Below are 55,400 nucleotides of genomic sequence, written 5' to 3' on the forward strand. Positions count from 1 at the left end.
GGCGGCGGCCACCGGCGGCACGGGTGCGGTGCGGCTGGCAATGGAATTGATCAAGACCGCCAACCCGGACGCGACGATCTGGATTTCCACACCGACCTGGCCCAATCACAACATGCTGGCCGATGTGGTCGGCCTGGCGTGGAAGCCCTATCGCTATTACGATGCCGAAACCGGCGGCGTGGATCGCGCGGGCATGTGGGCGGATCTGGCGCAGGCGAAGGCCGGCGACGTGGTCTTGCTGCACGGTTGCTGCCACAATCCCACCGGCACCGATCTGAACCCCGATGACTGGGCTGAAATGGCGCGATTCCTGAAGGCCAATGATCTGATGCCCTTCGTCGATATCGCGTATCAGGGGTTCGGTGACGGGCTCGACGACGACGCGGCCGGGCTGCGCTATCTGGCCAGCGAGATGGATCGCGTGATCATCGCCGCCTCGGCCGCTAAGAATTTCGGCCTGTATCGAGAGCGCGCCGGGATCACCCTGGTCCTGTGTCCGGCGGGAGAGCGCGCCGCCGTGCAGGGCACTTTGGGGGCCAAGAACCGCGCCTCGATCAGCTTTCCGCCCGATCACGGTGCGCGCGTGGTCACAACCATCCTGACCGACCCCGCCCTGCGCGCCGAGTGGGAGGCCGAGCTTGAGGACATGCGCAACCGGGTCAACGGGTTGCGCCGCGCGCTGGCCGATGCCTTGCGCGATGAATGCGGCTCGGATCGCTTTGGCTTTCTGGCCGATCAACGCGGCATGTTCTCGCTTCTGGGTGGCACTGACGCGCAAATCGCCCGTCTGCGCGACGAGTTCGGCGTTTATGCCGTCGGCGGCGGGCGGGTGAACATGGCCGGCCTGACGCTGAAATCCGTGCCGCTGGTCGCCAAGGCCATCGCGCAAGTGCTGTAACGGCTCAGGTCCCGCAATAGGTTACATACGCGCCCGCGCCCTCAGGTGCGGGCGTTTCCAGATCCTCGAACCCGGCGCGCCCTGTGTAGGGGTCCGACACCGCCTCGAGCAACCGATGGAACGGCGCCATATCGCCCCCCTCGGCGGCACGCAGCGCCTCCTCGACCCGGTGATTGCGCGGAATATAGACCGGGTTCACGCGGTCCATCTTGTCGGCGGCATCCAGTTGCGGACGCCAAGCCGCCAGCCAGTCGCTCAACCGTGGATCGGCGTTCAGATGCGCCACCAACGGCCCCTCATCGCCGCGCGCGGCCTGCCCCAGCTTGCGGAAGGCCAGCGTGAAATCCGCCGATTGCGCGGTCAGCATATCAAGGAACCCGTTGATCAACGCATCCCCCGCCTCGCTGACCCCCAGCTTGGCGCTGAACCTCTTGCGGTGCAGGGTATCATAGCGGATCTCGGCGGCTTCCAGCGCGGATTGCATTTCGGGCAGGGCCTGTTCCGGGTCCTCGGGTGCGATCAGCGGCATCAGACACTCGCCCAGCCGCGCAAGGTTCCAGCGCGCCAAGACCGGCTGATTGCCGTAAGAATAGCGCCCCTGCCGATCAATCGAGGAAAACACGGTTTCAGGGTTATACGCTTCCATGAAGGCGCAGGGGCCATAGTCGATGGTCTCGCCGGAAATTGCGCAATTGTCGGTGTTCATAACGCCATGCACAAAGCCCACGCCCATCCATTGCGCAATCAGCGCCATCTGCCGGGCGATCACCGCGTGATAAAACGCCAGATAGCGGTCCGGGGTCTCCGCCAATTCGGGAAAATGCCGGGCAATCGCGTAATCCGCCAGCTTGCTCAGCCGCGCGGTTTCCTGACGGGCGTAAAAGAATTGAAACGTGCCGACGCGCAGGTGGCTATCGGCGACGCGGGCCAGAACCGCCCCGGTTTGCGGCGTTTCGCGCCAGACGGTCTCGCCGGTGGTGGTGGCCGCCAAGGCGCGGGTCGTGGGGATGCCAAGACCGTGCATCGCCTCGCCAATCAACACCTCGCGCAGCACCGGGCCAAGCCCTGCCTTGCCATCGCCACCGCGCGAAAACGGCGTTCTGCCAGAGCCCTTGAGGTGAATGTCACGGCGTTGCCCCGCGCGGTTCAGCACCTCGCCGACCAGCATCGCGCGCCCGTCGCCCAGCTGCGGCGAGAAGCCGCCAAACTGGTGCCCGGCATAAGCCATTGCCAGCGGCGAGGCCCCCATGGGCATCGCGCTGCCGGTCAACATCGCCACGCCTTCGGGGCTGCGCAGATCGTCAGGGTCCAGGCCCAGATCAACCGCCAGCGCCTCGTTCAGCCAGACCAGCGCCGGATCGGGGGCTGGTGCGCCCTGAACAGGCAAATACATCCCATCAAGATCGCGGGCGTAGGAATTGTCGAAATCAATCGTCAGCATGCGGTACCTCTGCCAGAAAGATAGGGGCTTTGCGGCAAATGGAAACCCCTAGTCAATCGGCTGAACCAGACCCACCATCGGCCCCATCGGCAAACCCCAATCCGAGCGGCCAAGATCGCGCGCATAAAGCCGCGAGATGCTGCCATCGAGGAACAGAGCCTGATTCACGCCCAGATGATCGCGAAAGAAGCGGGCGAAGTGGTGAAAGGTCACCTTGGCATCCGAGATCACGAAATACGCCGTGCGCCCATCATCGCTGACCCCGACGCCGTTGCGAAAGTTGAGTGATGTCGAGTCTGGCAGAAAGCGTGGATGCAGTTCTCCGTCGATCACCAACATCGGCCCCGATTGCGTCGCATAGCGGCAATCGGGCGTGGTTTCCTCAAAGATGTGGCTCTCGATCACCGCGAAACCGTCAGGCTTTATGCAGAACACGCCATTCGGCAGCATGGCAAAATTTCCCGGCCCCTCGCGGGTGACCAACCGCGCGGATTGCGCGCCATCCTCGACATACAGCCCGACGGGGCGACGGTCCGGGTGGAACATGCCCGCGTTCATCGCAAAGGCAAGTTGCATCCCTTCGGCGGCCAGATCAGCATCAATGCGCGCGAAAGAGCCAAACACCTGCCCATCCGCCGCCATCAGGAACAGCCGCACATCCTCAGAGGCCTGCGCCGTGCAAGTGGTGAAGCTGTCGCCCTCGAAAACCGTGCTTTGACACTCGGCCAAGGCCGCACCGCCGCTCAGGCCCAGCGCCACAACCGCGGCGAGGAGCCTTTCAGGCATCGTCTTTGTCAGCGTCTTTGTCAGCGTCGACATCTGGCTCATCCGCCTCATCGGGGGCAGCGACATCGGCCATGACGCGCGGGTCGGCGAACATGCGGCGCGCGTTGTCCATTGCGTCAAACGTCTTGTCCAGCTCGAACCGCAACTCGGGCGCGAAACGCAGGTTCAGGCCATGCGCCACTTGATGCCGGATCTCGCCCTTGTTGCGCCGCATGGCGGCCAAGGCGGCCTCGGGCTCGCGCCCGCCCAGCGGCATGACAAAGGCAATCGCGCTGCGCAGATCGGGCGTCACCCGCACCTCGGACACGGTGATCGACATGCGCTGCAATTCCGCGTCATGCACGTCGCCGCGTTGCAGGATCTCGGCCATCCGGTGACGGATAACCTCGGCCACCCGAAGCTGGCGTTGTGATGGGCCCGAGGCCTTGGGGAAACGTTTTGCACTCATGGCGCATATGTAGGGGATTCCACGCGCCGCTGCAATCCGCTCACAAGCAAGCGTGACCTGCGCAAAGGCGGTTTTCTGCCGCCCTTGGGCGCGCTATGACAGGGGCGAACAAAAGGGGGCGATATGACCAACACAACCGCGACCACAACCGCGACCACAACCGCGACCGTCGTGACGGGTGTTTCAGGCCGCATGGGCCGGATGCTGGTGCAGGTGATCAACGCCAGCGACAAGGTGCATCTGTCGGGCGCGCTGGAGCGTCCGGGTCATGCGTGGATCGGCAAGGATCTGGGCGAGGCGCTGGGCGGGGCGGCCAATGGCATCATCGTGCAGGGTGATCCCCGTGTGGCCTTGCAGGGCGCGCAGGCGGTGATTGATTTCACGGCACCATCCGCAACGGTCGCCCTGGCCCCGATTGCCGCCGAACTGGGGGTCGCGCACATCATCGGCACCACGGGTCTGTCCAAGGGTGATCTGGCCGCGCTGGCCGAGGTCGCGAAATCCGGCGTGATCGTGCGGGCGGGCAACATGAGCCTTGGTGTGAACCTGCTGGCCGCACTCACCCGCAAAGTGGCCGAAGCCCTCGACACCGATTACGACATCGAGATCATCGAAGGCCACCACCGCCACAAGGTCGATGCGCCCTCGGGCACCGCCTTGATGCTGGGCGAAGCCGCCGCAGCCGGGCGCGGTGTTTCCCTTGAGGACGCCGCCGTGCGCGCTCGCGATGGCATCACCGGGCCGCGTGAGGCGGGCAGCATCGGCTTTGCCGTGGTGCGCGGCGGCGATATCATCGGCGAACATGACGTGATGTTCGCCGCCGACGGCGAGCGGATCATCCTGCGGCATATCGCCAGCGATCGCTCGGTCTTTGCGCGCGGTGCGGTCAAGGCGGCGGTCTGGGCGCAGGGGCGCAAGAACGGCGAATACGATATGGCGGCGGTTCTGGGGCTTTAAGCCGATGCTTCAAAAATCGACGGCAATGCCCTTTTTCTCCCAGTCGCCATAGCGCACCGGCTCTGGGCCGTTGCGCCCGCCCAATTCCCTGGGCATCGGTTTCGCCTCGGCTTCGGCCTTGAGGCGGCGCGCTTCGGCTTCGGCCAGGGCGCGTTGCGCGGCGGGGGGCAGGGTGGATGGATCATGGGTCATGCGGGTTTCCTTGCGGCTTTCCTCGCACTGGGCGATAGGATAGGCGCAACTTAAGCGCCGAACCCCACACCGACAAGACCGGAGACCCCATGCCGCAGCCTTCACACGCCGATCCGCGCCAGATGGCGGCCCTGCTGGTCGCTGGGGTCGTCTCCGAGGGGCAGATGTTGACCGACATTGTCCTGCCCAATGCCGACCCAGCCACGCGGGCCCGCGCGCAACGTCTCGCCTTGGCGACCCTGCGCAATCTGGGCCGCGCCGATGCCGTGCTGACCCCGCACCTGCGCAAAGCCCCGCCCGAGGGCGTGATGGCCGCGCTGCGCGTGGCCACGGTCGAGATGCTGGAACTGGGTGCACCGCCGCATGGCGTGGTGAATGCGACCGTGACCGCCTTGCGTGCGCAGAAAAAAACCACCCCGCTGGCGGGTATGGCCAACGCGGTTCTGCGCCGCGCATCCGAGTTTGAGGGTTGGCATGATCTGCCGGTGCAGCGTCTTCCCGGCTGGTTGCGGCGCAGACTCAAGGGTGTTTATGGCGAAGAAACCGTCGCCGCCCTTGAGGCCGCGCATAACGCCGCCGCCGCGCTTGACCTGACGTTGAAACCCGGCGCGAAAGATGTGCCTGAAGGCGAAGTGTTGCCAAACGGCTCCGTGCGGCTGGCGGCGGGCGTGCAGGTCAGCGCCCTGCCGGGGTTCGACACTGGCGATTGGTGGATTCAGGATGCCGCCGCGACCCTGCCAGCCACGGTGCTGGCCGCGCAGCCCGGCGAGCGCGTTCTGGATCTCTGCGCTGCACCCGGTGGCAAGACCATGCAACTGGCGGCGGCGGGCGCACAGGTCACCGCGCTGGACATGTCCGGCCCGCGCCTGAAACGGCTGCATGAAAACCTGGCCCGCACCGGCCTGAGCGCCGAGGTGATCACCGCCGATGCGCTGACATGGCAAACCGACGCGCCGTTTGACGCGATCCTGCTCGATGCGCCCTGCTCTGCGACGGGCACCATCCGGCGGCATCCGGACCTGCCCTTTGTGCGCAAACCCGGCGACGTGGCGGAGCTGGTCACGCTGCAAGCGCAGATGCTTGACCACGCGCTGACCTTGCTGAAACCCGGCGGGCGGTTGGTCTATTGCACCTGCTCGTTGCTGCCGGATGAGGGCGAAGCGCAGATCCTCGCCGCCTTGGCCCGACATCCGGCGTTGAAACCCTTGCCCCTGCCGCAAATGCCCTTTGGCCGCGCGACCGAGGATGGCGGCTGGCGCACCCTGCCCGGGGATCTGCCGGGCGGGAATGACGGGTTTTACATGGCGCTTCTTTGCCGCGATCCGCTCTGACGGCGTGACAGCGGCGCGGCTTGGCGCTATTCCCTGCGCAACAGGCAATGAGCAGGGCACAACAATGCAAAAGGGCTGGGCAGCGCGCAAACGGCGGTGGGGCAATCGCCTCGCGGCGCGCGCTTCCCGTTCGGCACCGCCGGCGGGCGGCTTTGTGTCGATGCCCGAACCACGCACCATCGGCTTTTTCGCGCGCGGCAAACAATTGACCGCCGGGAATTTTTTGCTGGCGGGCCATGTTGTCGAGACGCACCAGCCTTGGGACATCGTGCCGCCCTCGCTTGGGTTCGCGGCGGAGTTGCACGGATTTGGCTGGCTCGATCACATGGCCGCGGCGGGCGACCGGGCGGCGCGGCTCACGGCGCAGGGCTGGGTCTCGGACTGGATCGCGCGGTTTGGCATGGGCGACGGGCCGGGCTGGGAGCCGGATATCACCGGGCGGCGCATCCTGCGCTGGATTCAACACGCAATCTTCCTGACCTCGGGTCGCGACGGCGCGGAAAACGCGCCGTTCTTTGCGGTTCTGGGGCGGCAATCCGCTTTTCTGGCCCGTCGCTGGCACAGCGCCGCGCCGGGTTTGCCCAAATTCGAGGCGTTGACCGGTCTGCTCTATGCCGCGCTGTCACTGATTGACATGGAGCGCTATCGCGACGACGCGCTCAAGGCGCTGGCCAAGGCTTGCGCCGATGATATTGCCACCGATGGCGGCATCGCCAGCCGCAACCCCGAGGATCTGCTGGAGGTTTTCACCCTGCTGGCCTGGGCGCAAATGGCGTTGCGTGACGCCGAGCATCCCGTCCCCCCGGCGATAAGCGCGGCCATCAGCCGGATTGCGCCCTGCCTGCGCACGCTGCGCCACGCCGATGGTGGCCTGGCGCGCTTCCAAGGCGGCGGGCGCGGCATGGAGGGGCGTCTGGAACATGCGCTTTCCGTCTCGGGCGTGCCGTTCGGCCCCAAGAACAAACAGGCGATGGGCTATGCCCGCCTGGAAGGCGGGCGCACCACGGTGATCATTGACGCCGCCGTGCCGCCCAGCGCGGACTCTGCCCATGCCGCGCACGCCTCGATGCTGGCGTTCGAACTGACCTCGAACCGCCGCCCGCTGATTGTCAGCAGCGGCTCTGGCATCCCGTTCGGGCCGGAGTGGGAAAAGGCCGGGCGCGCAACCAATTCGCACAGCACGCTGTCAATCGACGGCTTCAGTTCGGCGCGGTTCGGCAAGGCCAGCCGCCCCGAGGATGGCGGCGCGCCGTTGCTCGATGGCCCGAAATCCATCACTCAGCACCGCACCGACGAACGCGACGGTGCCTCGCTTCTGCTCAGCCATGACGGCTATGTCGCGACCCACGGGTTGACCCATGTGCGCACGCTGGACCTTGGCCATGACGGGCGCGTGTTGCTGGGCGAGGATATTCTGGTCGCGCGCGAGCCCGCGCATATCAAACACCTGAATCAGGTGCTCGACGCCGGCAAGCTGCGCGGGATCGGCTATGCGCTGCGGTTCCATCTGCACCCGGACGCCGACCCCTCGCTGGACATGAATGCAACGGCGGTTTCAGTGGCGCTGCCCTCGGGCGAGATCTGGGTGTTTCGCTTTGACGGGCCGGGACGCTTGTCGCTGGAGCCGTCGGTGTTTCTGGAAAAAGGCCGACTCGCCCCGCGCCCCTGCCAGCAAATCGTCATTCGCGCCGCGCTTTTGGCCGAGTCGAGCCAGATCAACTGGACACTCGCCAAAGCGCAGGATACCCCGCTGGCCATCCGCGATATCGGCCGTGACGATGATCTGGCGATGCCGCGCGACATGTTCAAAGACTGAGCCAAGGACTGCTGCCATGACCGACCTCGCCCCCCTGAAACGCGCTCTGCTGTCGGTGTCCGACAAGACCGGGCTGATTGATCTGGGCCGCGCTTTGGCCGAACGGGGCGTTGATCTGGTCTCCACCGGCGGCACCGCCAAGGCCCTGCGCGACGCGGGGCTGGCGGTGCGCGATGTGTCCGACCTGACCGGCTTTCCGGAAATGATGGACGGCCGCGTGAAAACCCTGCACCCGATGGTGCATGGCGGGCTGCTGGCGTTGCGCGACGATGCGGGGCATGGGGCCTCGATGACCGAACACGGGATCGAGGCAATCGACCTCTTGGTGGTCAATCTTTATCCGTTCGAGGCCACCGTGGCGCGCGGCGCGGGTTACGATGAGGCCATCGAGAATATCGACATCGGCGGTCCGGCGATGATCCGCGCGGCGGCCAAGAACCACGGTTTCGTCAGCGTTGTCACCGATCCCGAGGATTACGCGGCGGTCTTGGCCGAACTGGACGCCAACGGCGGCCAGACCACGCTGGCCTTCCGGCAGCGGCTGGCGCAGATCGCCTATGCCCGCACAGGCGCCTATGACGCGGCGGTTTCCACCTGGATGGCGCGGGCGATCGGGCAGGAGACGCCGCGCCGCCGGGTGTTCGCCGGAACCCTCGCGCAAAGCCTGCGCTATGGTGAAAACCCGCACCAGTCGGCCGCGTTTTACACCGATGGCTCGGGCCGCCCCGGCGTGGCAACCGCCACGCAGCATCAGGGCAAGGACCTGTCCTATAACAACATCAACGACACCGACGCCGCGTTTGAACTGGTCAGCGAATTTGACCCGGCCAACGGCCCTGCCTGCGCGATCATCAAACACGCCAACCCCTGCGGCGTGGCCATCGGCGGCACCTTGCTGGAGGCCTATCAGCGCGCGTTTGATTGTGACCGCACCTCGGCCTTTGGTGGGATCGTCGCCTTGAACCAGCGGCTCGACAAAGCCACCGCCGAGGAAATCGTCAAGATTTTCACCGAAGTCATTATCGCGCCGGGGGCCGACGAGGACGCCATTGCGGTGTTCGCGGGCAAGAAAAACCTGCGCCTGCTGACCACCGACCGCCTGGCCGATCCCAGCGCCGATCTGCTGAGTGTGCGGCAGGTTTCGGGCGGGTTTCTGGTGCAGGACAAGGATAACGGACGGGTTGATGACCTGACCGTCGCCACCAAACTGGCCCCCACCGACGCGCAACTGGCCGACATGCGCTTTGCCTGGACCGTCGCCAAACACGTCAAGTCCAACGCCATCGTCTACGTCAAAGACGGCGCGACGGTTGGCGTGGGTGCCGGGCAGATGAGCCGCCTCGACTTCAGCCCTCATCGCCGCCAAAAAGGCCGAGCGCATGGCCGAGGTTCTGGGCCTGCCCGAACCCCTCACCAAAGGTTCGGTCGTGGCCTCGGACGCGTTCTTCCCCTTTGCCGACGGCTTGATGGAGGCGGCGGGCGCGGGGGCTGTGGCGGTCATCCAGCCCGGTGGCTCCATGCGCGATGACGAGGTGATCGCCGCCGCCGATCAGGCCGGACTGGCGATGGTCTTCACCGGTATGCGCCATTTCCGGCACTGATATGAGACTTGCCACCATCATAACCCTCGTGATCCTGGCGCTGGATCAGGCGCTGAAATGGGCCGTGGTCGTCGGCCTGAATCTGGCTGACGTCCTCTATATCGAGGTCCTGCCGCCCTATGTGAACCTGACAATGGCGTGGAATCGCGGCGTGAACTTTGGCCTGTTCGCCGCTGATTCTCTCTGGTTGCGCTTTGTCCTGGTGGCTTTGGCGGTGATTGTCACGGGCTGGGTCTGGTTCTGGGTGAAACGCGATGGCGCACGGCCCATGATGCAGATTGCGCTGGGCTTTTTGGCCGGCGGGGCGCTGGGCAACGCGATTGACCGGCTGGTGTGGGGCGCGGTGGCCGATTTTCTGAATGTTTCGTGCTGCGGCTGGACAAACCCTTGGGCGTTCAACGTCGCCGATATTGCCATCTTTATCGGCGCGTTCGGGCTCATCTTTGCGTCAGGTGGCAAAACGCCCCGTGACGACAGCGCAGGCTTGCGTTAAACAAACCTTGCTTGCGACCATCGGGGAAGCTGAGATGACGCGTTACCAACTGTTTGCTGCGGCCGGGCTTTGCCTGCTTGCCCTGTCTGCCTGTTCGCGCAGTGGGGATATCCCGATTCTGATGAACGCGGCCTCGCATCAGGACGACCCTGACGAGTTTTCGATTGTGCCCACCGGCGCGCTTCAGGCCCCGGCAGATTTTTCCACGCTGCCGCCACCCACGCCGGGCGGAACAAATCTTGTTGACCCCGATCCCCGCGCGCAAGCCGTCGTGGCCCTTGGTGGACGGGTTTCCGCCGAACGCACAAGCGGCATTCCGGCGGCAGATGCCGGTCTGGTCGGCTATGCCGGGCGCGGCGGCGTTTCCGGCGATATCCGCGCCACACTCGCCGCCGAAGATCTGGAACTGCGCCGTGACAACAACCCGCGTTTGCTGGAACGAGCGTTCAACACCAACGTCTACCGTCAGGCCTATGAAGAGCAGCTTCTTGATCCACAGGAAGAGCTGCGTCGCTGGCGTGCGCGCGGTGTGCGGACCCCTGCGGCCCCACCGCAACGCTGATCCGCGCCCATCACTTCTGCGCCAAGTGGCTTGCCGCCACGATAGATCACGGTACATCTGGGTCGAGTCCTGAAACCGGAGCCCTCACGATGTCCTATCCCTTGCGTCTGCTCGCAACTGCCTGCCTCGCGGTTGCGACCAGCCTGACCACGGCCTTCGCCAGCGAACCTCAGCTTTTCTCGTTGGATAATGGTATGCAGGTGGTGGTGATCGAGGACCATCGCGCGCCGGTTGTCGTGCACATGGTCTGGTATCGCGTCGGTGCCGCCGATGACCCGGCCGGGCATTCCGGCATCGCGCATTACCTTGAACACCTGATGTTCAAAGCCACCGACACCTTGGCCGAAGGCGAGTTTTCCGAAACCGTCGAAGCCAATGGCGGCAGCGACAATGCCTTCACCTCGTGGGATTATACCGCCTATTACCAGCGCGTTGCCGCTGATCGCCTGGATCTGATGATGCAGATGGAGGCCGACCGCATGGTCAACCTGCGTCTTGATCAATCGGACTGGTTGCCAGAGCGCGACGTGATCCTGCGCGAACGCGGGCAGACGTTGGAATCCAGCCCCGACCGCGTGTTTGGCGAGCAATTGCGCGCCGCCCTGTTCCAGAACCATCCTTACGGGCGTCCAATCATCGGTTGGCGCCATGAGATCGCCGCGCTGACCGGCGACATTGCCACGGATTTCTACCGCACCCATTACGCCCCCAACAACGCGACCTTGGTGGTTGCGGGGGATGTGAACGCCGATGAGGTGCTGGACCTGGCCCGGCAGTATTATGGCCCCATCCCGGCCGTGGCCGATCTTCCCGACCGCGCGCGCCCGCTTGAGCCACCACAACTGGCCGAGCGTCGCGTGATCATGCGCGATGGGCGTGTCGGTCAGCCGTATGTGAACCGTCTCTATCTGGCCCCGGTCCGTCGCACGGGCGACCAGCGTGAGGCCGCCGCGTTTGAGATGTTGTCCGCTCTGCTTGGTGGCAGCGCGCAAACCTCGGTGCTGGAACGGCGGTTGACCTATGACGAGGGCGTCTCGCTGGTGACATGGGCCGGATACTCGGGCACCGGACTTGATAATGGCACCTTTTCGTTGGGGATCATGCCCGCACAAGGCGTCTCGTTGCAGGAGGCCGAGGATGCGCTGGACCGTGTGCTGGCTGAATTCATCGAAACCGGCGTCGATGCCGAGCAACTGGAGCGCGTCCGAATGCAAGTCCGCGCTCAGTCGATCTATCAGGAGGACAACACCGAGAGCCGGGCGAATTCCATCGGGTCGGATCTGACCGTCGGCCTGACGCTGGCAGACAGCGAATCCTGGATCGACGTGCTGCAATCGGTCACCCCCGAAGAGATCATCAACGCGGCCCGCTCGCTCGATCGCCGTTCGTCGGTCACAGGCTGGCTGATGGGAGAGGACGCATGATGCGCCTGATTTACACCGTCGCACTGGCCCTGGTGCTGGCAACACCGGTTGCCTCGCGCGCCTTGGCCATCGACATCCAAGCCGTGACCTCACCCAACGGGCACGACGCCTGGCTGGTCGAAGAACACTCCATCCCCTTTGTCTCCATCGAGATGATCTTCACCGGCGGCGCCTCAATCGAGCCCGAAGGCCAGGACGGCGTCATCTCGTTGATGACCTCGCTGTTGACCGAAGGCGCCGGCGATCTGGACTCCTTGGGCTATGCCTCGGCGCTGGAGGCTTTGGCGGGCAGCGTCAGTTTCAGCGCCGGGCGCGATCAGGTCAGCCTGTCGATCCGCGCCCTGTCGGAAAATCGCGATCAGGTCATCGACCTTGCGATTCTGGCGCTGACCCAGGCGACATTCGACGCCGACAGCCTTGAACGGGTGCGCGCACAGACCATCGCGTCCCTTGAACGCGCCGCGCGCAACCCCGATACCATCGCCGGGCAGGCCTTTGCCGCCTTGGGCTATGCCGGGCATCCCTATGCCCGCCCGTCGGATGGCACACCCGACACCATCGCCGCCCTGACCCGCGACAATGTGCTTGACGCCCATCGCGCCGCCTTCACATCGGACCTGACCTATATCGCCGCCGCGGGTGACATCACTGCCGCAGAGCTGGGCGAGATCGTGGATCGTCTGTATGCCGATTTGCCGCCCGCCAGCGTCCCGTTGCCCGAGTACCGCAGTTTCTCGGCTGATCCGGGCGTGACAGTCATCGACCACCCCAGCCCGCAATCGGTGATCCAGTTCGGCCACGGCGGCATCCATTGGGACGACGATGATTTCATGGCCGCCTATATCATGAACACCATCTTTGGCGGCGGCGGGTTTGGTTCGCGCTTGATGGAGGAAATCCGCGAAGCACGCGGCCTGACCTACGGCATCTACACCTCGCTGGCCTCGAACCGGTTTGGCGACAGCTACGTCGGCCAGTTTTCCACCGCCAATGAAACCGCCGCCGAAGCCATCGCCTTGGTGCGCGAGCAATTCGACTGGCTGGCGAATGGCGGCATCACGCAAGAGGATCTGGAACGAGTGCAGACCTATCTGACCGGGGCCTATCCGCTGCGCTTTGATGGGAACGAATCAATTGCCAATATTCTTGCGTCGATGCAATTCCAGTCCTTCCCGCTGAACTATGTGAATATCCGCAATGATCTGGTCCGCGCCGTCACGCTTGAGGATATTCAACGCGTTGCCACCCGCTTGGCACAGCCTGAGGCGTTGCATTTCGTGGTGGTCGGGCAGCCTGTCGGCCTCGACTGATTGCTTTAATACGGGCGGGTGACATGCTATGGCTAGTGGCATGCAAGCAACCCGACCCAACATAAGCCAACCTCGTGCCGTGATTCGTCAGCTCGACGAAACCGCCGCCAACCGAATTGCGGCGGGTGAGGTGGTGGAGCGTCCCGCCTCGGCGGTCAAGGAACTGGTGGAAAACGCGCTCGATGCCGGGGCCACGCGCATCCGCGTCGATTACGCGGGCGGCGGCAAGACCCTGATTCGCGTCAGCGATGATGGCTGCGGCATGAGCGGCGCGGATCTGCCCTTGGCCATGTCCCGGCACGCGACCTCGAAAATCGACGGCTCGGACCTGTTGAACATCCACACTTTCGGCTTTCGCGGCGAGGCTTTGCCCTCGTTGGGCGCGGTCGGTCGCCTGACCATCACCAGCCGCACCAAAGACGATGACGGCGCGGAAATCGCGGTGACCGCCGGCAAGATCAGCCCGGTGCGCCCCGCCGCGCTGAACACCGGCACCACCGTTGAATTGCGCGATCTGTTCTTTGCCACGCCCGCCCGGCTGAAATTCATGCGCACCGACCGCGCCGAGGCGCAGGCGATTGCCGACACGCTGAAACGGTTGGCGATGGCCGAGCCTTATGTCGGCTTCACGCTGACCGATATCGACGCAGAGCGCACGGTCCTGCAACTCGATAGCGAGCAAGGCGCGTTGTTCGACGCGCTCGAGGCCCGGTTGGCGCAGATCATGGGCCGCGAGTTCACTGACAACGCCCTGCGCCTGAACACCGAGCGCGAGGGTGTGCGCCTGTCTGGTTACGCCGCCTTGCCGACCTATTCGCGCGGCTCGTCGGTGGCGCAATACCTGTTCGTCAATGGCCGCCCGGTGCGTGACAAGATGCTGTACGGCGCCCTGCGCGCCGCCTATGCCGATGTGCTGGCCCGCGACCGCCACCCCGCTGCCGCGCTTTTCATCGACTGCGACCCGGAACTGGTGGACGTCAATGTCCACCCCGCCAAGGCCGAGGTGCACTTTCGTGACCCCGGCATCGTGCGCGGTCTGGTGGTGTCCGGCATCCGCCACGCTTTGGCCGAGGCCGGGCACCGCGCCTCGGGCACCGTTGCCGCCGCCACCCTTGGGGCGATGCGGCCAGAACCCAGCGGCCCGCGTATCTGGCAAATGGATTACGCCAGCCGCCCCAGTTTTAGCGCGATGCAAACGGCCTATGCCGCGCAATCTCCGCTGCATGACGCCGACGGGGTGATTGACTATGCCATGGCCGAGGCTCCCGCCCCCTTCGCCCGCATTGAACCCGAATCCGGCCCGACCGACGCACCCTTGGGCGCGGCCCGCGCGCAGGTGCATGAGAATTACATCATCGCCCAGACCAGCGACGGCATCGTCATCGTCGATCAGCACGCCGCCCACGAACGGCTGGTGTATGAGCGGCTGAAACGCCAGATGGCCGAACGCGGCATCGCCGCGCAGGCCCTGTTGATCCCCGAGATCGTGCCGCTGTCGCAGGGTGACGCCCAGCGCCTGCTGGAGCACGCCGACTCGCTGGAAAAGCTGGGCCTGGTGATCGAACCCTTTGGCGGTGACGCCATCGCGGTGCGCGAAACCCCCGCCGAATTGGGCACCGTGAACGCGCGCAAACTGGTGCTGGATATCCTCGATGAACTGGCCGATCTGGGGCAATCGGGCACGCTGGGGTCACGCCTTGATGCGGTGCTCAGCCGCATGGCCTGCCACGGCTCGATCCGGTCGGGCCGTCAGATGCGCGGCGAGGAAATGAACGCCCTGCTGCGCGAGATGGAGGCCACGCCGCTGTCAGGCCAATGCAACCACGGGCGGCCCACCTATGTCGAACTGAAACTCAGCGACATTGAAAAGCTGTTCGGCCGGCGATGACAACGCAATTTGACCTGACCGACCCGCTGATCCTGGGCGGGATCGCCGCCGCCGCGCTGGCCGTGGTGCTGCTGATCATCCTGAACGCGACGCTGAAAGCCGCGCGTGTGGTGCAGCCGTTGACCTGGCAGATGAACCAGTTGGGCCAGCGGGTGCAGGCGCTGTCCGACGGGCAACAGCATCTGTCGGGCGGTTTGCATCATGTGTCCGAGGCGCAGGCCAAGGCGCAGGGCCAGATGATCCAGATGGTCGAACAACGGCTGGCCGAGGTCTCGGACCTGATGGCGCAGTCGCTGCAAGGCAATGCGGTGCGCACCGCGCGCAGCCTTGGCGATCTGCACGCGCGGCTAGAGGCCATCGACAAAGCGCAGGCGAATATCGAGAAACTGTCCGGTAACGTTCTGTCCTTGCAGGATATTCTGTCGAACAAACAGACCCGTGGCGCGTTTGGGGAAATCCAGTTGCATGACATCGTGCAGCGCGCGCTGCCCTCGGATGCGTATACGATGCAGGCGACGCTCTCGAACGGGAAACGCGCCGATTGCATCGTGCATCTGCCCAAACCACCCGGCGCGATTGCCATTGACGCGAAATTTCCGCTGGAGGCCTATGAAGCCCTGCGCAAGGCGTCAAACGACGCGGAAACCACCGAAGCGCGTCGCCTGATGCGCGTGGCTCTGCGCCATCATATCCGGGCAATCGCGGAGAAATACATCATCCAGGGTGAAACGGCGGATGGTGCGCTGATGTTCCTGCCGTCCGAGGCGGTCTATGCGGAACTGCATGCAAATTATCCCGAGATCGTGCGCGAGGGGTTCACGGCGCGGGTCTGGATCGTGTCGCCGACCACCTGCATGGCGACGCTGAACACCATGCGCGCGGTGCTGAAAGACGCGCGCATGCGCGAGCAAGCCGGTGCGATCCGCCGCGAGTTGGGCGAGCTTTACAAAGACATCGAACGGCTGGGCGTGCGGGTTGAAAACCTCGACCGGCACTTCGCGCAAGCCGCCAAGGATGTCTCGGAAATCCGTATTTCTGCCGACAAAGCCGGGCGGCGTGCGCGGCGGCTGGATAATTTCGACTTCGAGGAATTGGCCGGGGATCCCGCGCCGCCCGTCATTCCGACGCAGGATTAAGCCCGGGTCAGGGGCGCGCCACGGCAAAGGCCTGACGCGCTAGGGCATGGGCCGACGAACCTTTGTCGCTTTTAGCGAAATCGCCGTCGCCAGGTGTTTGTCACAGGTCAGGTGGCACCCGGCGAAAAAACACGAGGTTGAGGTTTTCTCGATGCCGGACTCTTCAAGCGTGGCAAAATTCGTACTCAGGACGCGTTCAAGCTCCTCGTGGCTCAGGGCCTTCCGAAACGCCGCGCCAGCGTAGAACTTGTTTTCCCAGATGATCTTGGCGTCTGCCGTCAGGCCCGCGAAATGAAGGCTGACCCACCCCATCTCAACAGGCTTTCCTTCCGCGGCCTCAAACCGCAGACCACCGCGGCTGATGTCGATGGTCCGGGTTACCGTGCATTGTTCGCCGTAGATGACATGCAGCGGAATGCTGCACAGATGCCGGATGTTTTTGCGCCTGAACCGTTTGAACAAAACGGCCAGAGATACGAGCAGCGACAAGGCCGCGCATATGACGAGGTAGACCTGTACCGAGGAGACATGCTCAACGATCCGCGACCAGGTTCTGCTGACGGAGCCGGGGCGGCGCACCGAGGTCAAGGCCTCTGTCGAGGCGGCGCTGTGCAGTGATGGCACGCAGCCAAAGACTTCGCCAACCATGGACAGATCCTCAAGGATCACCGACAGCGCCGAAAACGACATCGCACCCAGCGCGGTGTCTTGTTGCGGAGTCGCTGCGGCGCGGCGCAAGTCCCGCGCCGTTCTGGAAAGGACGCGATTGATACGGACCAGGTCCGGGGTCGAAAAAATGACCAGGTTTGCGCTGAGTCCCGACGAGAGCACGCCAAGCGTTTCGATCATGCCCGCCGGATCGGCCACAGAGTGCGCCGCGCGCGAGCCGCTGTGAATCAGTGTCAGATCCTCAACACCTGCGCAGATTTTATCGACCCGCGCGTTGGCCGCCGTTGCCGCGACGGTCAACACACAGACCAGCATCACAGTGGTCAGTTTCCACAACGCCCTTACTCCTCAAGTTCTCGCCAGACTCCGGCATCAGGACTAAGGAGTGGTAAAACTTGAGGAAAGATTTCCCGGAAATACATCCAATTGGAGCATTGACCCGGTTTTGGCCTAGATTTTCACGAACGGCTGAAGCAGCCGCGGGATCAGGCTGCTGAACCGCAACGGCGCGTCCGTCACGGCCAGACAAATGCAATCCGGGCCGGGTTCTGCGGTTGGCGTGTGGGTCACGTCCTCGTTGGCAATCTCGATATCGCCGCGCGTAAACCGCCCGCCTTCATCGGCAAAAGCCCCTTGCAGCACCAGGGTCAGCTCCAACCCGCCGTGGCTGTGGTCGGGCACCGCCGTTCCGCCGGGAATGCGCAACAGGCGGGCCGAGGCCCCTTTGGAGGTCGGCAGGATCGCCTGTTTCACGCCGCCGCCGATGGAGCGCCAACGCACGGCCTCCAGATCGCCGCCGACGTAATCCTGCAACGGCGCCGGAAAAATCCCGCGTTTGGTGGGGGCTGTGTGCTGCACCGGCGCGGCATTGCGAATCCGGGCCATCGTGGCACTCAGGCTGTTCTCGGCCAGAGTCTCCCTGTCGCAATGGTCCATCATCGCGCCGCCAACGGCATCAAAGCTTTCCATCCGTGCGCGGCACTCGTCACACAGCGAAATATGCGTGGCGACGGCCAGATTATGCGCCTCGGGCAATTGCCCGGCGGAATAGGCCATCAGCAATGAATCGGTCAGATGATGCTGTATCATCGCGTCTCTTTCTCAGGTCATGGCCTGGCGAAGTTTCGTGATCGCCAGCCGAATGCGGGATTTGATCGTGCCAAGCGGCAAGCCGGTGATCTGGGCAATCTCGGAATGGCTGAGATCGCCGAAATAGGCCTGTTCGATCAACGCCCTTTGTTCATGTGGCAGGGTGGCCAAAGCCTCGCCCAGCTTGTCGGTTTCCTCTTGCAGGACCAGCGCATCCGCCTGATCGCGCTCGGGTTCCGGGCCCCAGGGCAGATCCTCGGGCTCGGGCCGCCGGTCGCGGCGCAACAGGTCGATGCGCCGGTTGCGCGCGATGGTGAAAATCCACGTCGAGACATTGGCCCGGCTTGGATCGAACATCCCCGCCTTGCGCCAGACCGTCGCCATGACGTCCTGCGCGCAATCCTCGGCCACCGCCGCCGTCGCGCCGGATTTCATCAGGAAGCCTTTGATGCGCGGCGCAAAATGCGCGAACAATGCGGCGAATGCGGCTTCGTCCTGCCGATCGGCAATCGCCTGCATCTGCGCAATGAACCGTGTCTTGTCGTCGTCCTGTGCCAAGTTGGCCTGTCCCCGGTTCATAGGCTGCGGCTCTGGCCCGCGCATCACGCGTGCGGCCACAGGGTTCATTCTCAAGGGTTCGGCGGTTGAGTGCAACATGGCCTTGATACGCCACCGGTTTGAAACTGGATCACGCGGGACCAAAAATAGTTTTCGGTAATCCAATTTCGTCGACGGCGCGTATTTCCCTTAACGCAAGGAGAATATCGCATGCCATTTGAATCTGCCACCATCCCGCCCCAGCGCATCGCCGTCATCGGCGGCGGCATTTCCGGCATGGCGGCGGCTTGGCTGCTGTCTCCGTCGCGGCACGTCACCTTGATCGAGGCCGAACCCCGCCTTGGCGGTCACGCCCGCACCATCATGGCCGGCAAGCGTGGCGATCAGCCGGTGGATACCGGGTTCATCGTGTTCAACCGCGTGAACTACCCCAATCTTGTCGGCATGTTCGAGGCGCTCGATGTGCCCACCGCACCCTCAACCATGAGCTTTGGTGCGTCCTTCGATGATGGCGCGTGCGAGTATAATCTGGAAACCCTCGACACCCTGTTCGCAACGCGCCGCAACATTGCCGACCCGCGGTTTCTGCGCATGGTTCGCGATATCCTGAAATTCAACGCGCAGGCCGAGAGCGCGGCAACCGACCCCACGATGAGCATCGGGCAGTTGATGGACCGGATGAACATGGGCCGCTGGTTCCGTGAACGCTATATCACGCCGTTTTCCGGTGCGATCTGGTCCACGCCCAAAGCGCAGATCATGGAGTTCCCGGCACAAGCCATGGTGCAATTCTTTCGCAACCACGCGCTGCTCAGCCCGAATGGCCAGCACCAGTGGCACACCGTCAAGGGCGGCTCGGTCGAATACGTCCGGCGGCTGACACGGGATCTGACCGCGCGCGGCGTCGATATCCGCACCAACACCCCGGTGGCAGGCGTACGGCGCTTGTCGTTGGGCGTCGAGGTCCGCACCAAAGGCGGCGACTGGGAGCATTTCGACGAGGTGATCTTTGCCACGCATTCCGACGATACGCTGGCGATGCTGGCCGACCCCAGCCCGCAGGAACGCACGGCGCTTTCGGCGGTGCAGTATCAGGACAATCACGCGGTGCTGCACGCCGATCCCTCGGTCATGCCCAAGCGCCGCAAATGCTGGGCCAGTTGGACCTATACCGAGCACTCGGCGCAGGATCGCGAACGCATCAGCCTGAGCTACTGGATGAACTCGCTGCAACCGATCCCGCAAGAGGATCTGATGATCGTCACGCTGAACGGCTCGCGCCCCATTCGCGATGATCTGACCTATGACGAGAAAACCTTTCGGCATCCGGTGTATGATCTGGCGGCACTGAATGCGCAAACGGTGATCAAGGGCATGAATGGCACGAACAACACCTGGTTCTGCGGCGCGTGGATGCGCAACGGCTTTCACGAAGACGGCTTTGCCAGCGCGGTGGATGTCGTCACCGCGCTGACCGCAAACCCCGTACAGGCCGCGGCATGAGCACCGTGGATCATATCGCCGGGCGCACCTTTCATGGCCGCCGAGGCGCGCAGAGCAACCGCTTCACCTATGGCGTGGACTATCTGCTGGTCGACGCCGAGGCCCCACAATCCGGCCCGGCGATCTTCTCGCGCAACCGCCGCAACCTGCTGTCCCTGCACGACACCGACCACGGCGGCGACCCCGGCGCAGGGCGCGGGGCGAAATGGGTGCGTGAGGTTCTGGGCCACGCCAGCGCCCCGGAAATCGGCCGTATTGACCTGCTCGCCCAACCCCGCGTGCTGGGCCATGTGTTCAATCCGGTCAGCTTCTGGCTGTGCCATGATCCATCCGGCGCGTTGATCTGCGTGATTGCCGAGGTCAGCAACACCTTTGGCGACCGTCATTCCTATTTGTGCCACCACGAGGATTTCCACGCGATCACCGCCAAGGATGACCTGAGCGCGCGCAAGATCTTTCACGTCTCGCCGTTTCAGCCGGTCGAGGGCGATTATGGCTTTCGCTTCGACATCACGCCGCAAAAGATCACCATCCGCATTGATTACGGCCACGCCAGCGGCGGGTTGATCGCCACTTTGGTCGGCCCGCGCAAACCGGCGACCACGCGCGGCTTGCTGGGTGCCATGCTGCGCCGCCCCTTGGGGTCGCGGCGCGTGCTGACGCTGATCCACTGGCAGGCGCTCAAGCTGTGGTGGAAGGGTGCGGGCTACCGCAGCCGCCCTGAACCGCCCTCGCAAGACGTCTCCCATTGACCCAAAGGCCCTGTTTCCATGTTTGATGCCGTCCTCTTTTTTGTCATGTTCCTTGTCGCGGTCGGTCTGGTCTCGCGGTTTACTGGCTTCATGGCGCAAAAACCCCGCGACTATGCCCAATCAGAACCGGCAATGGATATCCGCAAACATCTGAGCGGGCCGATGCTGTGTGAAGGGGTGATCTATGGCCCGACAGGCCGTGTCACCTCGCGGTTTGTCGCCGATATGCAGGGCCGCTGGGACGGCAATCGCGGTGTGTTGGATGAGGCGTTTCGCTATGCCGGAGGCAACGCCCAAGACCGGCAATGGCGGCTGACGCTGGGCAATGACGGCGCGATCACCGCCGAGGCCGATGATCTGATCGGTCAGGGTCGCGGCCAGCAAGAGGGGGCCAGCCTGCGCCTGACCTATCGCATTCGCCTGCCCAAGCACGCGGGCGGCTGGGTACTGGATGTCACCGACTGGATGTATCTGATGGAGAACGGCACGGTCATCAACCGCAGCCAGTTCCGCAAATTCGGCGTCAAGGTCGCCGAGTTGGTCGCCACCATGCGCCCGGTGCACGCATGAGTCTTCAGGGTCAAACCTGGTGGCTGGTCGGCGCCTCCGAGGGGTTGGGGCGTGCCTTGGCCGCGTTGATGACCGCGCAAGGGGCGCACGTGATTGTGTCGGCCCGCGATTCGGTGCGCCTGTCCGACCTTGCGCAAAGCCTGCCGAATGCGCGCGCCGTGCCGATGGATGTGACCGACACCGACAGCGTGCGCACCGCTGCTGACGTGGTCGGCCCGGTCGATGGACTGGTGTACCTTGCCGGGGCCTATTGGCCGATGCGCGCGCAAGACTATGACGGCGACAAGGTGGTGACGATGCTCGACGTGAACCTGTTGGGCGCGGCGCGGGTGCTTGACGGTGTGCTGCCACAGATGGTGGCGCGCGGGCAGGGCCATATCGTGCTGACCGGATCGCTGGCGGGCTTTCGCGGCTTGCCGGGTGCGGTGGGCTATGGCGCGTCAAAGGCCGGATTGATGCATCTGGCGGAATCGCTGCACGCCGATCTGCGCGGGTCCGGTGTGCGCGTGCAGCAGATCAACCCCGGCTTCATCCGCACACGCCTGACCGAAAAGAACGATTTCTCGATGCCGTTTATCCTCAGCGCCGAGGAGGCCGCCGCGCGAATGCTGGCGATCATGCAGTCAGGCCGGTTCGCGGGCTCGTTTCCAACGCTGTTTTCCTATGTGTTTCGCATCGGGCGGTTTTTGCCGGGGTGGCTGTATGATCGGCTGTTCGCACGCACCCGCTAAGTACTTGCGCAACCGGGCCACTCGCGCGATGCTGGGGCTTGAACAGGAGACCCTTCCATGACGCCTGAAATCAGCACCCGCAAAGTGGTTCACATCATCTTTCAAGCGCGCAACCCCTCGCGCAAGAATGAGGCACGGCAATTCATTGACGCGCTGAACGATGATGAAAAGGCGCATCTGGTGGCCGTTGCCTGGGTCGGGCGCGGGGCGTTTGAACCCGAGGATTATGCCGAGGCGCTGGCAACCGCATATTCCGAAGCGACGACTCCGACGGCGGACTACCTGATGGGGATGCCGCACCTGTCTGAAAATCTGGAGGCAGGGCTGGAAGCGTTGGATATCGACGTCTCTGACGCCGAAGAAGATTTCTACGACCGATAGATCAGGCGTGAAAAAGGGGGCTATGCGCCCCCTTTATGTATGAACTCAGCCCACGAAGGGATTGCGCTTGGCGGGCAGGATCTTGCCCGTGCAATCGCCAAACCCGATGGTATACCCGGACCCCTTGGCGGCACCGCGCAGCGTCAGGGTGTCGCCGTCCTCGATGAAGCTGCGGGTCTCGCCTGTGTCCAGCGTGAAGGGCTCGCGGCCAGCCCAGCTCATTTCCATCAGCGAGCCGTATTCCGATTTGTTCGGCCCCGAAATCGTGCCGGACCCCAACAGGTCACCCGTGCGCATCCCGCATCCGCCCAGCGCATGATGGGTCAACTGCTGCGCGGCGGAGTAATACATCCGGCTGTAGTTCGTTTCGCTCACCACGGTGGCCGTTTTCGCCCCTTCAGGCTGCATCAGGACCTGCAAGGAAATGTCGTACAGACCCGGCTTAGATTCCGTCAGGTAAGGCAACAAGGGCTTGACGCGTTCGGGCACCGATGTGCGGAACGGCTCCAAAGCAGCGGCGGTGACGATCCAAGGGGAAATGGAAGTGCCAAAGGCTTTGCCCTGGAACGGCCCAAGCGGCTGATACTCCCAGCCCTGAATATCGCGCGCGGACCAATCATTCAGCAACACATAGCCAAAGATCATCGCGTCGGCGGTTTCGGTCGTGATCGGCGCGCCGAACGGGCTGCTGGTGCCGACGATGGCACCCATCTCGAGCTCGATATCCAGGCGTTTTGTCGGGCCAAGTGTCGGCGCATCCGCATCCGGGGACTTGGTCTGACCCAGCGGGCGGTGAATCGGCGTGCCCGACACCACAACCGACGAGGCCCGCCCGTTGTAGCCAATCGGGATATGCAGCCAGTTGGCGGGCAGATCAGGACTGCCGCGCATGATGCTGCCCATGTTCTCGGCGTGCTGGCGACCGGCATAGAAATCGGTGTATTCGGTCACGTTGAACGGCAGATGCAGCGTCGCCGCACTCAGCGGGTGCAAATGCGCCTCGATCTGATCGCGGGTGCCCGCGCCTTCGGCAAGGTGGCCAAACAGGATCGTGCGGAGGCGGTTCCAGACCACAGGGCCCGCCGCCATGAGAGGATTCCACGCCGCGCGATCCAGCAAGGGGGTATCCCCAAGGTGCAGCAAGCCCGCACGTTCGAGCGCGGTGACATCCAGCACCTGATCGCCAATGGCAACGCCACAGCGCGGTTTGGTGCCAGCGGTCGAAAAGACGCCATAGGGCAAATTGTTCAGGGGAAATGGGCAATCAGGGTCGTTGGCGGTTTCGACCCAGGAACGGATGAGAGTCATAATGCTTCCTGCTTAAGGCGCGCGAAGACGCGCCGATGGCGGGTGAAAAAGGTGCGTGCAAGCACGCACCCTACGAGGCGTGGTCTAGGGCTTGATGCCGGGTGTGCCGTCAAATTTCTTTTCCAGCGTGGTCCAGCAGTCAAGATAGTTATCCTGGATCGGAGCCTCAAGGGCCGCGAACTTGGTCAGATGCTGCGGGAATCGCGTTTCGAACATGAAGGACATGGTATTGTCCAACAGATGCGGCTTCAGATCACCATTCGAGGCCCCCTCGAACGCATCCCGATCCGGCCCATGCGGCAACATGCAATTGTGCAGGCTCAAGCCACCGGGCGCAAAACCTTGTGGTTTCGCGTCATACTGGCCATAGATATTGCCCATCATCTCGGACATCAGGTTCTTGTGATACCACGGAGGGCGGAACGTATGTTCCGCGACCATCCACCGTTCGCGGAACAGCACAAAGTCGATATTCGCGGTGCCTTCCTGCCCCGAGGGCGCGGTCAGCACGGTAAAGATCGACGGGTCCGGGTGGTCGAACAGGATTGCGCCGACCGGCGAATAGGTGCGCAGGTCGTATTTCACCGGGCAATAATTGCCGTGCCAGGCCACCACATCCAGCGGCGAATGGCCGATGGTGGTTTCATGGAACTGGCCGCACCATTTGATGACCACGCGGCTTTCCACCTCGCGATCCTCGAACGCCGCGACCGGGGTTTTGAAATCGCGCGGGTTGGCCATGCAGTTCGCACCGATCGGCCCGCGGCCGGGCAAGTCGAATTTCTGGCCGTAATTCTCGCAGACAAAGCCACGGCACGGCCCCTCGAGCACCTCGACGCGGTAGACCAGACCACGCGGCAGAATGGCGATTTCCTTTGGCTCAAGGTCAATGATCCCCATCTCGGTGCAGAACCGCAGGCGGCCCTCTTGCGGGACAACCAGCAATTCGCTGTCCGCCGAGTAGAAATATTCATCCTGCATCGAGGCGGTGACCAGATAGATATGGCTGGCCATGCCGACCTGTGTGTTCACGTCGCCCGCCGTGGTGACGGTGCGCATGCCGGTGATCCAGGTGTACGCCTCGCCCTTTGCCGGCAGCGGCACCGGGTCCCAGCGGTATTGGCCAAGGCTGATCACATCCGGCAGGACGTTTGGCGCGGATTTCCAATACGGCATGTCGATCTTGGTGAAGCGCGAGGTGTGCTTGACCGAGGGCCGGATGCGATAGCACCAGGTGCGCTCGTTCTGGCCGCGCGGTGCGGTAAAGGCGGTGCCGGAGAGCTGCTCGGCGTAGAGGCCATAATTGCACTTTTGCGGGCTGTTCTGACCCTGTGGCAAGGCATCGGGCAGGGCCTCGGTCTCGAAATCATTGCCGAAACCGGGCATATAACCTTGGTTCACGCCGCCAATGCTGGGGGCACAGATCATGCCTTGGGGCAGGGTTGGGTCGGACATGGAGGCCTCCTCGGTCGGGTAAAACATAAATCTCAGGTGCGGGTTAACATTTATTGCACATGCAACAATGTCAAGCCTGAAGTCTTCCGGAACCTTGAATTGATTCGGACTCATTGATCTTAACGCAAGTTTATGATTCGGTCCTGCAACCCTTGGAGCCTTGCATGCCAGACCCCGACAGTTTCGATCTGAACGCCTTTTTGCCCTATCGCCTGAATGCGGCCGCCAGCCGGATCAGCCGCGCCTTTGCCGAGCGCTATCGCAAGGACTTCGGCATCAGCATCCCCGAATGGCGCGTGTTGGTGCATCTGTTCCACGCGGGCGATGTGTCGGTGCGTGACATCGAGGCGCGCGTGGACATGGAGAAATCCAAGGTCAGCCGCGCCGCAACGCGGTTGGAGGCCTCGGGGCTGATCAGCAAGGCGGTGAACGACACCGACCGCCGCTTGCTGGTGCTGCGCCTGACCTCCGAGGGCAACGCGTTGGTCGCCCGGTTGATCCCGGTGGCCATGCAGTTCCAGGCCGAAATGCTGACGCAACTCGGCCCTCTGGCCGAGGGTCTGGAGGCGGGGTTGAGCGTGCTGCTGGACCCGCAGGAATGAAGCGCGTGCCGGACTATGCAACCCTTGCCCAAACGATCCGCGCCCTGACCGAAGGCGAGACGGATGTCGTGGCGCTGATGGCCACCGTCGCCTGCGAAGTGCATCACTTTGACGACCGCTTTGACTGGACCGGGTTCTACCGCGTGACGGGGCCGGACATGCTCAAGATCGGTCCCTATCAGGGCGGCCACGGCTGCCTTGTGATCCCGTTCTCGCGCGGTGTCTGCGGGGCTGCCGCTCGCACGCGGCAGGTACAACTGGTGCCCGATGTCGACGCATTTCCCGGGCATATCGCCTGCGCCTCCAGCACGCGGTCGGAATTGGTGTTGCCGGTGATCAATGCCGGGGGCGAATTGCTGGGGGTGTTCGACATCGACAGCAACCAGCCCGACGCCTTTACCGAAGCCGACGCGGTGGCCTTGGCGGCGATCCTGACCGAAACCTTTGCCGGAGCATGAACGATGGTACATCTATGGGTCCGCGGCGAGCAGCGCCCGAATGAGGAACGCGTCGGCCTGACCGCAGACGGAGCGGCGGCGCTGATCGCCAAGGGGTTCCGCGTCACCATCGAGGAAAGCCCGGTGCGCGCCCTGCCCATGCAGCCCTATGTCGAGGCCGGGTGCGAGGTTGCGCCCTTTGCCAGTTGGCCCAGCGCCCCGCAAGACGCAATCATCTTTGGCCTCAAGGAACTGCCCGAGGACGGCACGCCGCTGTCACACCGGCACATCCTGTTCGGCCACGCCTATAAGGGCCAGCCCGATGGCCCCGCGCTGCTGGCGCGGTTCAAATCAGGCGGCGGGACGCTTTATGATCTGGAATCGCTGGTGGATAAGGACGGGCGACGGGTTGCGGCGTTTGGCTATTGGGCGGGCTTTGCCGGGGCGGCGGTATCGGCGCTGGCGTGGATCGCACAGGCCAAGGGCGGCATCTGTGGCCCGGTTCAAACGTGGTGTGACGCGGACAGCATGACGCGCATGATTGCGGCCGACCTCAACACCCTGCCCGGCGATCGCCCCCGCGCCTTGATCATCGGCGCCTTGGGCCGGGTCGGCAGCGGGGCGCGGGATTTCTGCAAGGCCGTGGGCCTTGCAACAACCAATTGGGACATGGCGGAAACCGCCAGCGGCGGGCCGTTCCCTGAGGTGTTGCTGCACCAGATTTTCCTCAACTGCATCCTCGCCAACCCCGGCTGCCCGGTGTTCGTGCCGGCGACGGCCGGTGCCATGCCGCGCGCACTGCGGGTGATCGGTGATATCGCCTGCGATCCGGGGTCGGCGTATAATCCGGTGCCGGTTTACCGCGCCACGACCCGTTGGGCGCAACCGGTAACCCGCGTTCACAGCGATCCCCCGCTCGATGTGATGGCCATCGACAACCTGCCCTCCCTGCTGCCAGCCGAGGCCTCGGTGGATTTCGCAGCGCAATTGTTGCCACATCTCAAAACGCTGGATCAGATCGACACAGGCGTCTGGGGTCGCGCCCGCGCGGTCTTTGCGCGCCACATGGCCTGACGCCCTTTTCCCCGGCACCCCTTTCGGGCATAGAGGTGGTTCCGAGCAGACGTCTGCTCCGTTTTCCCGGATTATCGCATGACGACCGCCCCCGCCAACACCGGATTCCTGTTCAACGCCCGCGCCGTTCTGGTGCTGGGCCTGCCGCTGGTCGGCAGCCATGTGGCGCAATTCGCGCTGCATGTCGTCGATACGATCATGTTGGGTTGGTACAGCATCACCGACCTCGCCGCCGGGGCCTTGGGCGCGACGGTGTTCTTTGTGTTCTTCACCCTTGGGTCAGGCTTTGCACATGCCGTGATGCCAATGGTCGCAACCGCTGCCGCCAGCGATAATGAGACCGATGTGCGCCGGGTCACCCGCATGGGCATGTGGCTGTCGATTGGCTATGCGATCATCGTCTTGCCGCTGTTTGTCTATGCCTCGCCGCTGCTGAACGCGATGGGCCAAGACCCGGACGTGGCGCGGCTGGGCGGTGCCTATCTGTCAATCGTCGGCTACGGCATGGCCCCGGCGCTGTTGGTGATGGTGATCAAGAGCTATCTGGCAGCACTTGGCCGGACGCAGGTTGTGCTGTGGATCACGGTGGCGGCGGTGTTCCTGAATATGGGCATCAACTGGCTGCTGATCTTCGGCAATCTCGGCTTTCCCGAACTTGGCGCGCGCGGGGCGGCGATTGCCTCGGTGGCGGTGCAGACCGCCACGCTGATCCTGATCCTGGCCTATGCGGTCCTGCTGCCCGCCTTGCGGCACTATCAGCTGCTGGTGCGGTTCTGGCGGCCTGACTGGTCCGCGATGCGGCAGGTCAACGCATTGGGTCTGCCGATTGGCCTGGCGATGCTCGCCGAGACCGGCCTGTTCGCGGCCTCGGCGGTGATGATGGGCTGGCTGGGCAAGCTGTCACTGGCCGCACATTCCATCGCGCTCGAAGTGACGGCGCTGTTTTTCATGGTGCATCTGGGCCTGGCCAACGCCGCGACGGTGCTGGTCGGCCGTGCCAAGGGGCGCCGCGACAGGGAGGGGCTGAAGGCGGTGGCGAAAGCCTCGATGATCCTGTCGCTGATCTTCGCGTTCGGCACCATGATGATCTATTGGCTGTTCGCAGAACAGATGGTCGGCCTGTTCCTGAAGCCCGACGACCCCGAGCGCCACCTGATCATCCCCGTCGGCGTGACGTTGCTGATGGTGGCCGCACTGTTTCAACTGGTCGATGCCGGGCAGGCGATGGGGATGGGGTTTTTGCGCGGTATCCATGACACCAAACAGCCAATGATCATCGCCGCTGTCTCTTATTGGCTGATCGGCTTGCCGGTCAGCTATGGACTGGGCTTTGGCTTGGGGCTGGAGGGTGTCGGCGTGTGGTTCGGTCTGGTCTTTGGCCTTTCAGCCGCGGCCGTGGCCTTGCATTGGCGGTTCTGGCGCGGGCTCTGACGATTCCATCAATGCGGCGGATCAGGTCGCCTGTTCGGCGGCCTGCGCTGCAATTTCCGAGATGTCCGAGCGCGAAACGCCGATATCCGCAAGATCGCGATCTGAAAGCATCGACAGTTCTTCGAATGTGTTGGCATAGGCCAGACGATACATCCGCTGGTCCTGGATCTTCTGAATCCACCGGCGCATCGTGGCGGCAAATCCGCGGCTTGGGTTTTGGGTGATGTCTGAAACAAACATGACTGGTCTCCTGTGGTTTGCTCGGGCCGTTGTTAGCCCTATCGAACCCCGTAGATAGTCACTTGCTGCACTTGCACAATCCTGCCGCGACGCAATGCCGCTATGCAGCATACGCGTGGCGTTGCGTCACGGGCGCTATTCGCGCCCCAGTTCGTGCTGATACCGAAGCCGCGCAATGCCTTCGTTCTTGTCCGCCTTGCGCAGGTCGCCCAGAACTGTCTCCACATAGGTCATATGTGCCTCGGCCGCCGCGCGCGCTTTTTCGGAGTCCCGCGCCTGTATCGCCTCGTTGATCGCGCGGTGCTGCTCCAGCAGGATACCCCGCGTTTCACGATGCCGGAACATCTGCTGCCGGTTATAGAAAACCCCCGCTTTCAGCAGATCAAACATCGCGCGCATGGTGTGCAACATGATGATGTTGTGGCTGGCCTCGATGATCGCCAGATGAAACTCTGCATCCAGCGCCGCCTCATCCGCCGGGTTCTTTTTGCCATGCGCGGCTTCCATCTTGCGAAACACCGTGTCGATGATTTTCAGATCGGTATCAGACCCGAACCGCGCGGCGCGCTCCGCCGCCATCCCTTCAAGATCGCGGCGAAAACTGACGTAATCGAACACGGCCTCCTCATGGTTGGCAAACAGGTCAATCAGCGCCTTGGAATACGTCGAGGTCAGGATTTCGACGACAAAAACACCAGACCCCGCCCGTGATTCCAGCAATCCCCGGCCCTGCAACTCGGCGATAGCCTCGCGCAGAGACGGGCGCGACACGCCCATTCTTTCGGCCAATTCGCGCTCCGAAGGCAAACGTTCACCGGGCCGCAACAGGCCGCGCAGGATCAACAGCTCAATCTGCCGGACAACGCCCTGCGCCAGTTTTTCCTGTTGAACCGGTTGAAATGGCATCGGAACCCCCTGATTGGTCAAAAGATATGACCACGCGTGCCGCCGCGCAACAAGTCTGTTTGCACAAAGGAAAAGGGCCGGGCATTTCTGCTCGGCCCCAGACGTGCGCTCGCTGATCCGTTACGCGGTCGGGCGAATGGTGATCACAACCCGGCGGTTTTGCGCCCGGCCCAAGGCCGTATCATTCGAGGCAACCGGTTGCGTCAGACCCGCGCCGCGCGCCACGACCCGCCGCGAGGGCACACCCGAGGTAACCAGAACACTGGCAACCGAATCGGCGCGCCGCTCGGACAGGCTTTGGTTGTAGGCGGCCGTGCCCGTGCTGTCGGTATGCCCGGTCACGATCACCTGCGAATCAGGATAGCGCTGGAGGTTGCTGGCAATCGCCGTCAGATCGGCGCGCAAGTCACCGCGCAATTCGGCGCTGTTGGTGGCAAACAGAATGTCCTGCGGCATCGTCACGACGATCTCGCTGCCGGTGTTGACCACGTCAACCTGCGGACCCAGCGCGCCACGCAATTCCGCAGCCTGCCGGTCAAGGTGGCCACCAATGGCCCCACCCGCAATCGCCCCGAGGCCCGCGCCGATCAGAACCTCGGGCGTGCGGTTGCCGCTGCCCGTGGCGGCGCCCAACAGGCCGCCGACGGCGGCGCCGGTCAACAGGCCAGAACGCTCGCGGCTGTATTCGCCGGTGGTGGGGTCAGTACACGCCGCGGTCAGCGCAACAAGTGCCAGTGCAGCCATAGCTTTGGAAGCCATCATCAGGTTTCTCCTGCGAAAAAAGGTTACCAGACACACTATAGCGTTCTCGATGCCAGCAACAGGGGGCTGCGCGGAATGCCGCCTCACGTTCCATTGATCACAGCTCCGGCACTAGGCAACATCCGCGCGCGCCGATTCCCAGGCCAGCATTGCGCGCTTGACCGGCAACCCCCAGTGATAGCCGCCCAGTTTGCCCGATTTCGCCAAAGCCCTGTGGCACGGGATCAGCCAACTGATCGGATTGCGCCCCACCGCCGTGCCAACCGCCCGCATTGCCGCAGGTCGCCCGATACGGCGCGCGATTTCGGAATAGGTGGTGACATGGCCGGTTGGCACGCTCAACAAGGCCTCCCAGACCTTGATCTGAAACGGTGCGCCAATCAGATAGAGCGGCGCCGGCTCGGAACCCGACGCCCCAAACGCCGCCTCAACCCATCCGCGCAACCGATCAGCCGCCTCGATAAACTGCGCCTTCGGCCACCGCCTCGCCAGATCGTCATAGGCGGCCGTCGCACCCATCTCTGCCGCAAACCCCATGCCGCACAGGCCGCGCTCGGTTCCCATGACAATCGCCGGGCCAAACGGGCTGTCGAACCAACCCCAGAAAATCACCAGCCCCTCGCCACCGCGCGCATACTCACCCGGAGTCATCGCCTCCCAGCGCACGAACAGATCATGCAACCGCCCGGCCCCCGACAGACCAGCCTCATGCGCCGCGTCCAACACGGTAAAGCGGTCCGACAACAACTGCCGCGCATGACCCAGCGCCAGATATTGCTGATAGCGTTTCGGCGAGACGCCGGCCCATTGTGTGAACAGCCGCTGAAAATGCGCCGGACTCATCCCCAACCGCGCCGCCAGATCCTCCAGCGCCACGCGCTCGCCGCCTGCCGCATCCAGTTCGGCAATCGCCCGCGCGATCACGCCATAATGATAGCCCTGCGTTTCCATGCCCTTAACCCTATGCGATCTAATCTTGCCAAAAATACTCTGGTGGTGAATGGGCCGCAGGCCCAGAGGGGGTGAATCCCCCATACCCCGCCAACCACCCTAAAGCAGCCAGTCCATCAAACCCGACCCGAATCCTGCGCAATCACCCCGCCCACCAGTCGCGCGGCTTCAGCCGTTTCGCACGACCAGAGCGATCATCCAGCCACAGCGCCAGCTTGCGCCACGGCGACAGCGCCAACCGCAGCCACGCACGGTTACGCCAGGTGCTGAAATCGCGGTTGAACGGACAGACCCGCAGGCAAATCGCGCAATCCGTGGCCAGTTTTGCCCAATAGCCAAAACATTTTTCCGCGTCCGAGGTCCATTTCACCACGCCCTTGATCGACGACTGGCCCGTCACCGCATCGCTCGGCGGGCCAAATGGCAGCGCCTTGACCGGGCAGGCATCGGCGCAGCGCGTGCAGATATCGCAAACCGCCCGCACACCCAAAGGCTTTGGCACATCATGCGCCAGCGGCATGTTGGTGAAAATCTTCGAGAACCGCAGTCGAGGCCCAAACTCTGGTGTGATCACCAGTTGATTGCGCGCGTATTCGCCCAGACCTGCCTTGATCGCATAGGGAATCACCAGCCCGGTGTCGTTCATCGAGGCCGTCGCCTCATATCCCAGATTGCGGATATAGGCGGCCAGTTGCATGACAATCGCTGCCTCATGGCTGTATTCGCGCCCGGTCGCCGCCCCGGCCAGTGCCGACGGATAGGTCTGCACCAGTGGCAGGTTCATCTGATGCCCCAACACAATCACGCTGGTCATGCCGTCGGGCAATGCCACCGCCGTCTCGGAAAAATCCCGCGTATCCACTTGCGTCTTGTAGATCCAGCGTTCATCAAAATCCGTGATCCCGCACAGATCCGCACCAAAGAATTTTGCGATGCGCTTGACCTCAGCCGCCATGCGCGCCGGGTCGTCGATGTCGACTTGCGCACTGGCCACTGGCGTATCGGCTTGAATGGGCGCTTGAAACCCTTCGCGCCGCCCGCTATCGCCGCCTCGGTTCGACACGATATCCGAGATCAGCCACGCCGCGTTGCGCAGCGCGAAATCCTTGGGCTGAAACCCCTCGCCTTTGCGTGGCTTGGCATCGACCCGGTAGCTGGCGAAAAACCCGTCAGTGTGTTTGCTGCGCACCCGCTCATCCCAGAACGCCCGCGTGAACACATCGTTGCGCTGACGAAACCGCTCGAACTCGGGCGTGGTCGCAATCCCGGCCAAGGCGTCCAGCGCATCGGTTTGCGGCGGGTTGTTATGCCCAATCGGCGGAGTGTCGGTCATGGAGGCTCCCTTTGTCATAGGCTAGAGCCGCGACAACCGCCCGGTCAAGCCGATCGCGACTGGACGCGCGGCGCGCATCGGGCCAAGGTGCCCTGAACCGGACCCAAGGCCAAAGCATGCGCGTTCTGATTACCTTTGCCGCCCTTTTCTCGTCGATCCTGCTGCTGCAACTCGGGTTTGGCGGGGTTGTGCCGCTCGATGCGCTGTCCGGCACGATTCTGGGCTTCACCACGCAACAGATCGGCTTGCTGGGCTCGGCGCATTTCCTGGGCTTCTTCATCGGCTGCTGGTGGGCGCCGCGCCTGATGGGGTCGGTCGGCCATTCGCGCGCATTCGGCGCGTTTACCGCGGCAGGCACCATCGGCATTCTGTCGCATATGATGTTCACCGACCCCTACGCCTGGGCGGTGATGCGCATGTCCACGGGCCTCGCGGTGGCCGGGTGCTACACGATCATCGAGGCGTGGATGCAGTCCAAAGTCACCAACGCCACCCGCGGCCGGGCGATGGGCGTCTACCGCCTGGTCGATGTCACCGGCAACCTCGGCGCGCAACTGCTGATCGCGGTGCTCTCGCCGGCGATGTATTTCAGCTATAACCTGCTGGCCCTGATCGCCTGCGCCGCGCTGTTCCCCATGCTGCTGACCCGCGCGGAATCCCCCGAAACCGGCACTGCGCCGCGCCTGCGCCCCAAACTGGCCTGGGAGAAATCGCCGCTGGGGGCAATTGGCGTGGTGGTCTCGGGCATCACCGGCGCAGCGTTTCGCATGATCGGCCCGATCTATGGCCTCGCTGTCGGGCTCGAGGCCGACCGTATCGCCCTGTTCCTGTCGGCTTATGTCCTTGGCGGTGCGATGGCGCATATCCCCATCGGCTGGCTGGCCGATAAATATGACCGCCGCCATGTGCTGATCGGCATCTCGGTGGCGGCGATCCTGGGCTGTGGCGCGATGCAGGCCGGGGCGCAGGGCAATATCATCACGATCTTTCTGGCCGCCGGGTTCTTTGGCTTCACCACCTTCCCGATCTACTCGATCGCCACCGCCCACGCCCATGATTTCGCCGACCAGAACGAACGTGTGGAGCTGTCTGCCGCGCATATGTTCCTCTATGCCGTGGGCGCCATCGCCAGCCCGGTGATCGCCTCGGCGCTGATTGCCGGCTTTGGGCCGGGCGCGATGTTTGCGTTCATCGCGCTCTCGCATGTGTTCCTGATCCTCTTCGGCCTGATCCGCATCCGCATGCGTCCCGCACCGGCAGATCGTACGCGCTATGTCCATGCGCCCCGCACCTCGTTCATCATCGGCCGCCTGACCCGCAAGGGCCGCGACCGCTGAGGGTCTTGCCCTCGCCCCCCGCCTCGGTGCAAAGGAAACTTATGGCCGCGCAACTCGATTATCATACGATCCGCGAGATCTTCAGCCGCTTTCAAGCGGTCGAGCCTGAGCCAAAGGGCGAGCTGGATCATGTGAACGTTTACACCCTGCTGGTCGCCGTGGCCCTGTCGGCGCAGGCCACCGATGTCGGCGTGAACCGCGCCACCAAAGACCTGTTCCGGATTGCCGATACGCCCGAAAAAATGCTGGCCTTGGGCGAAGAGGGGCTGATCGAGCATATCAAAACGATTGGCCTGTTTCGGAACAAAGCCAAGAACGTGATCAAGATGGCGCAGATCCTCGTTGATGATTACGCCGGACAGGTCCCCAATTCCCGCGCCGCGCTGGAAAGCCTGCCGGGCGTGGGCCGCAAAACCGCGAATGTCGTGCTGAACATGGGGTGGCACTATCCGGCGCAGGCCGTCGATACGCATATTTTTCGCATCGGCAACCGCACCGGCATCTGCCCCGGCAAGGACGTGGTCGCCGTCGAGCGCGCCATCGAAGACAACATCCCGGTCGATTTTCAACACCACGCGCATCACTGGCTGATCCTGCACGGGCGCTATATCTGCAAGGCCCGCAAACCCTTGTGCAGTGCCTGTCTGATCCGCGATCTATGCCCCTATGAGGAGAAGTCCCTGTGACAAAAGCAGCTGCAAAAACCTATCAAGTCGCCGGGATCGGCAATGCCATCGTTGATGTGATCAGCACCGTCGATAATCATTTTCTCGACCACATGGGCATCCACAAAGGCATCATGCAGTTGATCGAGCGCGAGCGGGCGGAAACCCTCTATGGCGCGATGAAAGAACGGCAAGAGGCCTCGGGCGGGTCGGTCTGCAACACCATCGCCGGTGCCGGGGCGCTGGGTCTGAAAACCGCGCTGGTCGGACGGGTGCGCGATGACAAACTGGGCCAGTTCTTTGCCGCCGACACCGAGCGCGCCGGCACCGCCTTTGTGAACCCCCCGGTTGCGGGCGGCGAATTGCCCACCTCGCGCTCGATGATCTTTGTCACCCCCGACGGCGAACGCTCGATGAACACCTATCTGGGCATCTCCGCCGAGGTCGGCCCGGATGACGTCGACGAGGCGATCATGGCCGATACCGAAGTGCTGTTTCTCGAGGGCTATCTGTTCGACAAGGACAAGGGCAAAGAAGCGTTCCTCAAGGCCGCCCGCGCCTGCCGGGCTGCCGGGGGCCGCGTGGGTATCGCGCTGAGCGATCCGTTCTGCGTCGACCGGCACCGCGCCGACTTTCGCCAGTTGGTCGCCAACGAGATGGATTATGTGATCGGCAACCAGCAGGAATGGACCTCGCTCTATCAGGTCAATGATCTGGATGAGGCGTTGGAACTGGCCGCCGCCGATTGCGAGATCATCGTTTGCACCCGCTCTGGCGACCCGGTGGTACTGATCCACAACGGCCACCGCGTAACCGCCAAGGTCAACAAGGTCGTGCCCGTCGATGCCACCGGCGCGGGCGATCAATTCGCCGCCGGGTTCCTGTTCGGGCTGGTCAACGATCACTCACTGGAAACCTGTGGCCGCATGGGCTGTATCGCCGCCGCCGAGGTCATCGGCCATATCGGCGCCCGCCCGCAGCAAGACGTTCTGGCCCTGTTCAAAGCCGAAGGACTGGTCTGACCCGCCTTGCAGGCCGCGCAACGTCAACCCATATAACAGGTCATCCAAGGAGGGCATGATGGGCTACGTCAAAACCGGAATTCTGATGGCCGCGATGACCGGCCTGTTCCTTGCGATGGGCTATGTGATCGGCGGGCCAACCGGCGCGCTGATCGCCTTGGCTATTGCCGCCGGAATGAACGCCCTGACCTGGTGGAAATCCGACACCATGGTCCTGCGCCTGCACAACGCACGCGAGGTCGACGCCCACACCGCGCCCGAACTGCAGCAGATCGTCATGGAGCTGGCCCGCAACGCCGACATGCCGACGCCAAAGATCTATGTGATCGACAACCCGCAACCCAACGCCTTTGCCACTGGCCGCAACCCGGACAACGCCGCCGTCGCCGCCACCACCGGGCTTCTCGAGCGTCTCTCGCGCGATGAAATCGCCGCCGTCATGGCGCACGAACTGGCGCATATCCGCAATTACGACACGCTGACCATGACCATCACCGCGACCTTCGCTGGCGCGATCTCCATGCTGGCCAATTTCGCAATGTTCTTTCGCGGCGGCAACAACCGCCAGAACCCGATTGCCCTGATTGCGATGATGATCCTCGCCCCGATGGCGGCCTGCCCTCGTGCAAATGGCCGTCTCGCGCTCACGCGAATACGAGGCCGACCGGATCGGCGCGCAAATCTGCGGCAACCCGCTGTGGCTCGCTTCGGCACTGCAACGCATTCAGGGCTTCGCCAGCCAGATCGACAACGACAGTGCCGAGCGTAACCCGGCCACGGCGCATATGTTCATCATCAACCCGCTGCACGCCTTCAAGCGCGACAAGCTGTTCTCGACCCACCCGGCCACCGAAAACCGCGTCAAGGCGCTGGAACAATTGGCCGCCGAGATGGGCGTTTCGCAGCGGCCATCGACGCGCACCAGCCGCCCCCGCAATCCCGGCCCCTGGTCCTGATCGACATCATCTTGCCAAAAATACTCTGGGGGTGAGGGCCGCAGGCCCGAGGGGGCAAAGCCCCCTACTGATCCGCCTCACCCAACTCGGGCGCGGGCCGATCCGAGGCACAGGCCACCCCGTCAATCACGAACGGTGAGCGCACGCCCCGGTGCGGCCCCAATTCCAAGGCCATGCCGCGGGCTTGCACTTGCGGGTCGGCGAACACCTCGTCCATCGTGTTGATCGGCCCAGCTGGCACACCCTTGGCCTCGCAAGCCGCCAGCAGATCGGCCTTGGACAGCCGCCGCGTGGCCTCGGTCAGCAAGTCCGACAGCACGAACCGATTGGTGACCCGGTCGGCGTTGCTCGCGAATCTTGCGTCGGTAATCAGCCCCTCCACATGCAATAACTCGCACAGACGGCGATACTGCCCATCATTGCCGGTGGCGATGATGATATGCCCGTCGCGGCATTCGAACACCTGATAGGGCCCAAGATTGGGGTGCCAGTTCCCCGTGCGCCCCGGCGCTTCGCCCGTCGCCAGATAATTCATCGCCTGATTGGCCATCACCGACACCGCGCAATCCAGCAGACTCAAGTCCAGATGCGCGCCCTTGCCGGTGGTGTGCCGCGCGTGCAGCGCCGCCAGAATCGCCGTGCTGGCGTAGACGCCGGTGAACAGATCGGTCACCGCCACGCCGACCCGGTGCGGCTCGCCCTCGGCGGGGCCGGTGATCGACATCAGCCCGGACATGCCCTGAATGATGTAGTCATAACCCGCGCGGTGGGCATAGGGGCCGTCCTGCCCGAAGCCGGTGATCGAGCAATAGATCAGGTGCGGAAACTCGGCACTCAACGTTGCGTAATCCAGCCCGTATTTCGCCAGCCCGCCGACCTTGAAATTCTCGATCAGAATATCGGCATCGGCCAGCAGGTCGCGCACTTTCTGCTGCCCTTCCGGCGTGCGGAAATCCGCCACGACCGAGCGCTTTCCCCGGTTGGCCGCGTGGAAATAGGCCGCCACCGGCCCGCTTTCGCGCGCGATGAACGGCGGACCCCAGCGGCGGGTGTCGTCGCCCTCAGGGGCTTCGACCTTGATCACCTCGGCGCCCAGATCGGCCAGGGTTTGTCCCGCCCAAGGCCCGGCAAGAATCCGGGCCAGTTCGATCACGCGGAGTCCCGCCAGAGGTTTGTTTGTCATCCGTCAGCCAGCAGTGGATCAAGGATTGCCTGGAATTCGGCAAAGCTCATGTTGGAATAGGTCGTGCCATTGATCACGAAAGATGGCGTGCCGGTGATCCCGTATTCTTCCATGCCGGTCTGATAGACCTGCATCATCGCCATCGCCGTGTCGCGATCCGTCAGGCAGGCGTTCAGCTCTTCATCGCTCATGCCGGCACGCCGGCCAATGCGGCGCAGGTTGTCGGCCACGGCGCTGCCATCCGCGCCCTGGGTCCATTCGCGCTGCTCGGCATAGATCATTTCCGCGACGCCGAAATAACGCATGGGTCCGCCACAGCGTGCGACCAATGCCGCCCACAGGCCGTAGGCGTCAAAATAGACTTCGCGCTTGATGTAGCGCACAAGGCCGGTGTCGATATAGGCCGCTTTCAATTCGCGATACACGTTTGCATTGAAGTTTGCGCAATGCGGGCAGGTGAAGGACGAAAACTCCATAATGGTCACGGCGGCATCGGGGTTTCCGGCCTCCATCTCCAGCACGCGCGAGATGTCGATCTCGGCCGCATCCGTGGTCTGCGCGATCGCTGCACCCGGCTCGATCAGCGTGCTGCCGGGCATGGCGGTGCCGCCGGTCATCGTCGAATACAGGTTGTAGCCGCCAACCGCCGTCACGGCAGCCGCCCCGGAAAGCAAGAATGTGCGTCTTTTCATGTGTCGTCCTTTCATTCAGTGCCGGGCCGTTCGGGGCCAGACGCCTTTCTTTTCATCAATACATTTGTCGCCAGCCTGTCGAGGGCTGATTTCAACCCCTCGTCGGCGACGCCTTGGGTCATCCCGGCCACGACCGCCTGCGCACGCGCCAGGGCCTGCGGCGAGGGTTTCGCGATATTTGCATGCTCAAAGGCGGTTTGCGGCTCGGCAAAGCCTTCGGCGGCAGTTTGCGTCACGCGAATCCGCGAGATCGCCGCATAGCCGTAGATCGCATTCACTTTGTCGCGAAGCCGCTCCAGTTGCATCTGCACCAGCGGCGCTGCAGCCCCCGAGGCCAGCAAGGTCAGCGTCGCGCCCATGCCGCCTTGGCCATAGCCAATCTTGACCGGACGACACAGCGGCGCCAGATCCGCGCCGGCGATTTCGGGCCAATGGGTCAGCAGTTTTGTTACCGCGAAGCCGCGCGATTCCCCCGCTTTGCGGATCGGATCGCGCAACAGGCCCGACGCCGAATTCGAAGCCGCGCATGCGTCGGTCAAAGCGTTTGGGGCCGGTCGGGCCTTTTTTTGCGGTCGATCTCATGCGGCGGGCGTGCTTTCTGGTGGCGTTGGCCTATTCTAATGAGTTCCGCGGCCAAGGCCAGAGGGGCATCAAGCAAGGGCGTCAAGAATGCGTGACGAAATCGAAACACTCGAGGCCGCGGCTTTGTTGCGCTGGTACGACCAGAGCGCCCGGGTCTTGCCTTGGCGCATCAGCCCCGGTGACCGCGCCGCCGGGCTGCGTGCGGATCCTTACCGCGTGTGGCTGAGCGAGGTGATGCTGCAACAAACCACGGTGGCGGCGGTCAAGGACTATTTCCACCGTTTCACCACGCGCTGGCCGACCGTCGAGGCCCTCGCCGCCGCGCAAGATGCCGAGGTGATGGCCGAATGGGCCGGGCTTGGCTATTACGCCCGCGCCCGCAATCTTTTGGCCTGCGCGCGGGCGGTGGTGGCCATCGGCGGCTTTCCGAGTGACCGCGCGGGGCTGCGCGCCTTGCCGGGGATCGGGGCCTATACCTCGGCGGCGATTGCGGCGATAGTCTGGGATCACCCGGAAACCGTGGTTGATGGCAATGTGGAGCGCGTGGTGGCGCGGCTGATGGCCGTCGCCGACCCTTTGCCGCAAAGCAAATCGAAGCTCGCCACGCTGGCAGAACGCTACACGCCGCAGCAGCGCGCGGGTGATTTCGCGCAGGCGATGATGGATCTGGGCGCCACGATCTGCACAACGCGCAAGCCGAAATGCGAGGTCTGCCCGCTGTCCGGTTTCTGCATAGCCTATGCGCAAGACCTCACGCACTCCCTGCCTGCCAAGTCCCCCAAAGCCACCAAACCAACCCGCAGGGGTATCGCCTATGTTGCCATCCGCAGCGATGGCGCGCCGCTGTTGGAGTTGCGCCCGCCCAAAGGGCTGCTGGGCGGCATGATCGGTTGGCCCGGTTCGGATTGGTCCGACGCGCCAACCCCTGCGCCGCCACTAACCGCCGACTGGTCGCATCTGCCCGGCCTCGTGAAGCATACGTTCACGCATTTCCATCTGGAACTCAGCGTCGCCATCGCCCGCGCCGCGCAGGATGCCGTTCCGCTCATCGGCGCGTTCGACCCCGGTTTTGACCCCGGCAGCCTGCCCACCGTGATGCGCAAAGTCTGGGATCATGCGACAACCGGTGATCTTTTCGCGCCACAATCGCAGGGCTAGACTGCGGCAAACCATAGGTGCTCCATGCCAACCCATCGCCTCGTCAATGCCCTGCCGTTCTGGCTGTCCCTCGGGTTCCTGCCGCTGATCGCCATTGGCGCGGCCTGGGGCGGCTGGTGGCTGATCCTCGCGCCGCTTTACGCCTTCGGGCTGATGACGCTGCTCGATGCGATCACCGGGCTGAACACCACCAACCCCGACACCAAGACGCCCGAGGCCGATCTGTTCTGGTATCGCCTGATCACACTGATCTGGCTGCCGCTGCAACTGCTGCTGATCTTTGGCACGATCTGGTATGTGACGCGGACCGACCACCTGCAACTGCATGAAATCCTGATCCTGTTCTACGCCATCGGCATTGCCTCGGGCGGCGTGGGCATCGTCTATTCGCATGAACTGATGCACCAGAAACCGGTGATCGAGCGTCGGTTGGGCGATCTGCTTCTGGCCAGCACGCTTTACAGCCATTTTCGCTCGGAACATCTGCGCGTGCATCACATGTGGGTCGGCACGCCGCGCGACTCGGTGACGGCGCGCTATAACGAAGGCTTCTGGCGGTTTTTCCTGCGGGTGCTGGTGTCGTGCCCCGGTTCGGCCTGGGCGGCCGAGCGCGCCATGCTGGCCCGGCGCGGCAAAACCATGTGGAGTGCGGCCAACCCCTTCTGGCGCTACGGCGCGCTGCAAGCCGGGTTCCTGATCCTCGCCTGGCTGATCGGCGGCTGGGTCGGCGTCGGCCTGTTCGTGTTTCAGGCCTTCATCGCCGTGCTGCATCTGGAGCTGACCAACTACGTCGAGCATTATGGCCTGACCCGCGAATATCTGGGCGACGGGCGCTATGAACACGTCAAGCCGCACCATAGCTGGAACGCCTCGCACACCGCGTCAAACTGGCTGCTGATCAACCTGCAACGCCACTCGGATCACCATTACAAGCCCGACCGCCGGTTTCCCTTGCTGCAAACCTATGGCACCGATGAGGCCCCGCAATTGCCGCTGGGTTATCCGACGATGGTGGTTGCCGCCGCCATTCCACCCCTGTGGCGACGCATGATGAATCCCCGCGTGCGTGCGTGGCGACGGCGGTTCTATCCGCAGATCACCGATTGGAGCGCGTATAAAGCGGGCACAACACCGATGCCACGCGGCGCGGCCTAGCGACCGTCATCCAGCCAGCCCTTGCGCTTGAACCAGATCACCAACGCCACTGCGATCAAGCCCATGCCGATCATCACGCCGGGATACCCCCAGCGCAAGGACAGTTCGGGCATCACCTCGAAGTTCATGCCGTAAACACCGACAATGAAGGTCAGCGGGATGAAGATCGTCGAAATCAAGGTCAGGACCCGCACCACATCGTTGGTGGTGTTGTTTTGGCTGGACAGGTGAATATCCACCAGTCCGGACGCAATCTCGCGGTAGGTTTCGATCATGTCGAACAGTTGAAACGTATGGTCGTGGCAGTCGCGCAGATAGATCCGCGTGGCATCGGAAATCCGCGTGCTGTCCTCGCGCAGCAACATGCCCAACAGATCCCGCATCGGGCGCACCGAATTGCGGATCGCCATGAGTTGTTGCTTGTTGGCGTGGATGGTCTTGATCTGCTTGGGGTCGGGGTGAAACAGAACCTCGTCCTCGAGCAATTCCAACCGTTCGCCATAGCCCTCCAGCACCGGGAAATAGCTGTCGACCATCGTGTCGATCAGGGCATAGGCCAGATAATCCGCCTTGCGCATCCGGATCGGGCTTTGATCGACCCGCATCCGATGCAGGACCGGCGCGAAAATATCCGTCGCGCGCTCCATGAACGTGATGACAAATCCGCGCCCCAAAAACATTGCCACCTGCTCCGAGGCAAAGGTCTCCCCGGCAATCGGCACGCGTAAGACGATGAATGTGTGCTGGTCGTAATCCTCGACTTTTGGTCGCTGCGCCGAGTGGCCAACGTCCTCCATCGCCAAGGGATGCAGGCCGAAAACCCGGGCGATCTGCTCGAGCAGGGCCACGTCGCCCAAGCCCTCGACGTTGAGCCACATGGTTCCAGCCTGGGGGCGCTTCAGGGTGGCGGGATCGGGCGCGTCCTCGAACTCTATGCTGCGGGAATCGTAGCGAACCAAGGACAGGCGCGGGGCGACGGCATCGGGATCAACCGACAGAACGCCGGGCGAGCTGCCGGGCGAATTATGCCGACGGCGCGTGTATTTGGTTTTCTTCTTCGCCATGACCTCTTCCCGGTTTTTCGCCGCAACCTAGCGCGCAGCGGGGGTTTTGGAAAGCTGCACCGCAAGAATGCCAGCCATGATGATCACGACGCCCACGACATCAATCAGTCCCAGCCCTTCGCCCAGCAAAGCCGAGGCAATGGCGACGCCAAAGAACGGGTTGAGGAAGTGAAACGTCGCGCCCCTCACCGCGCCGATCCGTTGGACCAGCATGAACCACACAAAAGTCGCGGCGAGGCCGGGCACGAGGGTCGTGTACCAGAAGGCCGCAATCAGGCGTGGGGTCCAGGTGATGGCGATCTCCTCGAAGATCAGCGACGGGCCGATCAGCGCCGCCGATCCGACCAGCATCTGCAATCCGACGACCATCATCAGGTTGCCGCCGGAACTGGCGCCGCGCAGGGATAGGGTGGCGACGGTGAGGGCGAGGGCGGCGAGGACGCACAAGGCGACGCCGAGCGGGTCGAGGCCGCCCTGGAAACGCGCACCCATGATCAGGATCACGCCCCCGAAACCGGCGATCAATCCGGCGACGGCGAGCGGTTTCAAACGGTCACCCAGAAACAGGAACCCGGCCAGCGCGACCATCAAGGGCAGGGTGGAGGCGATGATGGCGGCGGCGGACGCTTCGATCCATTGCATGGCGATGAAGTTCAGGCCGAGATAGGCGGCGTTCTGGCAGATCCCGAAGATAAACGTGGCCCGCCATTGCGCGCGGGTGAGGGTCCAGGTCTGGCCCATCAGGCGGGCGATGGCGATGCCGATCAGGCCGGAGATGAGGAAGCGCAGCGAGAGGGAAAACAGCGGCGGGGCGTCGACGACGATCATGCGGGCGGAGGTGAAAGCGGAGCTCCACATGAACGCGAAGGCGAGGCCCATCAGAAGTGCTTTGAAATCCATTCCGCCCCCAGAAATGGCCCGGATGGGGGCCGATGGGACTTGGATAGCGTGGATTGAAAGGGGATGCCAGCCTGCTCGGGTGATCGAATTGTCCCGCACATGTCCCCCCGTGGGACAGAGTGGGGGACATGTGATTTCGAGGGGTTAGCGTGCAGGATTAACCTTTGGGAAAGGTTTTCCGGTACGAATAACCCCCGCGATCGCCCGTAGGGTGCCAATAATCGAGTTACGATGTTGACATTTTGTTCACGTTTGCGCTGTATGTGCTCTATTCAATAGTACGAGGTTTCACATGACAGGCAACCTAACCTCCCTTGAGCTTTGCGCCGGCGCCGGTGGACAGGCTCTAGGTATTGAGCAGGCTGGTTTTCAACATGAGGCGCTCGTTGAAATAGATGACTGGTGCAGAAAAACACTCCGCTTAAACAGACCCGAATGGAATGTTGTAGAAGGTGAGCAAGCAGACCTGACAAAATTTGATGCTCGTCCATATGCCGGCGTTGATCTGGTTGCAGGGGGCGTGCCGTGCCCACCGTTTTCAAAAGCGGGAAAGCAACTTGGCGCAAGTGACGAACGCGATCTATTTCCTGATGCGCTAAGGGTTGTGGATGAAGTCCGACCAAAGGCTGTCATACTTGAAAATGTCCGTGGTTTTCTGGACGCTGTGTTTCATGACTACCGACAGAACCTGAGAACCCAACTCAGAAAACTTGGATATACATTCGCGGATTGGCATCTTTACAATGCAAGCGATTTTGGTGTTTCGCAGTTGCGGCCGCGAGTAGTTATTGTTGCAGTAAGTAATGAGTTCGCTGACAAGTTCGAGTGGCCAACTGGCGGCATGAAAAAACCACCAACGGTCGGCCAACTCTTATACGATTTGATGTCAGAACGTGGGTGGAAGGGCGCACAAGAGTGGCGCGATCTCGCCGATGAAATTGCCCCAACGATTGTTGGCGGGTCGAAAAAGCACGGGGGGCCTGACCTTGGCCCCGTTCGCGCACGGAAAGCATGGGAATCGCTACATGTGAACGGAAAAACTTTGGCAGAGATCGCGCCTGATGAGGATTTTGTCGGGCACCCTCGATTGACAGTCCGCATGGCAGCTCGACTACAAGGGTTTCCTGACGAATGGCAATTTGCAGGTAAGAAGACAGCTTCCTACCGACAGGTTGGGAATGCGTTCCCCCCACCAGTTGCCCATGCTGTGGCGCAGAACATCAAGTCCGCGATCAGCAGTCGCCGCCTTTTCGCGGTCGCGTGATGATTGCTTGGATGCTTGAGGCACGCAGGCAATTTCATGCAGACTGTCTTGCAGGGCCAATTACCATTACAAATGGCGTACCTTCCATTGCTGACGTTTCACAAAAAGCCAGCGGTGAGATTTCAATCTGCCTAATAAATAAAATTGGGCCAGCGATCGACCACACTAAAAAACCCGCTGGGCAAACCTCCGGCACCTTATTTGAGCTAGCTTGCCAGAAATTCATTCAAGACGCTTTTTCTAAACTGTCTCACCTTCGACCCGGGACATTTTTAGTCGAACGCGGTCAGGCAATTTCACGGTTTGACCAATATGCACACCTCGAAGAGTTGCGTATTCTGTCTGATGCAAGCCGTGAGCTTAAAACGCATATTGGGACAGACTATCTGATCAAGCCAGACGTCGTGGTAGTGCGGTCTGCAGAAGAAGACTCCAATATTAACAAAGACTCCCTGCTGGTGGATGCGACAGTGGCTTGCCAAACTGCGCTTCGCGCAGCCAACGGTGCAAGGCCGACACTTCACGCGTCGATCAGTTGTAAGTTTACGATACGCTCTGATCGAGTGCAAAACACCCGCTCAGAAGCGCTCAACTTGGTTCGCAACAGAAAAGGACGGCTGCCGCATATCGTAGCAGTTACCGCTGAACCCACGCCGTCGAGGATTGCGGCAATCGCATTAGGAACAGGTGATATTGATTGCGTTTATCATTTCGCCCTTCCTGAGCTAGTGGAAACGCTACGAGAGCAAGAACGAGAAACACTTGAACTCGTTGAAACGATGATTAACGGCCAGAGATTGCGGGATATTGCCGACCTCCCTTTCGATCTAATTATTTAGCCCCTCCTGAAACCATTTCTCGACCAGATCCAGAATATCATCCACGATCTCCGGATGCTCGCTATGCCGCGCGTTGATGCGGATGAGCCAGCCGGTGCGGGTCCATTCGCGGCGCAGGGTGATGCCGGAGTGGAGGCGCAGGGCGCGGCGGGGGCGGCCGGTTGGGGTGGACTCGGGGTCTTCCGGGGTGAGAATGGCTTCGGTGATGGTGGGCACGAGGGCGCGCCATTGGGTTTCCAGCCCGGCGCCGCGATGCTCGTCGAGGGTCATGTGCATCAGGTCGATCAGCCCGGCGCGGCAGGCGGCGGCGAGGCGGTCCATGCGGCGGGTGCTGAGGGAGCGGGGATCGGTGAGCGCGCCGTCGAAATTCTGCACGACCAGCGCGAAACCGCGCAGGCGCGAGTGGGCCTGGCGGGTGAGGGCGGGAAACAGGGCCTCGGTCGCCGTATCGAGGTTGGGGTAGAGGCCGTGCTCCACGCAACTCTGGATCAGCGCGCCTTTCTCCCACGGTGTGATCGGGGCGCGGATCTCGTTTTCAGCGACCATGAGGGCCATCGCCTGGCCGACGTCCTGCGGTTGGCGGACAAAGGCCGGAATGGTGGCGCAGCGGTCCGGGTGGCGGGCGTGGATCTGGCGGAAGGCGGTGAGGCGGCGCAGGCCCGAGATCAGCGCGTAGGGGGTGTCGCCGTGCTGGGCGAAAACCTCGATCGGTTGGCGCAACCCGTCGCTGAGGATCGAGGTTTGCAGGGTGCCAAGCGCATCGGCATCGAGGGTCAGGCGGTCGCGCAGGAGGGCGGTGGCGTCGATCTGAGCGAGCGGGATGTGCTGGATATCGGTCATGGAGCGGCCTTTCTGACGGGTGCATCAGGAAAGGCGCAAAGAGGTTGACAGAGACTGAAAAGGCCGCCCGGTGGGGGGGCGGCCTTTGATTTGCGCTCTGGCCTGCGTTCAGGCGACGGCGTCTTTGAGAGCCTTGGCGATGGTCACCTTGACGGCGCGGTCGGCGGCTTTGGTCAGCGTCTCGCCGGTGGCCGGGTTGCGCACCTGACGCTCTGGGCGGGCGCGGCAGGCGACTTTGCCGACGCCGGGCAGGGTCACGGCGCCACCAGCGGCGACTTCGCGGGCAACGATTGCCGCGACGGCATCGAGGGCTGCGGCGGCCACTTTCTTGTCAGCGTCCATCTCTTCGGCCAGGGCAGCAACGAGCTGGGTCTTGGTCATCGGCTTGTTCATTGTCAGTCTCCGTTGGTCAAACTGTGAGCGGAACCCCTGCGGATTGCGCTGTGTAACTGCAAGCGATGTACCGATTCGTGGCGCGCCAGACAATCACTAAGCAACAAATCACAGGCAAAAAGGCTTAAAAACATGGGTGTGACGTTGCGAAACCCCGGCTAGAGGAATGCGGTTTCGTCAAAGCTTCGCAATTTGCGACTGTGGATGCGTTCCAGGGGCATCTCGCGCAGGTGCTCCATCGCGCGCACGCCAATCAGCAAATGCCGCGCGACCTGGGTCTTGTAGAAGGCGCTGGCCATGCCGGGCAGCTTGAGTTCCCCATGCAGCGGCTTGTCGGATACGCATAAAAGTGTGCCGTAGGGCACGCGGAACCGGAAGCCGTTGGCGGCGATGGTGGCGCTTTCCATGTCCAGCGCGATGGCGCGCGACTGGCTGAGGCGCTGGATCGGGCCGGTGACCTCGCGCAGCTCCCAGTTGCGGTTGTCAACGGTGGCGACGGTGCCGGTGCGCATGATGCGTTTGACCTCGTAGCCGTCCAGCGCGGCAATCTCGGCCACGGCGTCTTGCAGGGCGATCTGGATTTCGGCCAGCGCGGGGATCGGCACCCAGAGCGGCAGGTCGTCGTCCAGCACCTTGTCCTCGCGCAGATAGGCGTGGGCCAGAACGAAATCGCCCAGCGACTGCGAGTTGCGCAGGCCGGCGCAATGGCCGACCATCAGCCAGGCATGCGGGCGCAGCACGGCGATATGATCGGTGGCGGTCTTGGCGTTCGAGGGGCCGACGCCGATGTTGACCAGCGAGATCCCCTGCCCATTCGCGCGCTTGAGGTGATAGGCGGGCATCTGCGGCAGACGCGGCAGGGTGGGCAGTTCGGCCGAGGCTTTGGTGATGATCTCATTGCCCGGTCCGACAAAGGCGGTATAGCCGCTGTCGGGATCGGCCAGCATCTGACGGGCATAGACCTCGAATTCATCGACATAGAATTGATAGTTGGTGAACAGGACGTGGTTCTGAAAATGCACCGGGTCGGTGGAGGTGTAATGCGAAAGGCGGGCCAGCGAATAATCCACGCGCTGCGCGGTGAACGGCGCCAGGGGGGCCGAGCCATCCGCGTTGCGCACGCTTTCGCCATTGGCGATTTCGTCGTTGGTGTTTGACAGGTCCGGCACGTCGAACACGTCGCGCAGCAGAAATGTCAGCTCGCCGCTGAGGACGATATCGCCGCGCGCGGCCATCGCGAAATGCACCGGAATCGGCGTGTCGGACTGGCCGATCACCACCGGCTCATTGTGGTTCTTCAGCAAAAGGCCGATCTGCTGTTCCAGATAGTTCTTGAACAGGTCGGGCCGGGTCACGTTGCTGGCGTAGGTGCCGGGTTCGGGCACATAGCCATAGGCAAGGCGGCTGTCGGGGCGGTCAAAGGTCGTCGTTGTCACCCGGATTTCCGGATAGAACGCGCGGTAGCGGGCCGAGGGCTGCCCCTCGTCGATGACCTGTTGAAAGCGGCTGACCAGAAAGTCGATCGCCTCGGTGTAGAGCTCTAGCAGATGGGCGACGGCCTGCGCGGCATTGGTAAACGAGCGCTGCTTGTGGGTCGGCGCGAATTCAATAGGAAGGGATCTGGATTTTTTCATAGGGTTCTCACGTCAAATGCCAAACCCTCGCCGCCGCACGGATGCGACAGGATCGAGACTGCGATGCAAAGAGGGGGCTGTGTTTCCATGGCGCAGAATGCCAGAGGATGCGAGGGAAGGAAAGAGGGCTGGGTTTTGCGATTTGTGAGGCATCGCGAAATTGATACAGAAGGCGCAGAACCCCTTGATCGCCGCTGGCGGCATGAACACAACGCCGCACGCGATTTGCGACAGCCACAGATGCGGACGCGGCAGGGGTCGCCCCCTGCGTCCGGCATTACCTTGACCAGCCGTCAGCGACAGGCTACGCCGCTGGCGCATCGCAAAACACAAGGGAGTCCACCGTGGCCAATCCTTCACTTCTTATCCTCGCAGGCGACGGTATCGGGCCCGAGGTCATGGCCGAAGTCAAAAAGATCATCGGCTGGTTCGGCACCAAGCGCGGCATCACGTTTGACGTGTCCGAGGATCTGGTCGGCGGTTGCGCCTATGACGCGCACGGCACGCCTTTGACAGACTCCACGATGGCCAAGGCGCAAGCGGTGGACGCGGTGCTGCTGGGCGCGGTTGGCGGCCCGAAATACGACAAACTGGATTTCAGCGTGAAACCAGAACGCGGCTTGCTGCGGCTGCGCAAAGAGATGGACCTGTTCTCGAACCTGCGCCCGGCCCAGTGTTTTGACGCCTTGGCCGATTTCTCGTCGCTGAAAAAGGATATCGTCGCCGGTCTGGATATCATGATCGTGCGCGAATTGACCTCGGGCGTGTATTTCGGCGAGCCACGCGGCATTTTCACCGAAGGCAATGAGCGCGTCGGCATCAACACCCAGCGTTACACGGAATCGGAAATCGCCCGCGTCGCGCGCTCGGCGTTTGAACTGGCCCGCAAGCGCGGCAACAAGGTCTGCTCGATGGAGAAGGCCAACGTCATGGAATCGGGCATCCTGTGGCGCGAAGTGGTGCAGGAAATCCACGACAAGGAATACCCGGACGTGGAACTGAGCCACATGTATGCCGACAACGGCGCCATGCAGCTGGTGCGCAACCCCAAGCAATTCGACGTCATCGTCACCGACAACCTGTTCGGCGATCTGCTGTCCGATGCGGCGGCCATGTTGACCGGCAGCTTGGGCATGTTGCCCTCGGCGTCGCTGGGTCTGCCGATGGCCAACGGTCGCCCCAAGGCACTGTATGAGCCGGTGCATGGCTCGGCCCCGGATATTGCGGGCCAGGGCAAGGCCAACCCGATCGCCTGCATCCTGTCGTTCGCGATGGCGCTGCGCTATTCCTTCGACATGGGCACCGAAGCCGATCAGGTCGAGGCAGCCGTGGAAAAGGTTCTGGCCGACGGTCTGCGCACCGCCGACCTGATGGGGCAAGATGGCGGCACCCCGGTGTCCACCACGCAGATGGGCGATGCGATCATCGCAGCCCTTGACGCGGCCTGATCGCACAATGAGCTTGGCACCGATCCCCGGGCGCTAGGGGGTCGGTGTCTCGTCGTCGTGCACCTCCAAGCGATCCGCCAACGACTGTTCCGGCGTCTCGCTGGCGGCCTGTTCGCGATAGTGCAGGATCCGCGCGGCGTTGTGCGCCGTGCGGTGCAGCCAGCGCATCGACGCTGTCAGATCGAACACCCCCGCCGCGCTGACCAAACCGACCCGTTCCCGCATCAGCGCAGAGCGGCGCAGCGTTGCTGTGCGGCCTTTGATCAGTTGTTCCAGCCGCTGCATCTCGGCGGCGTTCATGCCGGCACCCTCAATCGAGGCGCGCCGCGCTGCCGCGCCCAGCGCGCGGGCGGGTCTGCGCAGAACCGGATCGCCCAGCAGCGGCATCATGTGCGCCTCGGCCATGAGTTGATGCGCCAAACGCCCCAGATGGTCGATCAGGTGCAGCAGCGCGGCATAGCGGTTGCGCGCCTGCGGGTCATCCGCCGGGATCTGGATGCGGGCCAGATACTCCCGGACCTCATCCAACGCCTGCTCAAGCCGCAAGGTAGGCGCAGCGCTGTGGATCGTGCGTGCCTCGGGGTGCAGGTTGGTGCCCAGCGTTGCAAACAACGCACCGGCAATGGCGTTGGCGCTGGACAGGGTGGCATCCATCGCCGCCTGTGGGTCGCGCAACAAATGGGTGTGCAGCGCCGCCGTCAGGGACGGGCCGCCACCGGGGATCAAACGACCGATCATTCGGGCGAAGGGCTCTGTCACGGGAAGCATCAGCAGCATCGCCACCACGCTCAGCGCGGTGAAAAACACCACCAGAACCAAGGGGTCCTCGGCGGGCATCAAGGATGACAACACCGGCACCACAAACCCCATCGAAACAAAGCCCAGAGCGCCGATCAAGGCGCTGAACACGGTATGCGCCAGGGCCGTGCGTTTCATGTCCGCCGTGCCGCCCAGCGCCGCGAGGATCCCGGTAAAGGTTGTGCCGACCTTCATGCCGATCACCAGCGCGACCGCCTGCGCCAGCGTCACCGAGCCGGCCGACAGCAGCACCAGAACCGCCGCCATCCCGGCCCCTGACGACTGGATCACCACCGTCAGCACCAGCCCCGCGGCGACCAGCCACAGCCGACCGATCAGGGTATCCGGCGGCAGGCGATCCGGGGTCAGCCAGGACTCGGCGCCGTCCACGGCCTGTTGCATCATGTCGAGGCCGATGAACACGATGCTGAACCCGGCCAGCATCAAGCCGATCCGCGACCAGCGACCCTTGCCCGCCAGATGCAGCAGCACCGACAGCAACAACAGCGGCATCGCCACCGCGCCCAACTGGAACTTGAGGCCGACAATCGCGACAATCCACCCCATCATCGTCGAGCCGATATTCGCGCCATAGATCACCCCGATGGCCTGCGCGAAGGTCATCATGCCCGCACCGACAAAGCCGATCACGGTGACCAGTGTGGCCGACGAGGATTGCGTCAGCGCCGTGGTCAGCGCACCCGCCACCGCGCCCGTCAACGGAGATTTGGTGAAGCGGCTGATAACGCCCCGAACCTGACGGCTGGACAGTTGACGCAAGGCGTCCGTGAGCACGAGCATTCCGAACAGGAACAACCCAAGCCCCCCGGAGAGCAGCAGTATCTGTGCCGTCATGGGGCACCTCCTGAGCACTCTATGCCCGGTAAAGAGCGTGTTTTCAACAGACTGACAAAATTGCGCGGGGTGTTACGGGTTGGTCAGACGATGCGCCATGTTCAGGGATTTGAAGAACCAACATTCGGGCTTACACTCATGTCGTTTTTCAAACATTTACCGAGAGGACGTATCATGCGGTTTACGAATTTCTTGATCCCCCTGACGCTGAGCCTGTTTTTGGGTGCAACGCTGTCAGCCCAAACCCCCGCCCCGGTGGCCAACCCGCGCGAGGCCGTTGACGTGATGATTGCCGCCGTTACCGCGCGTGATGCCGACGCGATTGCGGGGCTGTATGCCGAAGACGGGATCCTCTTGGGCGCTGGTCGCCCGGTTGTTGCAGGGCGCGCGGCTATTCGCGATGCCTGGCTGCAAAATTTCGCCAGCGGGTACTCGGTTCTGGAGGTCGCGCGCCCGCGCACCGAACGCGGCGCAGATCGTGCGGCAATGGTGTTTGTGTGGCGCGCGACGATTCAGCCAAATGGACAGGCCGCTCAATATGTGAACGGCCGGTCGATGCTGTATTTCACCCATGACGAGGGTGGCTGGCTGATCTCAGCCGACATGTGGCAGCCTGTTCCCTGAGGGCTTAGGGGCGCTCGATGGCAATCGCCGTACCCTCGCCGCCACCAATGCAAATCGCCGCCACGCCGCGCTTGAGGCCACGGTTCTCGAGCGCGTGCAGCAGCGTCACGATGATCCGCGCCCCCGAGGCCCCGATGGGGTGACCCAAGGCACAGGCGCCGCCATTCACGTTCATCTTCTCGCGCGGGATGTTCATCTCGTGCATGAAGGCCATCGGCACCACGGCAAAAGCCTCGTTGACCTCCCACAGATCAACCGAGTCGACCGACCATCCCAGCCGATCCAGCAGCGCCTTGGCTGCGGGCACCGGGGCCGTCGAGAACCAAGCCGGGTCTTGCGCGTGGCTGGTATGACCGCGGATCGTCGCGCGGATCGTCGCGCCCAGACCTTCGGCCGCCTCGCGTGAGGCCATCACCAGTGCCGCCGCGCCGTCGGAAATCGACGATGAATTCGCCGCCGTGACCGTGCCATTCTTGCGAAACGCGGGCTTGAGCGTGGGGATCTTTTCCGGCCGCGCCGTGCCGGGTTGCTCATCGATGCTGATTGTCACCTCGCCTTTGCGGGTGTGGATCGTCACCGCGGCGATCTCGCCATCAAAAGCGCCATCGCCCTGCGCCGCCAGAGCGTTGGTCAATGACCCCAGCGCGTAATCATCCTGCGCCTCGCGCGTGAACTGGTATTTCTCGGCGCAATCCTCGGCGAAGGTGCCCATCAGGCGGCCTTTTTCATAGGCGTCCTCAAGCCCGTCAAGGAACATATGGTCCATCACCTGACCATGCCCCAGCCGCGCGCCACCGCGCATCTTGGGCAGCAGATAGGGCGCTTCGCTCATGCTTTCCATACCACCGGCGACCATGATCCCGGTTGCGCCCAGCGCGATCTGATCATGCGCGATCATCGCCGCCTTCATGCCCGAGCCGCACATCTTGTTCAGCGTTGTGGCTGGCACGTTCTGGCGCAGACCCGCCTTGAACCCGGCTTGCCGCGCGGGGGCTTGGCCTTGTCCCGCGGGCAAGACACAACCCATCAGCAGTTCCTCGATGACATCCGGCGATACCCCGGCGCTCTCGATTGCAGCCGCAATTGCCGTACCGCCCAGATCTGCCGCCGGAACCCCTGAGAATACGCCCTGAAACCCCCCCATTGCCGTGCGTGCAGCGCCGATGATAACAACGTCCGCCATGAGTCTCTCCCTTGGTTGTGAACCTTTTATCAAGACTTAGCCCCTACCGTCCTAAAGGAACAGACCGGAAAACGGAGGGTTTCGTGGATATCACCACGCATCACGCAGGGTCAGTCCTGATCATCACCGTCGCGGATAGCCGGGTTGACGCATCCGTGGCCATCGACTTCAAGGAAAGCGTCCGCAGCGCCGCGCAAGAGGGGGGCGGCACGGTCGTTCTCGATCTGTCCAATGTCACCTTTCTGGACAGCAGCGGCCTGGGGGCCGTGGTTGCGGTCATGAAACTGCTGGGCAAGGATCGACCGCTGGAGTTGGCGGGCCTGACGCCGCCCGTCGCCAAGGTGTTTCGCCTCACGCGCATGGATAGCATCTTCACCATCCACGATCAGGTGCCGTCCGGCCTCAAGGCTGTCGGATGAACTTGGGGCCAAGGGGAATTGCCATGGGATCACCGTCCAACCCGTCTGGAGGGGCGTCAGCAAACAGCGCCATGTTCGCGCGCAATTTCATGGCGGGTGACAGGGCGACAAGACGGGTGCTCGAGGATCTCATGGAAAGGCTGAAACAGGCAGGCGTCGGTGGTGACGATCTGGCAACGATCGAGCTGATCCTTGCCGAGGCGCTCAACAACGTCGTCGAACACGCCTACGCCGACGCGCCCGGCCAGGTAGAGCTGTCGGTGGAGCGGCTTCAAAGCGGGTTGTCGTGCCGAATCAGCGATACCGGCCGACCGATGCCCGATGGTGACGCGCCGGACCCGCCACTGCCGGTCATTGCGCCGCCGACCGATATTCCCGAAGGCGGATTCGGCTGGCACATCATTCGCTGCCTGACGACCGACCTGACCTATTGCCGCGATGGCCCGCGAAACACGCTGTCAATGCTGGTGCCGTTGTCCGATCTCGACTGAACGCACCGGGTGATGGCCCTGTGGGGGCGGCGCGTCAGTTCAACTGGACTTGCAACGGGTAGAACCCGTCCTGAAAATCGCCGAACAAATCGGCAAGATCCGGATGGTCCACCGGCTCACCCGTATCATCCGCCACCAGGTTCTGCTCGGATACATAGGCCACATAGTAGCTGTTCTCATTCTCGGCCAGCAGGTGATAAAACGGCTGATCTTTATGCGGGCGGCTCTCTTCCGGGATGGCGTCATACCACTCTTGCGTGTTGGTAAAGATGGCGTCCACGTCAAACACCACACCCCGAAAGGGATGCTTGCGGTGCCGGACGACCTGCCCCAGCTGAAATTTCGCCTGAGTTCTGAGCATAGATTCATTCATAACCACGCTTTCTAACGCGAGTCATGGGGGCGCGTCCATACGGTCGGCGCCGTCGACATGGAAACAGTGTGGTGAAAGATGGCGAAAATGAGGCCGGCTTGCGAGAATTTCTTGTGTTTCTGCGACAAGACACTCGTTTTTTATCGCAAAGGCGTTTCCTCAAATCCGTTTTTCCGGTAGTGAAAGAAAAAACAAAAGACTACCGAGGCAGATCTATGAGCAATATTTTCCGTTTATTGGCGGTCGTTATGCTGCTGGCGTCCTGTGGCGGTCGTGAACAAACGGCGCCGCGAAATCTGGATGATGCCTGCGCGCTTTCGCAGGAGCGCCCTGCATATTTCCGCGCAATGCGCAGAACCGAGCGGAACTGGTCAGTTCCTGTGCCGGTGCAAATGGCGATCATCCACGCCGAGAGCCGCTTTGACGGCGATGCGCGGACCCCGCATCAATACGCGCTGGGCGTCATCCCTTTGGGCCGCCAGTCCTCGGC

56 protein-coding genes and 2 pseudogenes (2 of these 58 only partly in view) are annotated in these 55,400 nt (G+C 63.0%); 33 read left to right on the forward strand and 25 right to left on the reverse strand.

The features are described 5' to 3' along the window. Positions 1-898 carry the 3' portion of an amino acid aminotransferase gene (locus tag VDQ28_RS06795; protein ID WP_323035213.1) on the forward strand. 281 nt of this gene lie to the left of the window's left edge, so only the last 898 of its 1,179 coding nucleotides appear in the window; its start codon lies off the left edge, out of view; it ends in the stop codon at positions 896-898. A 4-nt stretch (positions 899-902) separates the two neighbouring features. On the opposite strand, the gene VDQ28_RS06800 is transcribed toward VDQ28_RS06795, so the two are convergent. The 3 genes from VDQ28_RS06800 to rbfA are packed head-to-tail and all read right to left on the reverse strand — an operon-like array spanning position 903 to position 3,573. Further along, complete coding sequence (locus VDQ28_RS06800; protein ID WP_323038079.1) at positions 903-2,336, reverse strand: protein adenylyltransferase SelO; 1,434 nt, start codon at positions 2,334-2,336, stop codon at positions 903-905. Between the two features lie 51 nt (positions 2,337-2,387). Beyond that, positions 2,388-3,125 (reverse strand): phosphodiester glycosidase family protein, encoded by a 738-nt coding sequence (locus tag VDQ28_RS06805; RefSeq protein WP_323038080.1) that lies wholly within the window; start codon positions 3,123-3,125, stop codon positions 2,388-2,390. After that, the gene (rbfA, locus tag VDQ28_RS06810) at positions 3,118-3,573 is read right to left on the reverse strand and encodes a 30S ribosome-binding factor RbfA (RefSeq protein WP_323035214.1); all 456 of its coding nucleotides are present in this window, start codon (positions 3,571-3,573) and stop codon (positions 3,118-3,120) included. Before rbfA ends, VDQ28_RS06805 begins: the two co-directional genes overlap by 8 nt. 123 nt (positions 3,574-3,696) lie before the next feature. Between rbfA and dapB the strand changes: the two genes are divergently transcribed. Then, positions 3,697-4,530, forward strand: a complete 834-nt coding sequence (dapB, locus tag VDQ28_RS06815; protein ID WP_323035215.1) for a 4-hydroxy-tetrahydrodipicolinate reductase — start codon at positions 3,697-3,699, stop codon at positions 4,528-4,530. A 9-nt stretch (positions 4,531-4,539) separates the two neighbouring features. Here the strand turns inward: dapB and VDQ28_RS06820 are convergent, their stop codons facing one another. Then, positions 4,540-4,722, reverse strand: a complete 183-nt coding sequence (locus VDQ28_RS06820) for a DUF1674 domain-containing protein (RefSeq protein WP_323035216.1) — start codon at positions 4,720-4,722, stop codon at positions 4,540-4,542. 89 nt (positions 4,723-4,811) lie between these two features. Between VDQ28_RS06820 and VDQ28_RS06825 the strand changes: the two genes are divergently transcribed. The 9 genes and pseudogenes from VDQ28_RS06825 (at position 4,812) to VDQ28_RS06865 (ending at position 16,283) form a co-directional block, all read left to right on the forward strand. Then, positions 4,812-6,053 (forward strand): transcription antitermination factor NusB, encoded by a 1,242-nt coding sequence (locus VDQ28_RS06825; protein ID WP_323035217.1) that lies wholly within the window; start codon positions 4,812-4,814, stop codon positions 6,051-6,053. Then, a complete protein-coding gene (locus VDQ28_RS06830) occupies positions 6,010-7,869 on the forward strand; it encodes a heparinase II/III family protein (RefSeq protein ID WP_323035218.1) in 1,860 nt (619 codons plus the stop codon). The genes VDQ28_RS06825 and VDQ28_RS06830 overlap by 44 nt, the downstream gene beginning before the upstream one ends. A gap of 16 nt (positions 7,870-7,885) precedes the next feature. Beyond that, a pseudogene (purH, locus tag VDQ28_RS06835) lies at positions 7,886-9,470 on the forward strand (bifunctional phosphoribosylaminoimidazolecarboxamide formyltransferase/IMP cyclohydrolase). Between the two features lies 1 nt (position 9,471). After that, positions 9,472-9,963, forward strand: a complete 492-nt coding sequence (lspA, locus tag VDQ28_RS06840) for a signal peptidase II (protein ID WP_323035219.1) — start codon at positions 9,472-9,474, stop codon at positions 9,961-9,963. A 34-nt stretch (positions 9,964-9,997) separates the two neighbouring features. Beyond that, positions 9,998-10,525, forward strand: a complete 528-nt coding sequence (locus VDQ28_RS06845) for a DUF3035 domain-containing protein (protein ID WP_323035220.1) — start codon at positions 9,998-10,000, stop codon at positions 10,523-10,525. Positions 10,526-10,614: 89 nt separating this feature from the next. Next, entirely contained in the window at positions 10,615-11,949 is a 1,335-nt protein-coding gene (locus VDQ28_RS06850) for a pitrilysin family protein (protein WP_323035221.1), read from the forward strand. Continuing rightward, complete coding sequence (locus VDQ28_RS06855) at positions 11,946-13,259, forward strand: pitrilysin family protein (RefSeq protein WP_323035222.1); 1,314 nt, start codon at positions 11,946-11,948, stop codon at positions 13,257-13,259. Before VDQ28_RS06850 ends, VDQ28_RS06855 begins: the two co-directional genes overlap by 4 nt. A gap of 40 nt (positions 13,260-13,299) precedes the next feature. Beyond that, entirely contained in the window at positions 13,300-15,147 is a 1,848-nt protein-coding gene (mutL, locus tag VDQ28_RS06860; protein WP_323035223.1) for a DNA mismatch repair endonuclease MutL, read from the forward strand. Continuing rightward, the gene (locus VDQ28_RS06865; protein ID WP_323035224.1) at positions 15,144-16,283 is read left to right on the forward strand and encodes a DNA recombination protein RmuC; all 1,140 of its coding nucleotides are present in this window, start codon (positions 15,144-15,146) and stop codon (positions 16,281-16,283) included. The genes mutL and VDQ28_RS06865 overlap by 4 nt, the downstream gene beginning before the upstream one ends. A gap of 39 nt (positions 16,284-16,322) precedes the next feature. Here VDQ28_RS06865 and VDQ28_RS06870 read toward each other — a convergent pair whose 3' ends face one another. The 3 genes from VDQ28_RS06870 to VDQ28_RS06880 form a co-directional block, all read right to left on the reverse strand. After that, on the reverse strand, positions 16,323-17,288 hold the full coding sequence (locus VDQ28_RS06870; protein WP_323035225.1) for a PilZ domain-containing protein: 966 nt from the start codon (positions 17,286-17,288) through the stop codon (positions 16,323-16,325). 114 nt (positions 17,289-17,402) lie between these two features. Beyond that, entirely contained in the window at positions 17,403-18,041 is a 639-nt protein-coding gene (locus tag VDQ28_RS06875; RefSeq protein ID WP_323035226.1) for a ChrR family anti-sigma-E factor, read from the reverse strand. A gap of 12 nt (positions 18,042-18,053) precedes the next feature. Beyond that, the gene (locus VDQ28_RS06880; protein ID WP_416349419.1) at positions 18,054-18,560 is read right to left on the reverse strand and encodes a sigma-70 family RNA polymerase sigma factor; all 507 of its coding nucleotides are present in this window, start codon (positions 18,558-18,560) and stop codon (positions 18,054-18,056) included. Between the two features lie 249 nt (positions 18,561-18,809). Here VDQ28_RS06880 and VDQ28_RS06885 point away from each other — a divergent pair, with 249 nt between their 5' ends. Genes VDQ28_RS06885 through VDQ28_RS06905 form a run of 5 tightly spaced genes read left to right on the forward strand, consistent with a single transcriptional unit; the run spans position 18,810 to position 22,536 of the window. Continuing rightward, the gene (locus VDQ28_RS06885) at positions 18,810-20,102 is read left to right on the forward strand and encodes an NAD(P)/FAD-dependent oxidoreductase (RefSeq protein ID WP_323035227.1); all 1,293 of its coding nucleotides are present in this window, start codon (positions 18,810-18,812) and stop codon (positions 20,100-20,102) included. Next, on the forward strand, positions 20,099-20,854 hold the full coding sequence (locus VDQ28_RS06890; protein ID WP_323035228.1) for a DUF1365 domain-containing protein: 756 nt from the start codon (positions 20,099-20,101) through the stop codon (positions 20,852-20,854). Before VDQ28_RS06885 ends, VDQ28_RS06890 begins: the two co-directional genes overlap by 4 nt. Before the next feature lie 18 nt (positions 20,855-20,872). Next, positions 20,873-21,424 carry a DUF3833 domain-containing protein gene (locus VDQ28_RS06895; protein WP_416349356.1) on the forward strand — a complete coding sequence of 184 codons (552 nt, stop codon included), beginning with the start codon at positions 20,873-20,875 and terminating at the stop codon, positions 21,422-21,424. Beyond that, positions 21,421-22,155, forward strand: coding sequence for an SDR family NAD(P)-dependent oxidoreductase (locus tag VDQ28_RS06900; RefSeq protein ID WP_323035229.1), 735 nt, complete (start codon positions 21,421-21,423; stop codon positions 22,153-22,155). The genes VDQ28_RS06895 and VDQ28_RS06900 overlap by 4 nt, the downstream gene beginning before the upstream one ends. A 57-nt stretch (positions 22,156-22,212) precedes the next feature. Next, the gene (locus tag VDQ28_RS06905; protein ID WP_323035230.1) at positions 22,213-22,536 is read left to right on the forward strand and encodes a DUF3775 domain-containing protein; all 324 of its coding nucleotides are present in this window, start codon (positions 22,213-22,215) and stop codon (positions 22,534-22,536) included. Positions 22,537-22,581: 45 nt separating this feature from the next. Here the strand turns inward: VDQ28_RS06905 and fahA are convergent, their stop codons facing one another. Then, positions 22,582-23,844, reverse strand: a complete 1,263-nt coding sequence (fahA, locus tag VDQ28_RS06910) for a fumarylacetoacetase (RefSeq protein WP_323035231.1) — start codon at positions 23,842-23,844, stop codon at positions 22,582-22,584. An 84-nt stretch (positions 23,845-23,928) separates the two neighbouring features. After that, positions 23,929-25,299, reverse strand: a complete 1,371-nt coding sequence (gene hmgA, locus VDQ28_RS06915; RefSeq protein WP_323035232.1) for a homogentisate 1,2-dioxygenase — start codon at positions 25,297-25,299, stop codon at positions 23,929-23,931. A gap of 164 nt (positions 25,300-25,463) precedes the next feature. On the opposite strand from hmgA, the gene VDQ28_RS06920 reads away from it, so the two are divergent. The 4 genes from VDQ28_RS06920 (at position 25,464) to VDQ28_RS06935 (ending at position 28,843) form a co-directional block, all read left to right on the forward strand. After that, the gene (locus VDQ28_RS06920; RefSeq protein ID WP_323035233.1) at positions 25,464-25,901 is read left to right on the forward strand and encodes a MarR family winged helix-turn-helix transcriptional regulator; all 438 of its coding nucleotides are present in this window, start codon (positions 25,464-25,466) and stop codon (positions 25,899-25,901) included. After that, positions 25,898-26,359: a GAF domain-containing protein gene (locus VDQ28_RS06925; RefSeq protein WP_323035234.1), complete on the forward strand. Its 462-nt coding sequence runs from the start codon at positions 25,898-25,900 to the stop codon at positions 26,357-26,359. Before VDQ28_RS06920 ends, VDQ28_RS06925 begins: the two co-directional genes overlap by 4 nt. A 3-nt stretch (positions 26,360-26,362) precedes the next feature. Next, positions 26,363-27,412 carry a saccharopine dehydrogenase gene (locus tag VDQ28_RS06930; protein ID WP_323035235.1) on the forward strand — a complete coding sequence of 350 codons (1,050 nt, stop codon included), beginning with the start codon at positions 26,363-26,365 and terminating at the stop codon, positions 27,410-27,412. 78 nt (positions 27,413-27,490) lie between these two features. Then, complete coding sequence (locus tag VDQ28_RS06935; RefSeq protein ID WP_323035236.1) at positions 27,491-28,843, forward strand: MATE family efflux transporter; 1,353 nt, start codon at positions 27,491-27,493, stop codon at positions 28,841-28,843. Positions 28,844-28,864: 21 nt separating this feature from the next. Here VDQ28_RS06935 and VDQ28_RS06940 read toward each other — a convergent pair whose 3' ends face one another. The 5 genes from VDQ28_RS06940 to VDQ28_RS06960 form a co-directional block, all read right to left on the reverse strand. Continuing rightward, positions 28,865-29,083 (reverse strand): DUF1127 domain-containing protein, encoded by a 219-nt coding sequence (locus tag VDQ28_RS06940; RefSeq protein ID WP_323035237.1) that lies wholly within the window; start codon positions 29,081-29,083, stop codon positions 28,865-28,867. A gap of 135 nt (positions 29,084-29,218) precedes the next feature. Continuing rightward, positions 29,219-29,989, reverse strand: a complete 771-nt coding sequence (locus VDQ28_RS06945) for a FadR/GntR family transcriptional regulator (protein ID WP_323035238.1) — start codon at positions 29,987-29,989, stop codon at positions 29,219-29,221. A 120-nt stretch (positions 29,990-30,109) separates the two neighbouring features. Next, positions 30,110-30,733: an OmpA family protein gene (locus VDQ28_RS06950; protein WP_416349420.1), complete on the reverse strand. Its 624-nt coding sequence runs from the start codon at positions 30,731-30,733 to the stop codon at positions 30,110-30,112. 129 nt (positions 30,734-30,862) lie between these two features. Then, the gene (locus VDQ28_RS06955) at positions 30,863-31,702 is read right to left on the reverse strand and encodes a bifunctional helix-turn-helix domain-containing protein/methylated-DNA--[protein]-cysteine S-methyltransferase (protein ID WP_323035239.1); all 840 of its coding nucleotides are present in this window, start codon (positions 31,700-31,702) and stop codon (positions 30,863-30,865) included. 142 nt (positions 31,703-31,844) lie between these two features. Next, positions 31,845-33,035, reverse strand: coding sequence for a 4Fe-4S double cluster binding domain-containing protein (locus VDQ28_RS06960; protein ID WP_323035240.1), 1,191 nt, complete (start codon positions 33,033-33,035; stop codon positions 31,845-31,847). Positions 33,036-33,151: 116 nt separating this feature from the next. On the opposite strand from VDQ28_RS06960, the gene VDQ28_RS06965 reads away from it, so the two are divergent. From VDQ28_RS06965 to htpX, 4 genes and pseudogenes are all read left to right on the forward strand, one after another. Then, positions 33,152-34,372, forward strand: a complete 1,221-nt coding sequence (locus VDQ28_RS06965; protein ID WP_323035241.1) for an MFS transporter — start codon at positions 33,152-33,154, stop codon at positions 34,370-34,372. 41 nt (positions 34,373-34,413) lie between these two features. After that, positions 34,414-35,058, forward strand: a complete 645-nt coding sequence (gene nth / locus VDQ28_RS06970; RefSeq protein ID WP_323035242.1) for an endonuclease III — start codon at positions 34,414-34,416, stop codon at positions 35,056-35,058. Next, entirely contained in the window at positions 35,055-36,059 is a 1,005-nt protein-coding gene (locus VDQ28_RS06975; RefSeq protein ID WP_323035243.1) for an adenosine kinase, read from the forward strand. The genes nth and VDQ28_RS06975 overlap by 4 nt, the downstream gene beginning before the upstream one ends. Before the next feature lie 58 nt (positions 36,060-36,117). Then, a pseudogene (gene htpX / locus VDQ28_RS06980) lies at positions 36,118-37,015 on the forward strand (zinc metalloprotease HtpX). Positions 37,016-37,079: 64 nt separating this feature from the next. Here htpX and VDQ28_RS06985 read toward each other — a convergent pair. From VDQ28_RS06985 to VDQ28_RS06995, 3 genes are read right to left on the reverse strand one after another with little or no spacing between them, the layout of a single operon-like run. Continuing rightward, on the reverse strand, positions 37,080-38,198 hold the full coding sequence (locus VDQ28_RS06985; protein ID WP_323035244.1) for a CaiB/BaiF CoA-transferase family protein: 1,119 nt from the start codon (positions 38,196-38,198) through the stop codon (positions 37,080-37,082). Then, positions 38,195-38,890 (reverse strand): DsbA family protein, encoded by a 696-nt coding sequence (locus tag VDQ28_RS06990; RefSeq protein ID WP_323035245.1) that lies wholly within the window; start codon positions 38,888-38,890, stop codon positions 38,195-38,197. Before VDQ28_RS06990 ends, VDQ28_RS06985 begins: the two co-directional genes overlap by 4 nt. A gap of 11 nt (positions 38,891-38,901) precedes the next feature. Beyond that, a complete protein-coding gene (locus tag VDQ28_RS06995) occupies positions 38,902-39,429 on the reverse strand; it encodes a DUF721 domain-containing protein (RefSeq protein WP_323035246.1) in 528 nt (175 codons plus the stop codon). A gap of 130 nt (positions 39,430-39,559) precedes the next feature. Between VDQ28_RS06995 and mutY the strand changes: the two genes are divergently transcribed. Next, positions 39,560-40,630: an A/G-specific adenine glycosylase gene (gene mutY / locus VDQ28_RS07000; RefSeq protein ID WP_323035247.1), complete on the forward strand. Its 1,071-nt coding sequence runs from the start codon at positions 39,560-39,562 to the stop codon at positions 40,628-40,630. 24 nt (positions 40,631-40,654) lie between these two features. Then, entirely contained in the window at positions 40,655-41,785 is a 1,131-nt protein-coding gene (locus VDQ28_RS07005; protein ID WP_323035248.1) for an alkane 1-monooxygenase, read from the forward strand. Here the strand turns inward: VDQ28_RS07005 and corA are convergent. Continuing rightward, the gene (gene corA, locus VDQ28_RS07010) at positions 41,782-42,849 is read right to left on the reverse strand and encodes a magnesium/cobalt transporter CorA (RefSeq protein WP_323035249.1); all 1,068 of its coding nucleotides are present in this window, start codon (positions 42,847-42,849) and stop codon (positions 41,782-41,784) included. The genes VDQ28_RS07005 and corA overlap by 4 nt on opposite strands. A gap of 27 nt (positions 42,850-42,876) precedes the next feature. Continuing rightward, positions 42,877-43,749: a DMT family transporter gene (locus tag VDQ28_RS07015; protein ID WP_323038084.1), complete on the reverse strand. Its 873-nt coding sequence runs from the start codon at positions 43,747-43,749 to the stop codon at positions 42,877-42,879. Between the two features lie 292 nt (positions 43,750-44,041). Between VDQ28_RS07015 and VDQ28_RS07020 the strand changes: the two genes are divergently transcribed. Continuing rightward, positions 44,042-45,013 carry a DNA cytosine methyltransferase gene (locus VDQ28_RS07020; protein WP_323035250.1) on the forward strand — a complete coding sequence of 324 codons (972 nt, stop codon included), beginning with the start codon at positions 44,042-44,044 and terminating at the stop codon, positions 45,011-45,013. Between the two features lie 11 nt (positions 45,014-45,024). Then, positions 45,025-45,852 (forward strand): NgoMIV family type II restriction endonuclease, encoded by an 828-nt coding sequence (locus VDQ28_RS07025; RefSeq protein WP_323035251.1) that lies wholly within the window; start codon positions 45,025-45,027, stop codon positions 45,850-45,852. On the opposite strand, the gene VDQ28_RS07030 is transcribed toward VDQ28_RS07025, so the two are convergent. The 3 genes from VDQ28_RS07030 to VDQ28_RS07040 all read right to left on the reverse strand — a co-directional run bounded on the left by VDQ28_RS07030 (position 45,841) and on the right by VDQ28_RS07040 (position 48,719). Then, positions 45,841-46,692 carry a ParB/RepB/Spo0J family partition protein gene (locus VDQ28_RS07030; RefSeq protein WP_323035252.1) on the reverse strand — a complete coding sequence of 284 codons (852 nt, stop codon included), beginning with the start codon at positions 46,690-46,692 and terminating at the stop codon, positions 45,841-45,843. The two genes, VDQ28_RS07025 and VDQ28_RS07030, sit on opposite strands and share 12 nt — an antisense overlap. 108 nt (positions 46,693-46,800) lie before the next feature. Next, on the reverse strand, positions 46,801-47,085 hold the full coding sequence (locus VDQ28_RS07035) for an HU family DNA-binding protein (RefSeq protein ID WP_323035253.1): 285 nt from the start codon (positions 47,083-47,085) through the stop codon (positions 46,801-46,803). Positions 47,086-47,243: 158 nt separating this feature from the next. Further along, positions 47,244-48,719 carry an AMP nucleosidase gene (locus VDQ28_RS07040; protein ID WP_323035254.1) on the reverse strand — a complete coding sequence of 492 codons (1,476 nt, stop codon included), beginning with the start codon at positions 48,717-48,719 and terminating at the stop codon, positions 47,244-47,246. A gap of 344 nt (positions 48,720-49,063) precedes the next feature. On the opposite strand from VDQ28_RS07040, the gene leuB reads away from it, so the two are divergent. Continuing rightward, positions 49,064-50,167 (forward strand): 3-isopropylmalate dehydrogenase, encoded by a 1,104-nt coding sequence (leuB, locus tag VDQ28_RS07045; protein WP_323035255.1) that lies wholly within the window; start codon positions 49,064-49,066, stop codon positions 50,165-50,167. 33 nt (positions 50,168-50,200) lie between these two features. Here the strand turns inward: leuB and VDQ28_RS07050 are convergent, their stop codons facing one another. Continuing rightward, positions 50,201-51,820: a Na/Pi symporter gene (locus VDQ28_RS07050; protein ID WP_323035256.1), complete on the reverse strand. Its 1,620-nt coding sequence runs from the start codon at positions 51,818-51,820 to the stop codon at positions 50,201-50,203. A 174-nt stretch (positions 51,821-51,994) separates the two neighbouring features. Between VDQ28_RS07050 and VDQ28_RS07055 the strand changes: the two genes are divergently transcribed. Then, positions 51,995-52,444, forward strand: a complete 450-nt coding sequence (locus tag VDQ28_RS07055; RefSeq protein ID WP_323035257.1) for an SgcJ/EcaC family oxidoreductase — start codon at positions 51,995-51,997, stop codon at positions 52,442-52,444. A gap of 4 nt (positions 52,445-52,448) precedes the next feature. On the opposite strand, the gene VDQ28_RS07060 is transcribed toward VDQ28_RS07055, so the two are convergent. After that, positions 52,449-53,627: an acetyl-CoA C-acyltransferase gene (locus VDQ28_RS07060; RefSeq protein WP_323035258.1), complete on the reverse strand. Its 1,179-nt coding sequence runs from the start codon at positions 53,625-53,627 to the stop codon at positions 52,449-52,451. Positions 53,628-53,710: 83 nt separating this feature from the next. Here VDQ28_RS07060 and VDQ28_RS07065 point away from each other — a divergent pair, with 83 nt between their 5' ends. Both VDQ28_RS07065 and VDQ28_RS07070 read left to right on the forward strand, forming a co-directional pair. Further along, complete coding sequence (locus VDQ28_RS07065; protein WP_323035259.1) at positions 53,711-54,046, forward strand: STAS domain-containing protein; 336 nt, start codon at positions 53,711-53,713, stop codon at positions 54,044-54,046. A 23-nt stretch (positions 54,047-54,069) separates the two neighbouring features. Beyond that, entirely contained in the window at positions 54,070-54,537 is a 468-nt protein-coding gene (locus VDQ28_RS07070) for an ATP-binding protein (RefSeq protein ID WP_323035260.1), read from the forward strand. Positions 54,538-54,571: 34 nt separating this feature from the next. On the opposite strand, the gene hspQ is transcribed toward VDQ28_RS07070, so the two are convergent. Continuing rightward, entirely contained in the window at positions 54,572-54,898 is a 327-nt protein-coding gene (hspQ, locus tag VDQ28_RS07075; protein WP_323035261.1) for a heat shock protein HspQ, read from the reverse strand. Positions 54,899-55,125: 227 nt separating this feature from the next. Between hspQ and VDQ28_RS07080 the strand changes: the two genes are divergently transcribed. After that, positions 55,126-55,400 carry the beginning of a lytic transglycosylase gene (locus VDQ28_RS07080; protein WP_323038085.1) on the forward strand. Its footprint extends 310 nt past the window's final position, so the window shows 275 of its 585 coding nt (coding positions 1-275); the start codon lies at positions 55,126-55,128; its stop codon lies beyond the right edge, outside the window.

The organism is Pararhodobacter sp. (assembly GCF_034676545.1).
Lineage (GTDB): Bacteria > Pseudomonadota > Alphaproteobacteria > Rhodobacterales > Rhodobacteraceae > Pararhodobacter.

What these genes read in the sequence shown, in the direction of transcription:
- VDQ28_RS06805 (WP_323038080.1), bottom strand. Translation starts at nt 3,125, where the DNA reads ATGCCTGAAAGGCTCCTCGCCGCGGTTGTGGCGCTGGGCCTGAGCGGC.
- rbfA (WP_323035214.1), bottom strand. Translation starts at nt 3,573, where the DNA reads ATGAGTGCAAAACGTTTCCCCAAGGCCTCGGGCCCATCACAACGCCAG.
- dapB (WP_323035215.1), top strand. Translation starts at nt 3,697, where the DNA reads ATGACCAACACAACCGCGACCACAACCGCGACCACAACCGCGACCGTC.
- VDQ28_RS06820 (WP_323035216.1), bottom strand. Translation starts at nt 4,722, where the DNA reads ATGACCCATGATCCATCCACCCTGCCCCCCGCCGCGCAACGCGCCCTG.
- VDQ28_RS06825 (WP_323035217.1), top strand. Translation starts at nt 4,812, where the DNA reads ATGCCGCAGCCTTCACACGCCGATCCGCGCCAGATGGCGGCCCTGCTG.
- VDQ28_RS06830 (WP_323035218.1), top strand. Translation starts at nt 6,010, where the DNA reads ATGACGGGTTTTACATGGCGCTTCTTTGCCGCGATCCGCTCTGACGGC.
- lspA (WP_323035219.1), top strand. Translation starts at nt 9,472, where the DNA reads ATGAGACTTGCCACCATCATAACCCTCGTGATCCTGGCGCTGGATCAG.
- VDQ28_RS06845 (WP_323035220.1), top strand. Translation starts at nt 9,998, where the DNA reads ATGACGCGTTACCAACTGTTTGCTGCGGCCGGGCTTTGCCTGCTTGCC.
- VDQ28_RS06850 (WP_323035221.1), top strand. Translation starts at nt 10,615, where the DNA reads ATGTCCTATCCCTTGCGTCTGCTCGCAACTGCCTGCCTCGCGGTTGCG.
- VDQ28_RS06855 (WP_323035222.1), top strand. Translation starts at nt 11,946, where the DNA reads ATGATGCGCCTGATTTACACCGTCGCACTGGCCCTGGTGCTGGCAACA.
- mutL (WP_323035223.1), top strand. Translation starts at nt 13,300, where the DNA reads ATGCAAGCAACCCGACCCAACATAAGCCAACCTCGTGCCGTGATTCGT.
- VDQ28_RS06865 (WP_323035224.1), top strand. Translation starts at nt 15,144, where the DNA reads ATGACAACGCAATTTGACCTGACCGACCCGCTGATCCTGGGCGGGATC.
- VDQ28_RS06875 (WP_323035226.1), bottom strand. Translation starts at nt 18,041, where the DNA reads ATGATACAGCATCATCTGACCGATTCATTGCTGATGGCCTATTCCGCC.
- VDQ28_RS06880 (WP_416349419.1), bottom strand. Translation starts at nt 18,560, where the DNA reads ATGCAGGCGATTGCCGATCGGCAGGACGAAGCCGCATTCGCCGCATTG.
- VDQ28_RS06885 (WP_323035227.1), top strand. Translation starts at nt 18,810, where the DNA reads ATGCCATTTGAATCTGCCACCATCCCGCCCCAGCGCATCGCCGTCATC.
- VDQ28_RS06890 (WP_323035228.1), top strand. Translation starts at nt 20,099, where the DNA reads ATGAGCACCGTGGATCATATCGCCGGGCGCACCTTTCATGGCCGCCGA.
- VDQ28_RS06895 (WP_416349356.1), top strand. Translation starts at nt 20,873, where the DNA reads ATGTTTGATGCCGTCCTCTTTTTTGTCATGTTCCTTGTCGCGGTCGGT.
- VDQ28_RS06900 (WP_323035229.1), top strand. Translation starts at nt 21,421, where the DNA reads ATGAGTCTTCAGGGTCAAACCTGGTGGCTGGTCGGCGCCTCCGAGGGG.
- VDQ28_RS06905 (WP_323035230.1), top strand. Translation starts at nt 22,213, where the DNA reads ATGACGCCTGAAATCAGCACCCGCAAAGTGGTTCACATCATCTTTCAA.
- fahA (WP_323035231.1), bottom strand. Translation starts at nt 23,844, where the DNA reads ATGACTCTCATCCGTTCCTGGGTCGAAACCGCCAACGACCCTGATTGC.
- hmgA (WP_323035232.1), bottom strand. Translation starts at nt 25,299, where the DNA reads ATGTCCGACCCAACCCTGCCCCAAGGCATGATCTGTGCCCCCAGCATT.
- VDQ28_RS06920 (WP_323035233.1), top strand. Translation starts at nt 25,464, where the DNA reads ATGCCAGACCCCGACAGTTTCGATCTGAACGCCTTTTTGCCCTATCGC.
- VDQ28_RS06925 (WP_323035234.1), top strand. Translation starts at nt 25,898, where the DNA reads ATGAAGCGCGTGCCGGACTATGCAACCCTTGCCCAAACGATCCGCGCC.
- VDQ28_RS06930 (WP_323035235.1), top strand. Translation starts at nt 26,363, where the DNA reads ATGGTACATCTATGGGTCCGCGGCGAGCAGCGCCCGAATGAGGAACGC.
- VDQ28_RS06935 (WP_323035236.1), top strand. Translation starts at nt 27,491, where the DNA reads ATGACGACCGCCCCCGCCAACACCGGATTCCTGTTCAACGCCCGCGCC.
- VDQ28_RS06940 (WP_323035237.1), bottom strand. Translation starts at nt 29,083, where the DNA reads ATGTTTGTTTCAGACATCACCCAAAACCCAAGCCGCGGATTTGCCGCC.
- VDQ28_RS06945 (WP_323035238.1), bottom strand. Translation starts at nt 29,989, where the DNA reads ATGCCATTTCAACCGGTTCAACAGGAAAAACTGGCGCAGGGCGTTGTC.
- VDQ28_RS06950 (WP_416349420.1), bottom strand. Translation starts at nt 30,733, where the DNA reads ATGGCTGCACTGGCACTTGTTGCGCTGACCGCGGCGTGTACTGACCCC.
- VDQ28_RS06955 (WP_323035239.1), bottom strand. Translation starts at nt 31,702, where the DNA reads ATGGAAACGCAGGGCTATCATTATGGCGTGATCGCGCGGGCGATTGCC.
- VDQ28_RS06960 (WP_323035240.1), bottom strand. Translation starts at nt 33,035, where the DNA reads ATGACCGACACTCCGCCGATTGGGCATAACAACCCGCCGCAAACCGAT.
- VDQ28_RS06965 (WP_323035241.1), top strand. Translation starts at nt 33,152, where the DNA reads ATGCGCGTTCTGATTACCTTTGCCGCCCTTTTCTCGTCGATCCTGCTG.
- nth (WP_323035242.1), top strand. Translation starts at nt 34,414, where the DNA reads ATGGCCGCGCAACTCGATTATCATACGATCCGCGAGATCTTCAGCCGC.
- VDQ28_RS06985 (WP_323035244.1), bottom strand. Translation starts at nt 38,198, where the DNA reads ATGACAAACAAACCTCTGGCGGGACTCCGCGTGATCGAACTGGCCCGG.
- VDQ28_RS06990 (WP_323035245.1), bottom strand. Translation starts at nt 38,890, where the DNA reads ATGAAAAGACGCACATTCTTGCTTTCCGGGGCGGCTGCCGTGACGGCG.
- mutY (WP_323035247.1), top strand. Translation starts at nt 39,560, where the DNA reads ATGCGTGACGAAATCGAAACACTCGAGGCCGCGGCTTTGTTGCGCTGG.
- VDQ28_RS07005 (WP_323035248.1), top strand. Translation starts at nt 40,655, where the DNA reads ATGCCAACCCATCGCCTCGTCAATGCCCTGCCGTTCTGGCTGTCCCTC.
- corA (WP_323035249.1), bottom strand. Translation starts at nt 42,849, where the DNA reads ATGGCGAAGAAGAAAACCAAATACACGCGCCGTCGGCATAATTCGCCC.
- VDQ28_RS07015 (WP_323038084.1), bottom strand. Translation starts at nt 43,749, where the DNA reads ATGGATTTCAAAGCACTTCTGATGGGCCTCGCCTTCGCGTTCATGTGG.
- VDQ28_RS07020 (WP_323035250.1), top strand. Translation starts at nt 44,042, where the DNA reads ATGACAGGCAACCTAACCTCCCTTGAGCTTTGCGCCGGCGCCGGTGGA.
- VDQ28_RS07025 (WP_323035251.1), top strand. Translation starts at nt 45,025, where the DNA reads ATGCTTGAGGCACGCAGGCAATTTCATGCAGACTGTCTTGCAGGGCCA.
- VDQ28_RS07030 (WP_323035252.1), bottom strand. Translation starts at nt 46,692, where the DNA reads ATGACCGATATCCAGCACATCCCGCTCGCTCAGATCGACGCCACCGCC.
- VDQ28_RS07035 (WP_323035253.1), bottom strand. Translation starts at nt 47,085, where the DNA reads ATGAACAAGCCGATGACCAAGACCCAGCTCGTTGCTGCCCTGGCCGAA.
- VDQ28_RS07040 (WP_323035254.1), bottom strand. Translation starts at nt 48,719, where the DNA reads ATGAAAAAATCCAGATCCCTTCCTATTGAATTCGCGCCGACCCACAAG.
- VDQ28_RS07050 (WP_323035256.1), bottom strand. Translation starts at nt 51,820, where the DNA reads ATGACGGCACAGATACTGCTGCTCTCCGGGGGGCTTGGGTTGTTCCTG.
- VDQ28_RS07055 (WP_323035257.1), top strand. Translation starts at nt 51,995, where the DNA reads ATGCGGTTTACGAATTTCTTGATCCCCCTGACGCTGAGCCTGTTTTTG.
- VDQ28_RS07060 (WP_323035258.1), bottom strand. Translation starts at nt 53,627, where the DNA reads ATGGCGGACGTTGTTATCATCGGCGCTGCACGCACGGCAATGGGGGGG.
- VDQ28_RS07070 (WP_323035260.1), top strand. Translation starts at nt 54,070, where the DNA reads ATGGGATCACCGTCCAACCCGTCTGGAGGGGCGTCAGCAAACAGCGCC.
- hspQ (WP_323035261.1), bottom strand. Translation starts at nt 54,898, where the DNA reads ATGCTCAGAACTCAGGCGAAATTTCAGCTGGGGCAGGTCGTCCGGCAC.